Genomic DNA, 56,815 nt, shown 5'->3' with positions numbered 1-56,815 from the left:
CGTCGATGGAGGAGATCACGTCCTCGGCCAGCACGCGGTCGAGCGCGGTGCGAATCGCCAGTTGCTCGGTGCCGCGCACCGGCTCGATCACCTGGCCGATGATCGCGTTGGCCTGGGCCACGGGCAGGGCGGTCGGGTCGTAGTCAGAAAGGCAGGAGATGACGGATTGCAGGGATGGCATGAGCAGTCTGCGGCGAAAAGAAGCGAAAACAGCGAAAAATGGCGGAAAACGCGGGTGAAAACGCGGTTAAGGGCGGATGCCCGAGTCTAACCCGTGCGATGCGCTCAGCGGGCCTCGTGTGTGCGTAGTTCGTCCAGCGTATTGATGTTGGCGAACGCGTCGGCGTCGGCGAACGGCACCTCCGCGAGCCGGTGGCTGGCCGCCCAGGTTTCGATCTTGCGCCCGCCGCCATTGATGTAGGCGATCAGGCTATCGAGCGCAGTGACCGGCATCAGGCAGAACACCGGCTGGGTTTGCCGGTGCCCGTCGGCATCCACCGTGACCGGAATCGCCATCTCGGCACCTTCGGCCTCGATCGCCTGCGCCAGCCGCTCGACGAGGTCGGTGGGCAGGAACGGCGTATCGCACGGCGCCGTGACGAGCCAGCCGGTGCTGCACTGCTCGAGCCCGGCCATCATGCCGGCCAGCGGGCCCGCGAAATCGGGCACGGAGTCGGTGACCACGGGCACCCCGAACGACTCGTAGGCGGCGAGGTTGCGATTGGCGTTGATCAGCATCGCGCCGGTCTGCGGTGTCAGGCGCATCAGCGTGTGCATCGCCATCGGCACGCCGCGCAGCGGTTGCAGGCCTTTGTCGGTGCCACCCATGCGGCTACCCCGGCCGCCGGCCAGGATCAGGCCCGTGATGTCTTCGCGTGCGATCATGACTTTCGGAAAGTTGTGAGGCGGCGCCGGGGGCCGGGATGGCCCGGGTCAGCCGCCAATGTAGGACATCTCGATCTTGCGTTCGGCGCGCGCCAGGCGCACGGCCGGATCGCCCCGCTGCTCGGAATAGTTGTCGGTGCGGCCTTGCCAGACCTGGGCGATGGCATTGGCGATTTCCAGGTCGCTATGGCCGCCGCGCAGCAGCGCGCGCAGGTCGTAGCCCTCGGTGGCGAACAGGCACAGGTACAGGCGGCCCTCGGTGGACAGCCGGATGCGGCTGCAATCGCCACAGAACGCGTGCGTCACGCTAGAGATCACGCCGATTTCGCCCGCGCCATCGCGATAGCGCCAGCGCTCGGCCGTCTCGCCCGAGTAGTTGGCGGGAATCACCTCGAGCGGAAATACTTCGTCAATCCGCCGCACCACGTCGGCGGAGGGTAATACTTCGTCCATTTGCCAGTGGTTGCTGGCGCCAACGTCCATGAATTCGATGTAGCGGACGATGATGCCGCTGCCACGGAAATGGCGGGCCATCGGCACGATTTCGGCGTCGTTGGTGCCGCGCTTGACCACCATGTTGACCTTTATCGGCGCCAGGCCGACGGCTTGGGCGGTCTCGATGCCGTCCAGAACGTCGCGCACCGCGAAGTCAACGTCGTTCATCTTGCGGAACGTGGCGTCGTCGATGGCGTCCAGGCTCACGCTCACGCGCGACAGGCCGGCATCGCGCAACGACTGCGCCTTGCGCCCCAGCAGCGACGCATTGGTGGTCAGCGTCAGGTCCAGCGGCTTGCCCGAGACGGTCTCGATGCGCGCCAGCATTTCCACGAGTTTTTCGATGTTCTTGCGCAGCAGCGGCTCGCCGCCGGTCAGCCGGATCTTTTCCACGCCCTGCGACACGAACAGGCGCGCGGTGCGTTCGATCTCCTCGAAACTCAGCAACTCGGAATGCGGCAGGAAGGTGTAGTCCTTGTCGAACACCTCCTTGGGCATGCAATACACGCAGCGGAAGTTGCAGCGGTCCGTCACCGAGATACGCAGATCGTGCAGCGGCCGGCCGCGGGTGTCCGCCACGAGGCCCGAGGGTGTGTCGAGGCGGGACGGAATGCTTGGCACCATCGAGCGATAGCGATGGTCGCGCAGGTCGAGGATGGGAATGACGGTGTCGGTCATGGCCTGGGGGTGGCGACGCCGCTCTCCGGCGCGATGTGTGCATCCGGGGCGGTTCTGTCTGCCATTCTAGCCGAGGTGGCTGACGCGCCGGCGGCGACCGTGCACTTCGCAGGGGCACAGTGGGGCGGTGGCGGCGCCAGTACAGCGGTGTGATGCCCGCATCATATGTGGCGCCCCATGAAAAAAGGGACGGCTTCGGCCGTCCCTTTTCCCTTTTGGGCTGCCAGCTTGCGCTGGCCGACCTTACTGCTGTTGCTGCTGCTGGTCGCGCTGAGCGTCAGTTTCGACCATGACCATCGGACCTTCCGGCAGCGGGGGCAGCGGCTTGCGCTCGCGTTGCACACGCGGGGCCGGTGCTACGTTGGCGGCGGCGGCCTGGGCGGATTGCAGCTTGGCGGTGTCCGTGTGCACCCACTGGAGGCCGGCCGAAGCCAGCATCGGCTCGAGGGCATCGGCACGCAGCGGGGCGGCGGCCGGTGCTGCCACCGGGGTCGGCGCGACGGCAGGCGTCGCGATGACCGGCTCGGCAACCGGGGCGGCCACGATCGGGGCTGCCACGACCGGCGCAGCTTCGACCGGCGCCGGTGCCGGGGCTTCCACCGCCGGGGCGGTGTAGACCGGTGCGGGCGTCACGACCGGCGCGGCTTCGGGGGCGCTGACCGGTGCGAACACCGGTTCGGCCACCGGGGCCGGGCTCACGGGCTGGGCCGGTTGGCTCGGTTGGGCGTAGGCGGCCGGTTCCACACGGGCCACGGTTTCCACCGTCTCACGCGTTTCCACGGCTTCGGTGACTTCGGCGACTTCCGCCACGTGGGCCACGCGGGGGACTTCAGCCACTTGGGCCACGGCAACCGGTTCCGGCTGGGCCACGACTTGCGGTGCAGCCTGGGCGGCCACCGGGGCGAATTCCGTCTCGGTCACGCCTGCGGCCACTTCGGCCAGGTTGGACGTGTCGTTGGCGTCGCCATTCTCGCCGTTTTCGCCATCGGCGCCTTGCACACCATCTTCGCGCTCGCGGCGATAGCGGTTACGGCCACGACGGTTACGGCGGCGGCGTTCTTCGCCCTCAGCACCTTCCGTCGCCACGGCTTCCACGCCTTCCGGCAGTTCCGTCGCGGCGGCGGCTGCCACCACGGCCACGGCCGGAGCGGCTTGCGCCGCTTCGAATGCGGTCTGCGGCGCGCCTTCGGCGTTCAGGGCTTCCTCGGTCTCGCGGGTATCGCCACGCTCACGTTGACGTTCGCGTTGACGCTCGCGGCGTTCCTGGTTGCGCTCGCGGCGGTTGCCTTCCTGGCGGGCTTCGCCACCTTCGGGCTGACGGGCGATGGCCGGCGTGGCCTGCTGGCCGTCGCGCGGGGCGCGTGCCGGACGCTCACCACGTTCGGTGCGCTCGGTGCGCTCGGTGCGTTCACCACGCTCAGTCCGCTCGCCACGTTCTGCACGATCCCCGCGTTCCGCGCGCTCACCACGCTCGGCGCCACGTTGTTCACCGCGCTCGCCACGTTCACCGCGTTGGCCACGGCCCTGGCGTTCACCACGCTCGCCGCGTTCACCACGTTGTTCGCGATCACCGCGTTCGCCTCGTTCACCGCGTTCGCCACGACCTTGGCCACGGCCTTCGCCGCGACCTTCGCCACGCTGGCCGCGTTCGCGACGACCGTCGCCGCGTGCCTGGGCGTCAGCGGCCGGCTTGGCCGGCTCGGCCACCGGGGCGGCGGCCGGACGTGCGCCGAACAGACCCTTCAGCCAGGCGATGAAACCGCCGGCTGCCACGGGCTGCGTGGCCGGTACCGGCCTTGCCGCAGCGGCTTCCGGGCGCGGAGCGCGCTCGGGGCGGGGCACCGACACCGGGGCCGGCGCGTCGGGCGTAATGCCCTTGACTGCGGCTTCCTGGCGCGGACGCGCATCTTCCTTCTTGCGGCTGCTGTAGCTCGTGTCCGCCTCGAGTTCCTTGGCGGCGGCCTCGGCCATGCGATAGCTGGCCGTGGATTCCTCCAGGCGCGGATCGTCGTGGCGCAGGCGCTCCAGCTTGTAGTGCGGCGTCTCCAGGTGCTTGTTCGGGATCAACAGCACGTTCACCTTGAAGCGCAGCTCGATCAGGTTGATTTCCTGACGCTTTTCGTTCAACAGGAAAGCGGCCACTTCCACCGGCACCTGGCAGTGGATGGCGGCCGTGTTTTCCTTCATCGCCTCTTCCTGGATGATGCGCAGCACCTGCAGGGCGGACGATTCGGTATCGCGGATGTGACCTGTTCCATTGCAACGCGGGCAGGTGATGTGCGAGCCTTCCGACAGCGAAGGACGCAGGCGCTGGCGCGACAGTTCCATCAGGCCGAAGCGGCTGATCTTGCCCATCTGCACGCGGGCGCGGTCGTGGCGCAGGGCGTCCTTCAGGCGCGTTTCCACGTCCTTCTGGGCCTTGCTGGACTCCATGTCGATGAAGTCGATCACGATCAGGCCGCCCAGGTCGCGCAGGCGCAGCTGGCGGGCGATCTCGTCGGCCGCTTCCACGTTCGTGCGCAGCGCCGTTTCCTCGATGTCCGCGCCCTTGGTGGCGCGGGCCGAGTTCACGTCAACGGAAACCAGGGCTTCGGTATGGTCGATCACGATGGCGCCGCCGGACGGCAGCATCACCATGCGGGAATAGGCAGACTCGATCTGGTGTTCGATCTGGAACCGCGAGAACAGGGGCACGTCGTCCCGGTACTTCTTCACGCGGTTCATGTTGTCAGGCATGACCACGCTCATGAAAGCGCGTGCCTGTTCATAGATCTCGTCGGTATCGATCAGGATCTCGCCGATATCGGGCTGGAAATAGTCGCGAATGGCGCGGATGACCAGGCTCGATTCCAGATAGATCAGCAGCGGGGCCTTGTTGTCGCCGGCGGCGCCGTCGATGGCCTTCCACAGCTGCAGCAGGTAGTTCAGGTCCCACTGCAGTTCCTCGGCCGCGCGGCCGATGCCGGCGGTGCGGGCGATGATGCTCATGCCGTCCGGTACGGTCAGCTGGCCCATCGTCTCGCGCAGTTCCTGGCGGTCCTCGCCCTCGATGCGGCGCGATACGCCACCGCCACGCGGGTTGTTCGGCATCAGCACCAGGTAGCGGCCGGCCAGCGAGATAAAGGTGGTCAGGGCGGCGCCCTTGTTGCCGCGCTCTTCCTTCTCGACCTGGACGATCAGTTCCTGGCCTTCGTGCAGGGCGTCCTGGATGCGCGCGTTGCGCACGTCCACGCCGTCCTTGAAGAACGCGCGGGCCACTTCCTTGAACGGCAGGAAGCCGTGGCGCTCTTCGCCGTAGTTGACGAAGCAGGCTTCCAGCGAGGGCTCGATGCGGGTGATGACGCCCTTGTAGATGTTGCCCTTGCGCTGCTCGCGCCCGGCGGTTTCGATGTCGATATCGATCAGTTTCTGACCATCGACGATCGCGACGCGCAATTCTTCCTGTTGCGTCGCGTTGAACAGCATGCGTTTCATCGCAATACCTCATTCCAGTGTCGCGGAAGTCACACGAAAGGTGTCCGCGACGATCCATGGAGCACGCGAGGAAATAGAGCGGGGGCGGGAGAATTGCCGGAGTCGCCGGCGCGCAATACAACGCGGCCGGGCGGGGCGCGGGTGAAAGAGAGAGGCTGTCGACGTCTAGGCAGGCGTCCGCTGGGTCGGGGAGAGCGCCATGGCACTGCTCCTGATACAGCGACTTGCGGCGGATGCCCGGAATGGCCGGGGGCGATGCGGCAACGCACAATGCAAACGGCACTGGCTTCGCGGCATCGCGGCCGGCCGGGAATGGCCAAGACGCGTCAAAGAGCAAGTTTTCCGGACGCGGCAAGCGGGGCCGAATGTCAACCTGACCTGTCTCCTGGCGGGCGCGCCGCTGCTTCTTGGAGTTCTGCGACCGGGCGCCGGTAATACGACTAGCCGATATTGCAGGTCGGTTGGCAGGCTCGCCTGCCGGCCGGCACCGAGTTCCCGGTGCGGGCGGTCTTCTCTCACCGATGTGGATGCCTGTCGGGCATCCACATTGAATTCTGTTCTACCTGGATCACTCTGTTTCCACGTGCCCGCCGTTTCTCGCCGAAGCTGCCTCTGGGCAACTTCCTGCGCGCCGGCGCGGCGCGTGCGTGCTGCTGATTTCCACCATTTGCCCATCTGGCGCCTGCGGGGTACGCAAAATGCGGGAGACGGGCCGGGTTGATGGCAACCCGAAGTGTAAAATGCGTGATCCTGCGCGGATATTGGTGGCAATCCCCATCGGTCTCGCCACCCGCCAGCCCAACGTGGGCCCGCGCCTATATTGCTCACAGAATCGCTTACACAGGTCGTGCGCTGCCGGTCTTTGGCCGGAACAGCCGGGAAATTATATTGAAAATGAATGAGTTACGCCATCAAATTGAAAAGGAGCCGCGCGTCGCGCCCGGCGCGCTCCAGGTGGTGTACGTCACGGTGGACGAAAGTGCCGAGGGCCAGCGCATCGACAACTTCCTGCTGAAGGTCTCCAAGGGTGTGCCCAAGAGCCATATCTACCGGGTATTGCGCTCGGGCGAGGTACGCGTGAACAAGGGCCGGATCGACGCCACTTACCGGCTGAAGCTGGGTGATGTGATCCGGATCCCGCCCATGCGGGTGGCGGAAAAGGCACAGGATGCCGATGCTTTCGTGCCGTCCTCGGAATTCCCGATCCTGTTCGAGGACGCCTGGCTGCTGATTATCGACAAGCCGGCCGGCGTGGCCGTCCATGGCGGCTCGGGCGTGGCGTTCGGGGTGATCGAGCAGTTGCGCCGCGCGCGGCCCGAGGCGAAGTTCCTGGAACTGGTGCACCGGCTGGACCGCGAGACGTCCGGCATCCTGATCCTGGCCAAGAAGCGTTCGGCGCTGGTGCACCTGCACGAGCAGATGCGCGGCACGGGCATGGACAAGCGCTACTTCGCGTGCGTGGCCGGCGAATTCCAGAACACGCGGCAGCACGTCAAGCTCTCGCTATATAAATACAGCACGCCCGACGGCGAGCGGCGCGTGCGCGTGCAGGCCGATGGGCTGACCGCGCACACCATCTTCAACAAGGTGGAGGCCTTCCCGGGCTACACCCTGCTCGAGGCCGAACTGAAGACCGGCCGCACGCACCAGATCCGCGTGCACTTGCAGGCGTCCGGCTTCCCGATCGTCGGCGATGAGAAGTACGGTGATTTTGCGCTCAACAAGGCACTTTCACGCAGCAATGCCAAGCCCGGCATCAAGCGGATGTTCCTGCACGCGCACCGGATGACGCTGGCGCACCCGTCCACGGGCGAGCCGCTGACCGTTTCGGCGCCATTACCCGCCGAGTGTGTTGATTTTCTGCAACAATTGCGTCAACACCGCGCTGCGGACTGACGCGTCGCATCGCCGCCTCTGCAGCCGCCACACCACTTTCCGCATCGACCAAGGACCTCAATGGCCAGGCAGCGCTTCGACCTGATCGTCTTCGACTGGGATGGAACCCTCATGGATTCCACCCCGACCATCGCCAAATGCATCCAGTTGGCCAGCCGCGACCTGGGCCTGCCCGTGCCGGATGACAGCGCTGCGAGCCACGTGATCGGGCTTGGGCTGAAGGACGCGCTGTCCTATGCCGTGCCCACGCTCGACCCGGCCGACTATCCGCGCCTGGCCGAGCGCTACCGCTACCACTTCCTCACGCGCGATGCGGACCTCGTGCTGTTCGATGGCGTGCGCGAGATGCTCGAGGCCCTGCATGGCGAGCACTACTTCCTCGGCGTGGCCACGGGCAAGACGCGCGTGGGCCTGGAGCGGGCGCTGGCGGCCACCGGCCTCGGCAAGCTGTTCGATGGCACGCGTTGCGCCGACGAGACGTTCTCCAAGCCGCACCCGGCCATGCTGCAGGAACTGACGCGAGAGCTGGGCCAGGACGTGGCGCGCACGGTCATGGTGGGCGATACCACCCATGACCTGCAGATGGCGGTCAACGCCGGCGCGCACGGGCTGGGCGTCTGCTACGGCGCGCATCCGGCCGATTCGCTGCGCGCGATGGCGCCGGTGCACTGCGCCACGTCGATCGCCGATCTCCAGGAATGGCTGCTCACGCATGCCTGAGGCCAGCCTGCCGCCGCACCGCCTGTGCGCCAGCGACGAACTCGTCGATGGCGGCGCCGGCGTGCGGTTCTCGGTGCGCGTGGAAGCGCGCGAGATCGGCGCGTTCGTGGTCCGTTTCGACGGCGTTGCGCATGCCTACCTAAACCAGTGCGCGCACGTGCCGATGGAACTGGACTGGCAGGAGGGGCAGTTTTTCGATAGCGCGGGCCTATACTTGATGTGCGCGACACATGGCGCGGTTTATGCGCCAGACACCGGCCTTTGCGTGGGCGGCCCTTGCCGGGGCGCCGCGCTGGCCAAGCTCCGGACCGAGGAACGTGAGGGTGCTGTCTACTGGCTCCCCGAACCGCCTTTTTACCCGCCCGACGCCACCTGAATGATCCGCCGGGCCGCCGTCTGACTTTATCGAGTCCATCGCATGACAGAACAGCAAAAACCGCCGGTCGAACCGGGTCAAACGCAAGACGAACACGAACAACAGGCCGACGATAGCCAGCGCCTGGAAACGGCCCGGCAGGCCGATTTTCCACTCGAGCACGAGCTGCGCGCCGGGGACGACGCGGCGCGGCGCGAGGCCGACGAGCGCCGCGCGCGGCTGAGCGGGCAGGGCACTGCCGCCCCGGTGGGCGCTGGCAGCGCCACCGGCGGCTGGGAGCGCGACGTGCTGGAGAAGGTGCTGATGGCCACGCTGCGCGAGCAGCGCGCGGCGCGGCGCTGGAAGATCTTCTTCCGGCTGGTCGGGCTGGGCATCCTGGCGCTGATCCTGTATGCGGTGATCGACTTCAAGGGCGATGGTATCGCCAGCACCACGGGGCGCCATACCGCGATGGTGTCGCTGGAAGGCGAGATCGCGGCGGGCACGCCGGCCGGCGCGGAATCGATCAATGCCTCGCTGCAGGCCGCCTTCGCCGATACGAATGCGGCCGGCGTGATCCTCAAGATCAACTCGCCGGGCGGCTCGCCGGTGCAGGCGGGCATCATCAACGACGAGATCAAGCGCCTGCGCACCGTGTATCCGGGCAAGCCGTTCTACGTGGTGGTGGAGGAAATCTGCGCCTCGGGCGGTTACTACGTGGCGGCGGCGGCTGACAAGATCTATGTCGACAAGGCCAGCATCGTCGGCTCGATTGGCGTGCTGATGGATGGCTTCGGCTTCACCGGCCTGATGGAGAAGCTCGGCGTGGAGCGCCGGCTGTACACCGCGGGCGCCAACAAGGGCATGCTCGACCCCTTCTCGCCGCAGGTGCCGCGCCAGAAGGTCTATGCCGAGACCATGCTCAAGGAGATCCACCAGCAGTTCATCGACGTGGTGAAGGAAGGCCGCGGCGACCGGCTGAAGGACGATCCGGACCTGTTCTCGGGCCTGTTCTGGTCCGGCGAGCGCGCCGTGGCGCTGGGTCTGGCCGATGGCGTGGGCAGCACCGACTACGTGGCGCGTGACCTGTTCAAGGCCGAGGATATCGTCGACTACACGGTCAAGGAAAACATCGCCGAGCGCGTGGCCAAGCGGTTCGGCGCGGCCATGGGCAGCGCGGCGATGAAGACCATGATGATGTCGACCGGCGCGCAGTCGCTCCGGTAAGCACGACTAGGCGGCCAGCAGCGAGAAGATCGCCGGCCGCTTTTGCAGGGCAACCCGCTCCGGCCGCCAGGCCGACAGCGGCAGCGTGACGATGGTTTCGGTGGGCAGCGTCAGATCGACGGCCACCGATACCATCGTGGTGCCGGCGCAATGCTGGCGCAGCGCTTCCAGCAACGCGGCGTTGCGGTACGGGGTCTCGATAAAGACCTGCGTCTGGCGCGCCTTGCGCGAATGCGCTTCCAGTTCCCGCAGCTTGCGCGCGCGCTCGTCGGCGTCCACGGGCAGGTAGCCGTTGAACGCGAAGCTCTGGCCGTTCAGCCCGGAGCCCATCACCGCCAGCAGGATCGAACTCGGCCCCACCAGCGGCCGCACCGTCACGCCGCGCGCGTGGGCCAGCCGGACGAGGTCCGCGCCGGGGTCGGCCACGGCCGGCACGCCGGCTTCGGAGAGCAGGCCGCCATCGCGGCCCCCGACGATCGGGTCCAGCAGTGCGGCCAGCGCCTCGGCGCGCGTATTCACGTTCAGTTCGCGGATCTCGATCTGTTGGATCGGGTGCGCCAGCGGGCTGGTTTCGCCCAGCTTCTTCAGAAAGGCGCGCGCCGTCTTGGCGTTCTCGGCCACCAGGTAGTCGAGCCGCGCGGCGATCTGCTGCACGCCGGCGGGGATGACATCGGGCAGCGGATCGAATTCGTCGCGCTTGCCGAGCGTGTTGGGGATCAGGAACAGGGTACCGGCCATCGTTCAGGCTCCGAAGAACGGGTAGCCGGCGGCGCGCAGCATGCCGGTCAGCGCGATCAGCGGCAGGCCGATCAGCGCGGTGGGGTCGTCCGATTCCACGCGGGCGAGCAAGGCGATGCCCAGCCCCTCGGCCTTGGCGCTGCCGGCGCAGTCGTAGGGGGTCTCCAGGCGCAGGTAGGCGTCGAGTTCGGCATCGGGCAGGTCGCGGAAGGTCGCCCGGGTCTGCACATCGGCCAGTTGGGCTTCGCCGGTGCGGCTGTCGAGCAGGCATAGCGCCGAATGAAATGTGACGGTTCGTCCACGCATCTGCTGCAGCTGGGCCAGTGCCTTCTCGTGGCTGCCGGGTTTGCCGATCTGGGCGCCGTCGAGTGTGCAGACCTGGTCCGAGCCGATAACCAGCGCGCCGGGGTGGCGCGCGGCGATCGCCTCGGCCTTGCGGCGCGAGAGGCGCAGGGCCGTGGCTTCAGGCGCCTCGCCGGCCAGCGGGGTTTCGTCGATGTCCGGCACGGCCACGTCGAACGGAATGCGCAGCCGCGCGAGCAGTTCGCGCCGGTATGGAGAACTCGACCCGAGGATCAGGGGCGGGTGGATAGCGGAGGACGACATATATATAGAGGTAGCGTCGGAAGGAGAGGGGAATGGTCGGTTGTATACTTTGACCGGCTCCCGTTTTTCAGCTTATAATCGCGCGTTTAGCCACACAGGCACATTCGTGCCCGGCCGTGATCGGAAGCCATCGCGGCAGGCGTATCCGCCCTCGATGGCGTGGATCGTCCCAGGTGTGGCAAACAAGGCATTTTTCCAGCGATTCAGCGTACATGAGTCAGCCGACCCAGCCAGCGGCGTCCGCCGCGGCATTCGATCTGCGCGAAACCGATCTGTTCGCCTTCTGCCGCAAGGGTGGCAGCGTGGCGGGCGACGTGGCGACGCGCGATTTGCCGCGCATCTTAGCCGAGACGGCCGCGGATGCGCCAGCATCGGCACCGGACGAGACGTTTCACTACACGCTCACCGGCTTCATGCGCGAGGAAGCTGTGGAAGTTGGCGCAGCGGTGTCGCAGCGGCTGTTCGTCGACGTGACCGTGCAAGGCCGGGTCTGGCTCGATTGCCAGCGCTGCCTGCAGGTCTACCCGGAGCCGATCGACACGTCGATGCGCTTCGAGGTCATGGCCAGCGAAGAAGCGGCGGATTCGGCACCCATGGATGACGACGACGTCGACGTGATCGTCGGGTCGAAGAAGTTTTCGCCGCTGGAACTGATGGAAGACGAGGTGCTGCTGGCGTTGCCGTCGGCACCCAAGCATATGGTCTGTCCGGCCGTGCACGAGTCGCTCGTGACCGGCGCGGACGGTGAGGTGGAGCCTGAGGCTCCGCCCGAAGAGGAAAAGCGGCCATCGCCCTTTGCGGCGCTGGCCGGCCTGAAGACGAAGCACTGACGCCGCAACAGAGCGGCCGGCGCACCCGTCCTCGGGTAGCAGGTCAAGCATCCGGCCGGGCCCCGGCTACGCCTCGCGCAGGATGCGTGTGTTAATATCGGAAAATTCTCGAAGGAGTCATCATGGCAGTTCAACAGAACAAGAAGTCGCCGTCCAAGCGCGGCATGCATCGTTCGCACGACCATCTGTCGGTCGCACCCCTGGCCGTTGAGCCGACCACGGGCGAGACCCACCTGCGTCACCACGTGAGCCCGAACGGCTACTACCGTGGCCGCAAGGTCATCAAGACCAAGAACGACTGACCAGGTCGTCTGGCGTGACCCTGTGTCTCGCTCGCGCACGTTGTCAGGTGTAAAACAGGAAAGCGGCAAGCTCGTTGCCGCTTTTTTGTTGGGCGCTCGGCGCCCACCCGGCAACGTATCCGCGCGTCCGGCTGGTTGCGTCCCCGCAAACCGAGGCGGCGGATGCCGGTGCGCATTCCGTATCTGGAAACAATGACGATCAAGCTCGCTATCGACTGCATGGGCGGCGATCACGGAGTGTCCGTGACCGTGCCGGCGGCGATCAGTTTTCTTTCCCGTCACGATGACGCCGAGATGATCCTCGTCGGCTTGCCCGACGCCATCGGCGCGCAGCTCAAGAAGCTGCATGCCACCGATCATCCGCGCGTCACCGTGGTGGCGGCAACCGAGGTCATCACGATGGATGACCCGGTGGAAGTGGCGCTGCGCAAGAAGAAGGACTCTTCGATGCGCGTGGCGGCCACGCAGGTCAAGGAAGGCCGCGCCGACGCGCTCATCTCCGCCGGCAACACCGGCGCGCTGATGGCCGTGTCGCGCTATGTGCTGAAGACGCTCGAGGGCATCGAGCGGCCAGCCATCGCTACGACCATTCCCAATGAGCAGGGCTGGGGCACCACGGTGCTCGACCTGGGCGCCAACGCCGACTGCGAGCCGGGGCACCTGCTCCAGTTCGCCCGCATGGCGGAGGCCATGGTGTCCGTGGTGGATCACAAGGATCACCCCACGGTGGGCCTGCTCAATATCGGCGAGGAAGTGATCAAGGGCAACGAGGTGGTCAAGGCCGCCGGCGAGTTGCTGCGCGCTTCCGAGCTGAATTTCTACGGCAACGTGGAAGGCAACGACATCTTCAAGGGCACGACGGACATCGTGGTCTGCGACGGCTTCGTCGGCAATGTGGCGCTCAAGAGCACCGAGGGCCTGGCCAAGATGATCGGCGGCATGATCAAGGAAGAGTTCACGCGCTCCTGGTTCACCAAGCTGCTGGCCGCCGTGGCCATGCCCGTGCTGTCGCGCCTGGCGCGCCGGCTGGACCCTGCGCGCTACAACGGCGCCTCGCTGCTGGGCCTGCGCGGGCTGGTGATCAAGAGTCACGGTTCCGCCGACGCCCACTCTTTTGAATGGGCGATCAAACGCGGGTATGATGCGGCCAGAAACGGCGTAATCGAACGTATAGCAAGGGTCTTCGCCAACAAGTCCGGCGCCGCGGCGCCCGCGACCGGCGGCCCGGAGACCGACGCACCGGACCCACATCCCGATACCCATGCCGCCTGAAGCTTCGTGCCCCCTGAGTGGCGGGGGCCGTGGCGGCTGTCCAAGGGCGGCCCGGGTGAGCATCACGATCCGACAGACATGACCAAGTTCGCAAAAATCATCGGTACCGGGAGCTACCTGCCCCCGCGGCGTGTCACCAATCAAGAGCTGGCAGCACAGCTGGCCGAGCGTGGCATCGAAACCAGCGACGAGTGGATCGTCTCGCGCAGCGGCATTTCGGCGCGGCACTGGGCCGAGCCGGACGTCACGGCCAGCGACCTGGCCGTGCAGGCGGCCGAGCAGGCGATCAAGGCGGCCGGCATCGAGCGCCAGGACATCGACCTGATCATCGTGGCCACCTCCACGCCCGACTTCGTGTTCCCGAGCACCGCCTGCCTGGTGCAGCAGAAGCTCGGCATTACGAACCATTGTGCGGCCTTCGACATGCAGGCCGTGTGCTCGGGCTTCGTCTACGCGCTCTCCACGGCGGACAAGTTCATCCGCAGCGGCTCCCACAAGAACGTGCTGGTGATCGGCACCGAAGTGTTCTCCCGCATCCTCGATTTCAACGACCGCACGACCTGCGTGCTGTTCGGCGACGGCGCCGGCGCCGTGGTGCTGACCGCCTCGGACGAGCCGGGCATCCTGTCGTCGGCCATGCATGCCGATGGCAGTCACGTGGACATCCTCTGTGTGCCGGGCAATGTCTCGGGCGGCGCCATCACCGGCAATGCCTTCCTGCACATGGACGGCCAGGCGGTGTTCAAGCTGGCCGTGAACGTGCTGGACAAAGTGGCGCGCGAGGCCATGGCTGCGGCCGAGATCCAGTCGGATGAAATCGACTGGCTGGTGCCGCACCAGGCCAATATCCGCATCATGCAGGGCACGGCGCGCAAGCTGGGCCTGCCGGCCGAGCGGATGATCGCCACGGTGCACGAGCATGGCAATACGTCGGCGGCGTCGATCCCGCTGGCACTCGATGTGGCCGTACGCGACGGCCGCATCCGCCCGGGCCAGACCGTGATGCTGGAAGGCGTTGGCGGCGGCTTCACCTGGGGCGCGGTGCTGCTGCGCATGTAAGATGCGGTCCGGCGCGGCGTGCCTGAGAGGGCGCGTGCGCCCCGACACGCTCGTCTGAATCGTTAAGACTGGATTCCCGATGAAATTCGCATTCGTTTTCCCTGGCCAGGGCTCGCAATCGGTCGGCATGCTCAACGCGTTCGCCGACAACCCGGTGGTCCGCGCCACGCTGGAGGAAGCCTCCACGGCGCTGGGCCAGGACATCGGCCGCCTGATCGCGGAAGGTCCGGCGGAAGAACTGAACCTGACGACCAACACCCAGCCGGTGATGCTGACCGCCGCCGTGGCCGTGTACCGCGCCTGGCTGGACGGCGGCGGCCCGGCCCCGGCCCTGGTGGCTGGCCACAGCCTGGGCGAGTACTCAGCGCTGGTGGCTGCAGGCGTGATCCCGTTCGCCGATGCGGTGCCGCTGGTGCGCTTCCGCGCACAGGCGATGCAGGAAGCCGTGCCGGTGGGCCAGGGCGGCATGGCCGCCATTCTCGGCCTGTCCGATGACGACGTGCGTGCGGCTTGTGCCGAGGCGTCCGTCGCCGGCGTGGTCGAGGCCGTCAACTTCAACGCCCCTTCGCAGGTGGTGATCGCCGGCCACAAGGCCGCCGTGGAAAAGGCCTGCGAGATTGCCAAGGCCAAGGGCGCCAAGCGCGCGCTGCCGCTGCCAGTGTCGGCGCCGTTCCATTCGTCGCTGCTGAAGCCCGCCTCGGACCGCCTCAAGGAGCGCATGGCAGGGCTGGCGTTCTCGGCGCCGTCGATCCCGGTCATCAATAACGTGGACGTGGCCATCGCCAACGACCCGGCCCAGATCAAGGACGCCCTGGTGCGCCAGGCCGCCGCCCCGGTACGCTGGGTAGAGTGCGTGCAGAAGATGGCCGCCGAAGGCGTGACCCATGTGATCGAATGCGGCCCCGGCAAGGTGCTGGCCGGCATGACCAAGCGCATCGACGGCAACCTCGTCGGCGGCGCGATCTTCGACCCCGCATCGCTGCAAGACACGCTGGCGCTGCTGAAGTAAGCCAAGGAACATCGCAACATGAGCAAGACTCTGGAAAATCAGGTCGCCCTGGTGACGGGTGCGTCGCGCGGCATTGGCCGGGCCATCGCCCTGGAACTGGCGCGTCAGGGCGCCACCGTGATCGGCACCGCCACGAGCGAGTCCGGCGCGGCCGCCATCGGCGAATACCTGACGGCCGAGGGCCTGCAGGGCCGTGGCGTGGTGCTGAATGTGAACGACGCCGCACGCTGCGAAGCCGTGATCGAAGAGATCGTGAAGGCCCACGGCGGCCTGGCCGTGCTGGTGAACAACGCCGGCATTACCCAGGACCAGCTGGCGATGCGCATGAAGGACGATGACTGGACGAGCGTCATCGACACGAATCTGACGGCGGTGTTCCGCCTGTCGCGCGCCGTGCTGCGCCCGATGATGAAGGCCCGTACCGGCCGCATCATCAACATCACCTCGGTGGTGGGCTCCACGGGCAACCCGGGCCAGATGAACTACGCGGCGGCCAAGGCCGGCGTGGAGGGTATGGCCCGCGCGCTGGCGCGCGAGATCGGCAGCCGCAACGTCACCGTGAACTGCGTGGCGCCGGGCTTCATCGACACCGACATGACCAAGGTCCTGTCGGACGAGCAGCATACGGCGCTCAAGACCCAGATCCCGCTGGGACGACTCGGCCAGCCGGAAGACATCGCGCATGCGGTGGCGTTCCTGGCCGGTCCGCAGGCCGCCTACATCACGGGCACCACGCTGCACGTGAACGGCGGCATGTACATGAATTGATTGCATTGCCCGACGTACATTTCGGCGAAGAAGCCGAAAGATGGCGGGCGAAGCAGTTGTTTTTCAAACCGAACGGGCGCGATTCTTGCAATAGATGGCAGGCGGATTTTTTGTGGTCCAAACCTGCTAAAATGCGCCCACTTTTTGTCGAACTTCCCTGGAGGGTTACATGGACAATATCGAACAACGCGTCAAGAAAATCGTGGCTGAACAGCTTGGCGTGGCCGAGGCAGACATCAAGAACGAATCGTCGTTCGTGAACGATCTCGGCGCGGACTCGCTGGACACGGTTGAACTCGTGATGGCGTTGGAAGATGAATTCGGCATGGAAATTCCTGATGAGGAAGCCGAAAAGATCACGACCGTGCAACAGGCCATCGACTACGCCACGGCGCACGTCAAGGCCTAAGCCGTCGTCTTCGTATTCCGAGCCACAGAAGGCACAAGGGTGGGGCCGTCACGGTCCTGTCCGGTTGTTTTCTGTGGCTTTCGTCTGTTCGAAGAAGCAGAATCGGAATGATCTCAAACCGTATTGCGCGCCGCATGCAATGACTAACGGCCCGATCGGCGAGATCCTGAATCAATCCAATTCCGCTTCACGCACTCGTAGGAAATCATAGTGAGCCGTCGTCGCGTCGTCGTCACTGGGCTTGGCCTTGTGTCTCCGGTCGGAAACACGGTTGCCGAAGGCTGGGCCAACCTGGTTGCCGGCAAGTCCGGCATCGCCACCATTACCAAATTCGATCACTCCGCGCTCGCCGTGCATTTTGCTGGCGAAGTGAAGGGTTTCAACGTCGAGGAATATGTTCCGGCGAAGGAAGCCCCCCGTATGGATACGTTTATCCATTTCGGTATCGCGGCGGGTACCCAGGCGCTGAAGGATAGCGGCCTGGAAGTGACCGAGGAAAACGCCGAGCGCATCGGCGTGCTGGTTGGCTCCGGCATCGGCGGACTGCCGATGATCGAAGATACGCAGATGGAGCTGGCCAATCGCGGCCCGCGCCGGATTTCGCCGTTCTTCGTTCCGGGCTCGATCATCAACATGATCTCGGGCCATTTGTCGATCTACCACGGCCTGAAGGGCCCGAACCTCGCGGCCGTGACGGCCTGCACGACCGGCCTGCACAGCATCGGCCTGGCCGCCCGCCTGATCCAGGCTGGCGACGCCGACGCGATGCTGGCCGGCGGTGCGGAGTCGACGGTTTCGCCGCTGGGCATTGGCGGCTTTGCCGCGGCCCGCGCGCTGTCCACCCGCAACGACGACCCGGCTACGGCCTCGCGTCCGTGGGACAAGGACCGCGACGGTTTCGTGCTGGGCGAGGGTGCCGGCGTGATGATGCTCGAGGAGTACGAGTCGGCCAAGGCACGTGGCGCCAGAATCTATGCGGAGCTGATCGGCTTCGGCATGAGCGGCGACGCGTTCCACATGACCGCCCCGAACACCGACGGCCCGCGCCGTTGCATGGTGGCCGCGCTGAAGAACGCCGGCGTCAATGCCGACGAAGTGCAGTATCTGAACGCGCACGGCACGTCCACGCCGCTGGGCGACAAGAACGAGTCCGACGCCGTGAAGCTGGCCTTCGGCGAACACGCCTACAAGATGGTGGTCAATTCGACGAAGTCGATGACCGGTCACCTTTTGGGCGGTGCCGGTGGCCTCGAGTCGGTCTTCACCGTGCTGGCGATCCACAACCAGCTTTCGCCGCCGACGATCAACATCTTCAATCAGGATCCGGAATGCGATCTTGACTACGTGGCGAATACGGCACGTGAGATGAAGATCGACGTGGCCGTGAAGAACAACTTCGGTTTTGGCGGCACCAACGGTACGCTTGTTTTCCGCCGCGTCTGACCGCGACGGGTATCACGGGGCTCGCCACGGCGAGCCCCGCTTCATTTCGGCATGCGGAACCAAACATGCGGACGGGCGGTCACAGAATGCGCTTCGCGACACCCGGTGGGTCCCGATTCGTAGGTAAAATACAACGTTTGTCGTGACGACAAAACCAAGAGATACACTGCAGGTGAACCATTCGTGAGCGAACGCGAAGCCGATCAGCTTCTAGTTGAACGCGTCCAGCAGGGCGACAAACGAGCCTTTGAGTTGCTGGTGGCCAAATACCACCGCAAGATCATCCGGCTCATTTCGCGCCTTGTCCGCGATCCCGCTGAAGTGGAGGATGTGGCGCAGGATGCCTTTATCAAGGCATACCGCGCGCTTCCCCAGTTCCGGGGCGAATCCGCCTTCTACACGTGGCTGTACCGCATCGCCGTCAACACCGCCAAGAACTACCTGGCCACGCAGGGCCGCCGCCCGGAGGCGTCCAGCGATATTGACGCCGAAGAGGCTGAAACTTTTGCAGACGGCGAGCAACTAAGGGATATCAATACGCCGGAGTCCATGCTCCACACGCGTCAGGTGGCCGAGACGGTCAACCGCGCGATGGAGGCGCTGCCGGAGGAATTGCGTACCGCCATCACCCTGCGCGAAATCGAGGGCCTCAGCTATGAGGAAATCGCCGAAGCCATGGGTTGCCCGATCGGCACCGTGCGGTCACGGATCTTCCGCGCCCGCGAGGCGATTGCCGACAAGTTGCGCCCCCTGCTGGGAACAGCCGAGGGCAAGCGGTGGTAGAGGTAGCAAGTTGAAGAATGTCGTGCAGCCAGCGTTGCAGCCAATTCCTGCATCGATAAACGACAAGCAGCAGTACGGGATTTATCGGTGTTCAATGGAATTTCTTGGGGTGGGAAATGGGTCAGGCTCATAAGCAGTCGGTTCATGTAGTGGAAGCATCGGAGCAAATCTCCGTTTTGATGGATGGCGAGCTGGCGCCGAACGAAGTGGACGCCGTGCTGGGTCTCGCGAAGAGCGACACCGGCATGACGGACTGGACCGTCTACCAGCTGATCGGTGACACGCTGCGTTCGGAAGAGCTGACGCACGCTGGATCGACCGATGCGTTTCTTTCCCGATTCTCCGCACGCCTGGAAGCCGAGCCCCATGTGCTCGTGCCCGCCGTGGCTGCCGCTGGCCGTCAACGCCTGCTGGTGCGCCCGTCGTGGGTGCGCCGCGTGATGCCGGGCACGGCCATCGCCGCCGCTGTGGCGGCCGTGAGCTGGGTTGTGGTGCCGCAGATGCGTGGTCCGGGTGATATCGGTACGCCCGATGCCGTCGTGGCCCGCGTCGAGCAATCCGCCACGCCGGCCAAGGCCGGTTCGATCGTGACCGTGGCTGCTGACAGCGCCCAGATGATTCGCGATCCGCGCCTTGACGAATACCTGCGTGCCCATCGCACGTCGGTCGCGACCGAAGCCTTTGTGCCGACCATGCGCACAGTGGCGAATGGCGCAAACTTCTCACAGGAAAATTCGCAGGAATAATGCCGGACATGCATAAAGGAATGTCGCTCGCCGACGTAGCGGGCGTACACAGAAGGAAGGGCCTGCGCAGGTCCTTTTTTCTGGCCTTGTGTCTGACCGCTGCCGCCGCAACGGCGCAGCCGTCTGACAATACGCTGAACCGACGCGACGCCACGGCGTGGCTCAACAAGATCCACCGTGCCGCCCAGCGCGAGAATTATGTCGGCACGCTGATCTATCAGCGGGGCAGCGTCATGCATGCGTCGCGAATCCAGCATTACAGCGATCTCGTCCACAACGAGTACGAACGCCTGGAAACGCTCGACGGCAAACCGCGCGAGGTGCTGCGCCAGAACGACGTCGTGCACAGCCTGATTCCGGAAGCCAAGCTCGTGGTCGTGGAGAAACAGGAGGCGAAGGACCGCTTCCCGGCGCTGCTCGCCACCAACAAGAGCGATGTGCTCGAGCTGTACGACATGCGCAAGCTGCCCGGCGAGCGCGTGGCGGGCGTCGAGTGCGAGGTGTTCTCGCTCGAACCGCACGACGCCGCGCGCTACGCGGTGCGCCTGTGGGCCGACAAGGGCTCGGGTCTGCTGATGCGCGCCCAGACCATCGGCGAGGGCGGCAAGGTGCTCGAGCAGGTGGCGTTCTCGCAGGTCGATATCGGCGTGCCGTCGGACAAGCAACGCATCCTGTCCGCCATCAAGAGTTCGCAGTCGTGGAACCGCTACGAAGTCACCTACCAGCCGGCCAATGTGGCCGACGAGGGGTGGATCATCGGTTCGCCGCTCAAGGGTTTCCAGAAGATCCGCGAAGTGCGCCGCCCGCTGGGCGATTTGCGCCCGCCCGCCCAGGGCAGCAAGCCGGGGCAGGTCTTCGAGGTGCTTCAGATCGTCTACAGCGACGGTCTGACCGGGTTGTCGATCTTTATCGAACCCGTATCGGAACAACGCGCACGCCGAGAAGGCGTGGCTTCGCTCGGCGCCACGCAGGTCGTGGTGCGCCGCGTGGCTGACTACTGGATCACGGTGGTGGGCGAGGTGCCGGCCGCCACGGTCAGGCAGTTCGCCGCCGGCGTGGAGTACCGCCCGCCCAAGACGGTACACTGAGCGCATGAGCGCGCTGGCGCCGGGGCAGCGAACCCCGGGCCGGCCGCTTGGTGCAGGCCAGTAGCGCTTGAAGTTCCGCCTTGCGGGGTCGATCGGCTCCGACGTCCGGCAAGGCATCCGTTTCTCGCTGATCTCCCGGGAGTTGTCGATGATTTCCAAATCCCCAGCCCTGGTGCGAACCATGGTCATGGCTGCCATGCTCGTGCTGGGTCCGGCTGTTGCCCAGGTGGGGCATGCCCAGGCGGCTGCCTCGAATTACAACCTGCCCGATTTCACCGACCTGGTGGAGAAGGCCAGCCCGGCCGTCGTCAACATCCGGACCACCGAGCGCATCCGCTCGCGTGGTGGCAATTCGCCCGAAGACGACGAGATGGCCGAGTTCTTCCGTCGCTTCTTCGGCGTGCCGATGCCGGGCGCACCGGGTGGGCCGACCCCGCCGCGCCGTGGCCAGCCGCCGCAGGGCGAGGAACAGAGCCGTGGCGTAGGGTCCGGCTTCATCATCAGCCAGGATGGCTACGTGATGACCAACGCCCACGTGGTGGCGGACGCCGAGACCATCTATGTGACGCTCCCCGACAAGCGCGAATTCAAGGCCAAGCTGATCGGCTCCGACCGCCGCACCGACGTGGCCCTGATCAAGGTGGAAGCGAACAACCTGCCGCGGCTGCCGCTTGGCGATTCGGACAAGATCCGCCCGGGTGAGTGGGTGCTCGCCATCGGCTCGCCGTTCGGGCTCGACAACAGCGTGACCGCCGGTATCGTTTCGGCCAAGGGCCGCGACACGGGCGACTACCTGCCGTTCATCCAGACCGACGTGGCCGTGAACCCCGGTAATTCGGGCGGGCCGCTGATCAATCTGCGCGGCGAAGTGATCGGCATCAATTCGCAGATCTACAGCCGTAGCGGCGGCTACATGGGCATTTCGTTCGCGATTCCGATCGACGAAGCGATGCGCGTGTCAGAGCAGCTTAAGTCGTCCGGCAAGGTGACCCGTGGCCGGATCGCCGTGGCCATCGGCGATGTGACCAAGGAAGTGGCGGACTCGCTGGGCCTGGGCCGTGCGCGTGGCGCACTGGTCGGCAGCGTGGAGCCGGGCGGACCGGCCGAGAAGGCTGGCATTGAGGCGGGCGACATCATCCTGAAGTTCAACGGCCGCGACATCGAAAAGGCGTCGGACCTGCCGCGCATGGTCGGCGACACCAAGCCGGGCACCCGTGTGCCGCTGCAGGTGTGGCGCAAGGGGCAGACGCGTGACGTTTCCGTGACGGTGACCGAACTCGAGCCGGACAATGCCCGTGCCGTGGCGCGCCGGGGCGACAAGCGGGGCGGTAGCGCGGACGAAGCCGCGCCGGCCGCCAAGCCGAACGCGCTGGGGATGATCGTCACCGACATAGCCGAGACCAAGCTCAAGGAGCTGAAGATCAAGTCCGGCGTGGAAGTGGAGGCGGCAGACGGCCCGGCGGCACGTGCCGGCATCCGTCCGGGCGATATCATCCTGCGCCTGGGCGACGCCGACGTGACCAACGCGCGCCAGTTCAACGACATGGTGAAGGCGCTGGACAAGAACAAGATGGCGGCCGTGTTCGTGCGCCGTGGCGACGCTACCCAGGTGCTGACGCTGCGCCCGAGTCAGGCGCGGTAAGACGGTCCGGGGGAGTCCCCGGGCCAGAACCACCCATCGCGCCGGACTCGATGTCCGGCGCGATGTGTTTTCAGGTGCGCGATACGCCATTTTCGGGCGCCTGCACGGAAAGTGCCGATCACGGTTCCGACACCATTTACCGCGCCGGAAGTCCTTGAAAATCCGGTAAAATCGCGGATTGGCGCACGCATTGCGCCCCACCTTATTTATGCTCCCGCGCCCCCGTCCCACCTGGCGCGCCGGCGCTCCCCAGAACGCTAGATGGACCACATTCGTAATTTCTCGATCATTGCCCACATCGACCATGGGAAATCGACCCTGGCCGACCGGGTCATTCAACGGTGTGGCGGGCTGTCCGATCGCGAGATGGAAGCGCAGGTGCTCGACTCGATGGACATCGAGAAGGAGCGCGGCATCACCATCAAGGCCCAGACCGCGGCGCTTAGCTACAAGGCGCGCGATGGCCAGGTCTACAACCTCAACCTGATCGACACCCCGGGGCACGTGGACTTCAGCTACGAAGTCAGCCGCTCGCTGTCCGCCTGCGAAGGCGCGCTGCTGGTGGTGGATGCTTCGCAGGGCGTGGAAGCCCAGACCGTGGCCAACTGCTACACGGCCATCGAACTGGGCGTGGAAGTGGTGCCCGTGCTCAACAAGATCGACCTGCCGCAGGCGGACCCCGCCAATGCGATCCAGGAAATCGAGGACGTGATCGGCATTGACGCCCACGACGCCACGCCGTGCTCGGCCAAGACCGGCCAGGGCGTGGAAGACGTGATCGAGGCGATGATTGCCAAGGTGCCGCCGCCCAAGGGCGACCCCGCGGCCCCGCTGCAGGCGCTGATCATCGACTCCTGGTTCGATAATTACGTCGGCGTGGTCATGCTGGTGCGCGTGGTCAATGGGACGCTGCGCCCGAAGGACAAGGTCCTGCTGATGGCCACGGGCGCGCAGCATCTGGTGGAGCAGGTGGGCGTGTTCTCGCCGAAGTCGATGCCGCGCGAGTCGCTCTCTGCGGGGCAGGTGGGCTTCGTGATCGCGGGCATCAAGGAACTGAAGGCGGCCAAGGTGGGCGATACCATTACCACCATGGCGCGCAAGGCGACCGAGCCGCTGCCGGGCTTCAAGGAAGTCAAGCCACAGGTGTTCGCCGGCCTGTATCCGGTGGAATCGAACCAGTACGAGGCGTTGCGCGAATCGCTCGAGAAGCTGCGCCTGAACGACGCCTCGCTGCAATACGAGCCGGAAGTGTCCCAGGCGCTGGGCTTCGGCTTCCGCTGCGGCTTCCTGGGCCTGCTGCACATGGAAATCGTGCAGGAACGCCTCGAGCGCGAGTTCGACATGGACCTGATCACCACCGCGCCGACGGTGGTCTACCAGGTGCAGATGCGCGACGGCACGGTGCTGACCGTGGAAAATCCGGCCAAGATGCCCGATCCGAGTCGGATCGAGGCGATCCTGGAACCGATCGTCACGGTCAACCTGTACATGCCGCAGGACTACGTTGGCTCCGTGATCACGCTCTGCACGCAGAAGCGCGGCTCGCAGATCAACATGAGCTACCACGGCAAGCAGGTGCAGCTGACCTACGAGATCCCGATGGCCGAGATCGTGATGGACTTCTTCGATCGGCTGAAGTCGGTGTCGCGCGGCTATGCGTCGATGGATTACGAGTTCAAGGAATATCGCCCATCGGACGTGGTGAAGGTGGACATCCTGATCAACAGCGACAAGGTCGACGCGCTGTCCGTGATCGTGCACCGCTCGAACTCGCAATATCGCGGGCGCGAGGTGGCTGCCAAGATGCGCGAAATCATCCCGCGCCAGATGTACGACGTGGCTATCCAGGCGGCGATCGGGGCGAACATCATCGCCCGCGAGAACGTGAAGGCGCTGCGCAAGAACGTGCTGGCCAAGTGCTACGGCGGCGACATCTCGCGGAAGAAGAAGCTGCTGGAGAAGCAGAAGGCGGGCAAGAAGCGCATGAAGCAGGTGGGCACCGTGGAGATCCCGCAGGAGGCTTTCCTGGCGATCCTGCAGGTGGATGACAAGTAAGCCGCAGGCCAGCGCCAAGTCCGCTGGCTGGGTGACAAGACGATCTTCTAAAAAATCAACGCCAAGCCGTCATGAATTTTGCACTGATCCTTTTTGTGCTGGTGGTCATTACAGGCATTGCCTGGGTTGCCGACAAGCTGGTCTTCGAGCGCCAGCGCCGTAGCGTGGCGCATCTGGCCCTGGCCGAGTTCGACGCGCGCCGCGGCGACATGCAGGCGGTGCACGGTAGCACCGAGCTGGACGCCTCGCGCGCCCGGCTGGCCGAGGAAAAGCTGCGCCAGCCGTGGTGGCTCGAGTACTCGGCGAGCTTCTTCCCGGTCATCCTCGCGGTGTTCGTGCTTCGCTCCTTCGTGGTGGAGCCCTTCAAGATCCCGTCCGGCTCGATGATCCCGACGCTGCTGATCGGCGACTTCATCCTCGTCAACAAGTACGACTACGGCATCCGCCTGCCGGTGGTGAACAAGAAGGTCCTCGACGTTGGCACGCCGCAGCGCGGTGACGTGATGGTGTTCCGCTACCCGAAGGACGAGTCGCTCGACTACATCAAGCGCGTGGTAGGGGTGCCCGGCGACATGGTGCGCTACGAGAACAAGAAGCTGACCGTGAACGGCAAGCCGGCCGAGTACAGCGCCTTGCCCGACTACCTCGACGAGGAGCGGCTGTCCTATTCGAAGCATTTCACCGAGACGCTGCCGGGCGGCGTGGCGCATGGCATCCTGAACGATGCCGACCGTCCGGCGTTCGTGGCGGGCGCGGATCCCGATTTCCCGTTCCGCGAGAACTGCACTTACAATCAGCAGGGGCTGACGTGTAAAGTGCCGGAAGGGCACTATTTCGTCATGGGCGACAACCGTGACAACAGCCTGGATTCACGTTACTGGGGCTTCGTCCCGGACAAGAACGTCGTAGGCAAGGCGTTCGTGATCTGGATGAACCTCGGCAATTTTGGGCGCGTGGGGTCGTTCAAGTAACGGTCGGACGCCTCGCGCAGCGCAAATACACTCAAAAAACGAGGGAAGCGCAAAATGGGTCAGAAGTTGGGTTTTTCGGGGAAGAGGGGAAATATCCGCGTGGGTGTGCTTGAAAGATCACGTGGATTTTCGTTGGGGTCGTTGCTGATCGTCATCATTATCGTGATTGCGGTGGTGCTGCCGGCGGTAAAGGCGATTCCCAGCATGCTCGAATACTTCTCGGTCAAGCGGGCAGTGAATTACGCGAAGGATCGGTCGGTCAACCGCAAGGATGTGGCGGCCAACTTCGACAAGCAGGCCCAGATCGATCGCATCGAGGCGCTCAAGGGCGACGATCTCGACGTGATCGAGGACGAAGCCGGCAGGATACGCAGCATTGGTTTTTCGTACCGGACCGAGATTCCCGTCTATGGTCCGATGAGTCTATTGATTACCTATTCGGGAACGCAGTAACGACATGATCCTCGACGCCTTGCAGCAACGTCTCGGCTACCGATTCAGCAAGCCCGAATTGCTGCAGCAGGCGCTCACCCATCGCAGTCATAGCGCCCATCACAACGAGCGCCTGGAATTTCTGGGCGACTCGGTGCTGAACTGCGCCGTGGCCGACATGCTCTACGGCATGTTCGGCAAGCTCGATGAGGGCGATCTTTCCCGCGTGCGCGCCAACCTGGTCAAGCAGCAGGCGCTGTACGAGATCGCCCAGATGCTCCAGCTCTCCGACGCCCTGCGCCTGGGCGAGGGCGAGTTGAAGAGCGGCGGCTTCCGCCGTCCATCGATTCTGGCGGATGCGCTGGAGGCCATTGTCGGCGCAGTGTTCCTCGATGCCGGCTTTGACGCCGCGCGGGCGCTGATCCGCAAGCTGTATATCCCCATTCTGGAGCAGGTGGACCCCCGTACGCTGGGGAAGGACGCCAAGACCCTGCTCCAGGAGTATCTGCAGGGCCACAAGATCGCCCTGCCGCAGTACAACGTCATCGCCACACACGGTGCCGCACACAGCCAGCAGTTTGAAGTCGAATGCACCGTGCCTAAACTGGAGGTGCGCGTGTTCGGCACCGGCGCCTCGCGCCGTGCGGCCGAGCAGGCGGCGGCCAAGCTCGCGCTGGATGAGGTGCAGAAGCTCGTGCCCCAGCTGCTCAAGCGCAGCCGGGCCGAGCGCACGGGCAAGACCCGCAAGCAGCCGGTGCCACCGGATCCCCAGTTGTCTCTCAGGTTGAAGGAATGACCGAATCTACCCCTCCGCAGCAGGACGCCCAGGCACCCTCGGATGCCAAGGCGTTCCGCTGCGGCACGGTGGCCATTGTTGGCCGCCCCAACGTGGGCAAGTCCACGTTGATGAATGCACTTGTCGGCCAGAAGGTCAGCATCACGTCCCGCAAGGCGCAAACCACGCGCCATCGCATCGTCGGTATCCAGACCACCGATGACGCGCAGTTCGTTTTCGTCGATACGCCAGGCTTCCAGACCCGCCACGCCAGCGCGCTGAACCGCTCGCTGAACCGCGCAGTCACGTCCACGCTGTCTACGGTGGATCTGGTGCTGTTCGTCGTGGAAGCCGGCTATTTCAGCGCCGATGACGAGAAGGTGCTGTCGTTGCTGCCGAAGAACGTGCCGGTGCTGCTGGTCACCAACAAGCTCGATCGCCTGGGCGAGAACCGCGCCGAGGTGATGATGCCGTTCCTGGAAAAGATGGGACAGCTGTTCCCGTTCCGGGAAGTGGTGCCGATGTCGGCGAAGACGCACGATCACATCACGCGGCTGCTGGCCATCATCCGTCCGTACCTGCTCGAAGGCGAGCCGATGTACGACGCCGATGCGATGACCGACCGCAGCGAGCGCTTCCTGGCCTCGGAAATCATCCGCGAGAAGGTCTTCCGCTGGACTGGCGATGAGCTGCCGTACACGAGCACCGTGATCATCGACAAGTTCGAGACCGAAGGTCGGCTGCGCCGCGTGTTTGCGACGATCCTGGTCGAGCGCGACGCGCACAAGGCCATGATCATCGGCAACAAGGGTGCCAAGCTCAAGCAGATCTCCACCGAGGCGCGCCTCGACATGGAGAAGCTGTTCGACGGCAAGGTCTACCTGGAGATGTGGATCAAGGTCAAGAGCGGCTGGGCCGACAACGAAGCCGGACTGCGGGCCTACGGCTACGAGTGAGCAAGATACCTGACGCGCCCCGAGCCGCGCCCAGGCGCGCGCGGAGCGCCGATCCCATCGCCGAGGAGGCCGCCGAACTGCTGGAAGTGCAGGGCGGTACCGGGCTGTCCCCGGCCGTGGCCGCCGGCCGCGAGATGATGGACCGGGCCATGCGGATCGTGCCCGCACGCACCGAGCTGCGCGTGACCAACGAGTCCGGCTTCGTGCTCCACGCCTATCCCTATCGTGAGACCAGTCTCATTCTGGACGTCTTCACGCGCGACCACGGCCGCATGGCCATGGTGGCGAAGGGCGCCAAGCGGCCGCATTCGGCGCTGCGCTCGGTGCTTCAGCACTTCCATCCGATTTCGCTCTCCTGGACCGGCCGCGGCGAGGTCAAGACGCTGACTAAGGCCGAATACATGGGCGGCATGCTGCCGCTGGCCGGCGATGCGCTGCTATCGGGCTTCTATCTCAACGAATTGCTATTGCGCTTCTGCCCGCGCGAGGATGCACATCCGGCGCTGTTCAAGCACTACATGATCACGCTGACGCGGCTCGCGCATGGTGAGCCGGCCAGTCTGGTGCTACGCAGCTTCGAGCGCGTGTTGCTGCAGGAGACCGGGTTCGCGGTGGCGTTCGACCAGTGCGTGAGCACCGGGGAGTCGGTGCAACCGGGCCTCGACTACGTGTATCACCCCGAACGCGGCGTGCGCCGCGCGCAGCCGAGCGATCCGTCGAGTTGGCCCGTGGTGTCCGGCCAGACCTTGCTGGACATGGGGCGGGACGACTACGGCCGCGCCCAGACCGCCACACAAAGCCGCGCCCTGATGCGTTTCCTGCTGCATTATTATCTGCAGGGTGCGCCGCTGAAAACGCGGCAAATCCTTATCGACCTGCAATTTCTGTAAAGCCATGATTTTTCACGCGAATCCCGGCGTCATCGACCTTGGCGTCAACATCGACCACGTGGCCACGCTGCGGAATGCGCGCGGCACCGCCTACCCTGACCCGATCGAGGCCGCCCTCCAGGCGGAAATCGCCGGCGCAGACGTGATTACGCTGCACCTGCGCGAGGATCGCCGCCATATCCGCGACGCGGACGTGCGCGCACTGCGCCCGAAGCTCGCCACCCGGATGAATCTGGAATGCGCAATCACACGCGAAATGCTCGATATCGCCTGCGAAATCCGTCCGCAGGACGTCTGCCTCGTACCTGAGAAGCGCGAGGAAGTGACTACCGAAGGCGGTCTCGACGTCGCCGGCCATTTCGAGCAGGTCAGCGCTGCCTGCCGGCAACTGGCGGATGCGGGCATCCGCGTCTCGCTGTTTATCGATCCTGATCCGGACCAGATCGCGGCCGCGGCCGCGTGCAAGGCGCCGGTCATCGAGATCCACACCGGCCGCTACGCCGACGCCCATACGCCCGAGGAGCAGGCGGCGGAATTTCGTCGTGTGTCCGAAGGCGTGGACGCAGGCATCCGCCAGGGCCTCGTCGTCAATGCCGGCCACGGCCTGCACTACACCAATGTGCAACAGATCGCGGCACTGCCCGGCATCAAGGAGCTGAACATCGGCCATGCGATCGTTGCGCATGCGGTGTTCGTCGGTTGGCAGAACGCGGTGCGCGAGATGAAGGCCATCATGGTGGCCGCGCGCCTGGGCACCCGTTATCCCGTGCCGGGACAGGCGGCGTGATCTACGGCATCGGCACCGACATCATCCAGATCGATCGCGTGCAGGGCGTGATGGAGCGCACGCGCGGCCGTTTCGCGGAGAAGGTGCTCGGCCCGCGTGAGCTGAAGGTCTATCACGCGCGCAAGGCGCGCTCGGAGAAGCGCGGGCTGGCCTTCCTGGCCACGCGCTTCGCGGCCAAGGAGGCGTTCTCGAAGGCCATCGGCCTGGGGATGCGCTGGCCGATGACGTGGCGCGCCATGGAACTGCTGAACCTGCCGTCGGGCGAGCCCACGCCGCAATGCACCGGTGAGCTGGCCGACTGGGTGCAGGAACGCGGGCTGACCATCCGGGTCAGTGTCAGTGACGAACACGAGTACGCGGTGGCGTTCGCCATCGCGGAGCGGGGCGGCCAGCCGGCCGACACCGCATCCTGAACCTACGCAGCCTGAATTCAAGATATTCCTATGATCAAGAAAGTTTCCGGCAAGCATCCGGGCCCGGTGGTGCTCGACGTGGTTGGCAAGCAGCTCGACGCCGAGGACATGCGTCGCATCGCCCATCCGCTGACGGGCGGCGTGATCCTGTTCGCACGGAATTTCGAGTCGCGCGCCCAGTTGACCGCGTTGACGCGGGCGATTCGCGCGGTGCGCGAGGACGTGCTGATCTGCATCGATCATGAAGGCGGCCGCGTGCAGCGCGCCAAGACCGATGGCTTCACGCACCTGCCGGCGATGGCAAAACTCGGCGAATTGTGGGATCGCGATGTGATGACGGCCACCAAGGTCGCCATCGCGTGCGGCTACGTGCTGGCCGCCGAACTGCGCGCGTGCGACATCGACCTGAGCTTCACGCCGGTGCTCGATCTCGACCATGGCCGCAGCGCCGTGATCGGCGACCGCGCGTTCCACGCCGATCCACGCGTGGTGACGATGCTGGCCAACCATCTCACGCACGGCCTGCTGCTGGCTGGCATGAGCAACTGCGGCAAGCATTTCCCGGGTCATGGCTTCGTCGAGGCTGATTCGCACGTGGCCGTGCCGGTCGACGAGCGTGACGTCGAAGAGATTCTGGCCCTCGACGCGCGTCCGTATGACTGGATGGGCAATGCGCTGGCGTCCGTGATGCCCGCGCACGTGATCTATCCGAAGGTCGACCCGAACCCGGCCGGCTTCTCGCCGTTCTGGCTTCAGGATGTACTGCGTACGCGACTCGGCTTCGAGGGCGTGATCTTCAGCGACGACCTGAGCATGGAAGGCGCCAGCGTGGCCGGCACGGTGACCCAGGGCGCGCGAGCCGCGCTCGATGCGGGGTGCGACATGGTGCTGATCTGCAACCATCCGGAGCGCGCCGACCAGTTGCTGAAGGAACTGGACGATCTGAAGGGCGACAAGGTGTCGCAACGCCGCATCCGCAAGCTGTTCGGTCGCAAGCGTCCGCTGGACTGGAACAAACTGCAACAGGATGCCGACTATCGTGCCGCACTGCGCCTGCTGCGCGAGCATGACCTGATCGCCTGACACGTCGACGTCGGCGGGCAAAAACAAAAAGGGCAGCCGAAGCTGCCCTTTTTGCTGTCTCGCGGCGACGCCTTAGTTGGCGCGGCTGCGGTATTCGCCGGTACGCGTGTCGATTTCGATCTTGTCACCGATGTTGCAGAACAGCGGCACTTGCAGCTCGAACCCGGTGTTGATCTTGGCGCCCTTGAGCACCTTGCCCGACGACGTGTCGCCCTTGACGGCCGGTTCCGTGTAGATGATCTCGCGGACCAGCGTGGTCGGCATGTCCACCGAGATGGCCTTCTCGTTGTAGAACACCACTTCCACGTTCATGCCGTCTTCGAGGTAGTTCAGCGCGTCGCCCATGCTGTCCTGCTCGACTTCGAACTGGTTGTAGTCCGTGTCCATGAACACGTACATCGGGTCGGCGAAGTACGAGTAGGTGCATTCGCGGCGATCCAGCATCACCACTTCGAACTTGTCGTCAGCCTTGAACACCGACTCGCCCGGGGCGTCCGTCAGCAGGTTCTTGTACTTCATCTTGACGACGGCGGCGTTACGGCCCGACTTGTTGTACTCGGCCTTCTGCACGACCATCGGGTCGGAACCGATCATGAACACGTTGCCGACGCGGAGTTCTTGTGCGATCTTCATCTGAACTATCTTCCTGAAAAAAGTAATCCGGGGCGCTCATGACCCCGATTCGCGATATGCGGTATGGCGAAGGCGCGCGGCCGGCAGTTGCTCTTTTTGGCTCGCCATCATCAAAATCAACCCGTTATTTTACCCGATTTTCGCAAAAGACCACCAGATTTGCCGCGAGGTCGCCCAAGTGCTGCAATTGCCGCTGCCAGCGGTCCATGGCCGTAGCGAGAGCAGGCAATTGTGCGTGGAACTGCGCCCAGTCGGGCGCGTGCGGGGTGGCGCCATGGCCGTTCCAGGCATGGCAAAAGGCGGTCATGGCCTGGGCAGCCTCCGGCGAAACGCCGCACCGGCTGAATCGCTCGAGCCACGCATCGAGCTTCACATGGTGCGCCACGTCGTCCTGCGGGTAGATGTGCCAGACCATGGGCCGCGCGGCCCAGTGCGCGCGCACGCAGGAATCCTCGCCACGCACGAAGTTCACGTCGCAGGCCCAGAGCAGTTCGTCGTAGTTTTCCTGCCTCACGAACGGAATCACCTGGAGGGTCAGGTTGCCTTGCGTCAGCGAGGTGCCGGGGGCCACCTGCTCCGCCGGGGCGCCGAACCACGCGGCCGCCTGCTGCGCTGCCGGGCCTTGCGGCACCAGGCACTGCACGGGCGTGGCGCCGTCGCGCCATTGGGCCAGCAAGGCGGGTAGGGCGGGATTCGTATAGGCGAACAGGCTTACGCGCAACGCATCTGGCAGGGGTTGCGTGCCGAGCCGGTACCAGAGTGTCGATTGCGCGGCGCGGCTGGATAGGAAGGCATCGCGCTGCGCGCCCAGCATTGACTCCCGCAGCAGCCCGCCCGTGCCGTGCGCAAAGCCGGGGAAGAAGAAGTACTTCACGAGCGGCAGCTTCGGATGGGGCGAGGACAGCGCATGGTGCTCGCTGACCCATGCCTCGGCGCTCAGGTATTCCAGGTTGATCCATACCGGCGGGCGCGGCGCGGCGGCCATCGCGGCCAGGAAGGGCTCGGGCAGGTGGCAGGCGAACGCCTCGATGACGAGGTCGTGCGGCGGCAGCGGCTCGAACGGGGCACCGGGAGAGGCATCCCAGCGACGCACCTCCACGCCGCCCAGGTGCTGGCAGGCGCGTGCCGGGTCGATCTCCGGCGCCAGCCGCGCGAAGCTGCCCAGGTCATCCACCCAGAGTCGCACCGCGTGGCCGTGCTCCTGTGAGAGTTGGCGCGCCAGGCGCCAGCAAACGCCGATATCGCCGAAGTTATCGACGACCGTGCAGAAGATGTCGCAGGATTGAATGGGCATGGCGGCGTCCCGTTCCGCGAGGGCACGCGGAAGATTTGCTCTAAACTTGCGATTCTAGAGCGAGGCCAGCCCCTGCGCGCCTTGCCGCCCAAACTTTCTTGTCCCCCGATGCCCGAGCAGGAACCGGTTTCCCCGAACGACGCTTCGAACGATGCACCCGCCGAGGTCCGCGTGGATCTCCCGGCCGAGGCCCCCGCCGACATCCCGGCATTCGACCCCCGGCGGATCCTGGCGCGGCTGCCCGGCCTGCCGGGCGTGTACCGCTATTTCGACGCCGACGGCAACGTGCTCTACGTGGGTAAGGCGCGCGACCTGAAAAAGCGTGTCTCGAGCTACTTCAACAAGACCCAGCTGTCGCCGCGCATCGCGATGATGGTGGGGAAGATCGCTCGCATCGATACCACGGTGGTCCGGACCGAGGCCGAGGCGCTGCTGCTTGAGAACAATCTCATCAAGGCACTCGCCCCGCGCTACAACATCCTGTTCCGCGACGACAAGTCTTATCCATTCCTCAAGCTGACCGGCCACAAGTTCCCGCGCATGGCCTACTACCGGGGGGCGACGGACCGCAAGCACCAGTACTTCGGCCCGTTCCCGAGTGCCTACGCGGTGCGCGAAAGCATGCAGATCCTGCAGAAGGTGTTCCAGCTGCGCACCTGCGAGGACACGGTGTTCAACAACCGCACCCGGCCTTGCCTGCTGCATCAGATTCATCGCTGCACGGCGCCGTGCGTGAAGGCGATCAGCGAAGAAGATTACGCGCGCGACGTGCATAACGCCGCGCGCTTCCTCCAGGGCCGCGAGACCGAGGTGCTCGACGGCCTCCAGGTCAAGATGGAAGAGCACGCGGTGCAATTGCGCTTCGAGCAGGCCGCCGCTGTGCGCGACCAGATCGCCGCGCTCTCCACGGTGCTCAAGCGGCAGGCTGTGGAGGAGGTGGGGCAGGCGCGCGACATCGACATTCTGTCCGTGGCCGTGCAGGGTGGGCGTGCGTGCGTGAATCTGGCGATGGTGCGCGGGGGCCGCCATCTTGGCGACAAAGCCTATTTCCCCGCGCATGCCGACGAAGCGGCGATGATCGTCGAAGATAGCGACGATGCCGGGGAGGGCGAAGGCGAGCAGGTGGTGCCGGAAGCCGGGCCGCTGTCCGTGGACCGCATCGCGGCCCGCGTGCTGTCGGCCTTCATGGTCCAGCACTATCTCGATCAGGCGCCGCCGCCGATCATCGTGGTGAGCCATCTGCCAGCCGATGCCGCGCTGGTGGAGGCCCTGTCGATGCAGGCAGGCCGCAAGATCGCGCTGGTGCGGCAGCCGCAGGGCCAGCGCAAGATCTGGCTCGAGATGGCGACGCAAGGCGCGGCGCTGGCGTTGGCGCGCCGGCTGGCGGAGCAGGGCAGCCAGGAGGCGCGCACGCGTGCGCTTGCCGAGACCATCGCCCTGGATATGGAAGACCTGACGATGCTCCGCATTGAGTGCTTCGACATCAGCCACACGGCGGGTGAGGCCACCCAGGCATCCTGCGTGGTGTTCCACCACCATGAGATGCAGAACAGCGAATATCGGCGCTACAACATCCAGGACATCACGCCCGGCGACGACTATGCGGCCATGCGTCAGGTGCTCACGCGCCGGTACCAGAAGCTGGTGGAGCAGATCCAGGAAGATGGCGGCGAGTTGGGCGGAGAAGGCGCCCCGGACGGCGTGCCGCGCATGCCGCGCGTAGTGCTGATCGACGGCGGCAAGGGGCAGGTCGAGGTGGCGCGCCAGGTGTTCGAGGAGCTTGGGCTCGACATCGGCCTGCTGGTCGGCGTGGCGAAGGGCGAAGGCCGCAAGGTGGGGCTGGAGACACTGGTCTTCGCCGATGGCCGCCCGTCGCTGGAACTGGGGCAGGGCAGCGCAGCGCTGATGCTCGTCGCCCAGATCCGCGACGAGGCCCACCGCTTTGCCATCACCGGCATGCGGGCGCGGCGCGCCAAGGCGCGCAACACGTCGCGGCTGGAGGAAATCGAGGGTGTGGGCGCGCGCCGGCGGCAAAAGCTGCTGACGCGTTTCGGCGGCCTGCGCGGCGTCATGGCTGCCAGCATCGACGAACTTGCCAGCGTGGAAGGCATCTCGCGCACCCTGGCCGAGGAGATCTACCGCCAGTTGCATTGACCGGCCCGCCCGGCCGGTTGCCAGCCATTTCAGCCCGAAACTGGCGGGTTCGGCTGGAAATCGGCGACAATCGCGGCATTCGCCTTCCAGACCATCGCCGGATCGGCCCGTTCCTTTTCCAACGCTCCGCCCATGCCCCTGAATATTCCCATCCTGCTGACCTGGCTTCGCGTGGCCATGATCCCTCTCGTGGTCGGGGTCTATTACCTGCCTGAAACCTGGTTGCCGATGCATACCAAGAACGTGACCGCGGCCGCGTTCTTCGTCATCGCCGCGGCGACGGACTGGCTGGATGGCTTCCTGGCGCGACGCTGGAACCAGACCTCGTCGTTCGGCGCGTTCCTGGACCCGGTGGCCGACAAGCTCATGGTGACCGCGGCGCTGCTGTCCCTGCTGGCGCTGGGCCGCGTGGCGGACCTGATCGCGCTGGTCATCATCGGACGTGAAATCACGATTTCCGCGCTGCGTGAATGGATGGCGCAGATCGGCGCGTCCAAGAGCGTCGCCGTGAATTTCCTCGGCAAGCTGAAGACCACGGTGCAGATGATTGCGATTCCGTTGCTGCTGTTCAACGACTCGCTGTTCGGCATCGATGCCTCGTTGCTCGGCGGCTGGATGATCTATCTGGCGGCGGTGCTCACGCTGTGGTCGATGTTCTATTACATGAAGCTGGCGTGGCCGCAGATCCGCGAGCGCAGCAATGTCACGGGTAGTGCGGGCGCGCAGAAGTAAAAGTGAAGCGTTGCGCGAAAAAGTCCTTGACGCCCCGGCCCCCTCTTTGCAATAATCTCGTTCTCGCTGCTGACGACGAAAGACGAAAGCAGCAAGATAAGCGGTACTTAGCGCGAAATACCAGCACAAAGCTGCGTGTTTAAAAGAAGTTGCGCGATAGTCTGCTTTTCTGTAAGATGCAGGGCCCTGCGGGAGTAGCTCAGTTGGTAGAGCGCAACCTTGCCAAGGTTGAGGTCGCGAGTTCGAGACTCGTCTCCCGCTCCAGGTTTAGTAAAGTTCGACAGCGTTATCGTCGGGCTGGTAGTGAAGTAGTAGAAAGTTTGTACGCGGGAGTAGCTCAGTTGGTAGAGCGCAACCTTGCCAAGGTTGAGGTCGCGAGTTCGAGACTCGTCTCCCGCTCCAATCCCAAAGGGAAGCGTGGCTTCCCTTTTTGTTTGACAGGATTGTCGTACAATCCTGCATCGTCACCTGGCGGGGTGGCAGAGTGGTTATGCAGCGGCCTGCAAAGCCGTGTACGCCGGTTCGATTCCGACCTCCGCCTCCAAGTTTTACCGACGTTTCAAGCCTACGGCGCCCATTGTGGCGCCGTTTTGCGTTCTAGCCGTTCAGTTGTTCTAACGCCGGTATCGCAGCTCAGGCACACAGCACGGGTGCCGCGCCGCGCAGGTATTCGGTAAAGGCGAGCAGCCCCTGAGTCGGGAATTTGTCCTGATGCACGACCAGTTGCAGCGGCCGGATCACGCGCGGCAGGCCGGCGCGCAGCGGTACTAACTCACCGCGCGCGATTTCATCGCCGACGACATGCAGTGACAGGCAACTGACGCCAAATCCGCTCATGACGGCGCGCTTGATGGCTTCGGTGTTGCCTAGCTCCAGCGCAAAGCGCAGCGCGCCCAGGGCGGGCACGAGGCGCGATTCGATGATCTCGCGCGTGCCGGAGCCCGGCTCGCGCACGATCCAGTCGGCCTCGCGCAGCATGTCGTGCAGCAACTCGGGCTGCTCGGCCACCATCGCCAGCGGATGCGCCGGCCCCACGATCACCACCATCTCGTCATCGCACCAGTGCATGCTGCGTAAGTCCCGCTCATGGCTGGTCCCTTCGATCAGGCCGATATCGGCCTCGAACTTGAGGAGGGCGTGCAGCACGTCCTGCGTATTGCCGATGCGCATGTCCAGTTCGCACGGCCCGGTCTGCGCATTGCGGAACCCCGCCAGCAGGGCAGGGAGGATGTAGCTGCCGATGGTGTTACTGGCCGCGATGCGCAGCTGCACGCCGCCTTCCGAGGCAAATCGCTCGAGTTCGTGCGCCTGGTCGAGCAGGGACAGCGCGCGCGGAAAGAATTGGCGCCCGGTTTCGTTGATGCTCAGGCGGCGCGCTACGCGGTCGAACAAGGGGCCGTTCAGCGCACGTTCCAGTTCGGCCAGCGACGCGCTGACGGCCGATTGGGACATCGCGAGCGACTCGGCCGCGGCCGTGGTGCTGCCGTGCTGGGCCACGGCCACGAAGACCTGCAACTGGCGCAAGGTAAGGCGAAGCGGGCGTTGCTCCATGGCTTTATCGATAATAACGGTAAGTCATAACGATATTACCCGTTTTACTGGTCAAGGCGGCATGCGTACCCTTCAGGTAATCCCTAGAAGAACTGCTATGTCCACGACCCCTGCCACCCCGCTCACGCTCGCCCCCACCGGTTTCAACCTGTGGCGTATCCGTCTCGTCACTTTGCTGCCGCTGGGTGCCATTGCGGGCTTGGCGCTGGTGCTGGCCGATCATCCCGCCGTGTCCCAATACGGGCTGTCCGCGTTGACGCTGGCGATGTGCGCCGGCATGGTCGCGGCCAATACGATGCCGAAGCACTGGCTGACGCCCCTGGCACCGGGGATGCAGTTCGCGCGCCATCATCTGCTGCGGCTTGGCGTGGCGCTGTATGGCCTGCGCCTCACGTTCGGGGCGATCGCGGCATTGGGCCTGGGCGGCGTCGTGGTGCCGCTCGTGATGCTGGTGGCCACGCTGCTCTTCGGTACGTGGGTGGGATCGGCGTTTTTCGGCCTGAGCCGGCGCGAGGCCATCCTGGTGAGCGCGGGCAGCGCGGTATGCGGCGCGGCGGCGGCCATCGCGGTCTCGTCCGTGGTGCGTACCGATGACAAGCAGACGGCGGTGGCCGTGGCCACCGTGGTGCTGTTCGGCACGGTCGGCATGCTGCTCTATCCGTGGCTCTACGAGCTGGCGACGCAACACTGGCATCTCCCCGTGACGGAACGCGCGTTTGGCATTTTTACGGGTGCCACGCTGCATGAGGTGGCGCAGGTGATCGCCTCCGGCAAGATGGTGAGCGATGCTACCGCTGACGCCGCCGTGGTGGCCAAGATGGTCCGCGTGCTGGCGCTGGGTCCGTTGCTGTTGATCATGGCGCTGTGGCCGCGTGCAAGCGGTGGCGACGCGGGCGGCAACGGCCGTCGCAACTGGCGCGCGCTGCTGAAGTCCGTGCCGTGGTTCGCGCTCGGTTTCGTCGCGGTGATGGCGGTGAACTCTGCCGGCATGGTGCCGGGCGAGTGGAAGCCTGGCCTGGTCGCCCTGGACAACTGGCTGCTGGCCTGCGCGATGCTGGCCATCGGACTCCATACCCGAATCGGTGATCTGCTACGTGCAGGACGCAAGCCGCTGGCGCTCGCCGCGGTGCTGTTTGTCTTCCTGATGGTGGTCGGCGCGCTGCTGTGCGCGTGGCTCGTCTGAGCGCTGCGCTGCGCGGTGTAGCGCGATGGGTAGCGATATGGAGCGCGCTGGTGCGGCCGACGGGACTCGAACCCGTAAGCCCGTAAGAGCGGCAGATTTTAAGTCTGCTGAGTCTACCAATTTCTCCACGGCCGCACGGCAAGCCCGGTATTGTGGTGGCTTCGTCCGCAGGACGCAAGCCAACACGCGCCACTTCGCCATGTGACGTTGCTGTTACCGCCGGTAACAATGTAGAACCCGCCGTTTCACCTCGAAAATCGCGAACCCCTACAATACGAGTTATCAGCTTGACCTAACTCAAAGAGGCACGATCATGAAACGTTGGTTGTTCGCAGCATTCGGTGTAGCCGCCGCGCTGGCGTCTGGCGCTGCAATGGCACGCGTGAACGTGGACGTGGCAATTGGCGTTCCGGGTGTGGTGGTGGGTGGTCCCGCCTACTATGCGCCGCCGCCGCCGGTGTACTACGCGCCGCCGGCTCCGGTTTATTATGGCCCGCCGCCTGTCGTGGTGCGTCCGGCGCCGGTCTACTACGGTCCCCGCTATTACCCGGGTCCGCGCTACTACTACGGCCCGCCGGGATATCGCGGCGACCATTACCATGGTCACGGCCACGGTCGGGGCCATGGCCGCTGGCGCGACTAAGACGCGAATCTCGTCCGGACGCAGTGGTGTAATCGTTCAGTAAGGTCGTTGAAAGGCCATCGTCGGAAAAAGCCCCTTCGTGGGGCTTTTTCTATTTCTGCGTGACGCTCTCTTGGCGGCTCGCCGGCGTTTTCTGACAATCGATGGTGGAAGATTGCGCCTGGGAGTTCCCGACGATTTTTATTGCTCAAAGAATTTGATGCGTCCGCTCAATGCGGCTGGACTTCGGCCTCAGGGTTTCCCCCTAAACTCCTTGGGTGACGCCGCTCCCACAAGCATCCGCCTGATGGCGCGACGCCCGCGACTAACATCAATAAGGGGATTCTCATGAAGATCAAGCAACGCATCGCTGCCGTCGCCGCCCTCGGCGCGCTTTCCGTGCTGTCGGTATCGGCCTTTGCCGCACCGGCCAAGTTCGACGTCTACAGCGGTGGCCAGCGCGTGACCGATCAACGCGATGCCTACACCGATGGTGCCCGCGCCAACGACAAGCGCGATGTCTACACCGACGGCGCACGCGTGACCGATCCCCGTAGTTCCTTCAGCGACGGCGCCTGACCGGCTCGTCTCAACCGGATCCAGAAAAGCCCGCCGCCTGCGGGCTTTATCTTTTGGCGGCCGCTCGACAAGGGCTGCGGGATAACCGTCAAGTCAAAAGTCCTTGTACCGGTCATGTCACCATTGTTGCCCCGGACGGCGCGATATACTGCGGCCTCACACTGATGAACAGACTGGAGAGAGGTATGCAGCAAAAAACCGTACTGACGGCCGATGACGTGAAGAAGTTGCTGGCGGCTGCCGAGGTCGAAGCCAAGGCCAACAACTGGGCTGTCACGATTGTGGTCGTCGACGACGGTGGCCACCCGCTCGGCTCGCTGCGCCTGGACGGCGTGGCCCCGATCTCGGCCTACATCGCCACGGAAAAGGCCCGCACGGCTGCGATGGGCCGTCGTGAGTCGAAGATCTACGAAGACATGATCAACAACGGCCGCTACTCGTTCATGACCGCTCCGCACCTGCAGGGCATGCTCGAAGGTGGCGTGCCCATCGTCGTGAACAGCCAGGTCGTGGGCGCCGTAGGCGTGTCCGGCGTGAAGTCTACCGAAGACGCGCAGATCGCACGCGCTGGTATCGCTGCGCTCGGCGTCTGATTGCACGGCGGGATCGCATTGCGAGCCCGCCAATGCAAAAGCCCCGCAGGCGCAACGCCTGCGGGGCGGTATAAAAAGGCGGCATGGCTGGCATCGGCCTGACAGGCAAGGGGTTTGGAAATCTTCCCTGTCAGCGTGTTCCGATCGTCTGGCTACTGCCCAACACCCCGCGAAGGGGTGGTCCCCACAAAAGACTGTCGATTATTTGGTCAGGATCAGCTTGCCGTAGCGCGTCACGCGCAGCGTGTACACGTCGCCGTTATGCAGGATCGGCAGCGTCGTGGCGCCGCGCATGATGGCGTCCAGCGGCACGGCTTGCGCGGTGTTGCCTTCGGCCGGTGCATCGGCGCGCATCAGCGCTTCCAGGCGGGCGGGCAGGCCGGCTACCGCCGACTTCACGGTCTCGATAGCCGACGATGCCGTCGACGGTTCGCGGCGCGCCTGCGAGGCAACCTCGACGCGGCGCAGGGACAGGCGGCGGCGCGTGACTTCACGCGGTTGCGACATCGGCAGGCTGATTGTGCTCATGGTCTTCTCCGTGGAAGCGCTTCACGTAGGGGAAGCGATGCGTGTTGGTTGCGATGAAGAAGATCATAAATGAGAATTGTTATCATTACAAGTGATCTTCACTAACCGTTACACCTGTGCCAAGGCCGTCACGGATCGACAGGAAATCGCAACCTGGCTCGCTGCCGGGCGCCAACAAAAAGGGCACCCGGTGAGGGGTGCCCTTCATGTTCGAGGCGGGGGAGATCAGTGCTTCGGTTCCGTGATGAAGCCGATCTTGCCGAGCCCGCCGTGCTGCGCGGCGGCCATGACTTCAGCCACGCGCTCGTAGCGGACCTCGCGGTCCGCGCGCAGGTGCAACTCGGGTTGCGGCTCCTGTTGCGCGGCTTCCGCGATGCGTTGTTCCAGCGCAGCCTCGTCAACTTCCTGCTGGTTCCAGAACACCTTGCCCTGCGCGTCGACCGAGACGTTGATGTTCTGCGGCTTGGTGTCGTTCGGTTGGTTCGTCGCGCGCGGCAGATCAATCTTCACCGCGTGGTTGATGACGGGAATCGTGATGATGAAGATGATCAGCAGCACCAGCATGACGTCGACCAGCGGCGTCATGTTGATCTCGCTCATCACCTCGTCATCGTCACCGTCGAGCGTGCCGAATGCCATGATGCGTTCCTTCTGGCGCGAGTGTCGCGCTTAGTTCTTGACAGCCAGCCGCACCGAGCCGTCGTCGGCCGTGCGGGCGGAGGAGCCCGGGCGCACGCGGGCGCCGGTCACGAAGTAGGCGTGCAGGTCGTGCGCAAAGCGGTTCAGCTTGTTGATGACGCCCTTGTTGCCACGGCTCAGTGCGTTGTAGCCGAGCACCGCCGGGATCGCCACGGCCAGGCCGAAGGCGGTCATGATCAGGGCTTCGCCCACGGGGCCGGCCACCTTGTCGATGGTCGGCACGCCCGAGGCGCCAATGCCGATCAGCGCGTGGTAGATGCCCCACACCGTGCCGAACAGGCCGACGAACGGCGCGGTGGAGCCCACCGAGGCCAGCACCGCCAGGCCCGACTGCATGCGCGACACCGCCTCGTCGATCGAGCTCTTCAGCGAGCGGGTCAGCCAGTCGGAGATGTCGAGCTGGTCGTGCAGTTGCGGCTGGCTGGCGCGGTGGTGCTGCGCCGCTTCCTTGCCGGTCATGGCCAGCGTGCGGAACGGATTGGCATCGCTCGCGCCGAGTGTTTCCAGCGCGTGGTCGAAGTCATCCGAGTGCCAGAAGCGCTTTTCCGCGCCATTTGCCATCTTCTTGAGGCGAACCAGATCCCACGCCTTGGTGAGAATCACGATCCACGACAACAGCGACATGATGAGCAGAATGATGGCGGTCGCTCGCATGACGAAGTCGCCTTGCGACCAGAGGTGGGAGAGTCCGAGGTCCTGCATGGTGGTTCCTGGTGTCAGTGTTTGGGAAAGATCGGAAAATTCCGGGAAATCAGTTCAGCTCGAAGTTGATCGGCTGCTGGGCGGTCACGGCCACGGCGCGGCCATTGTCCAAATAGGGCTTGCAACGCATGCGCTGCACGGCATCCACTGCAGCCTGGTCCAGTCGGCTCGAGCCGCTCGACGTGACCACCGCGGTCTTGACCACGCGGCCAGACTCATCGGTCGTCAGACGAACAACAGCCTTGCCGGTTTCACCCATTCGGCGCGATTGCGACGGATAGGCCACTTGCGGCGGCGAACAGGCGATCTCGCCGATGCCGACAGCGCGCGGCGCGGCATTGGCCGATACGGGCGGCGAAGGCGGTTCGGCAGGCGCCGGCGGGGCAGGGGGGGCCGGCGGGGCTTCGATGGCCGTCGGCGAGGGCGGCAGCGAGGCCACGGGTTCCGGGGTCGGCTGCGGCTTCGGCGGGGTCGGGCGCGGTGTTACCACCTTCACCTGCTTCGGGGGCGTCTGCGGTTGCGGCTTGGGCGGCTCCGGCGCCGGAGGCTGCTTGGGCGGCTCCATCGGGATGATACGGGCGATGATCTCGGGCGCGATGACCGCTTCGGTCAGTTTGCGCGCCAGGCCGCTCTGGATCAGGTAAAGCAGCCCGACGTGGAACAACAGGACAGCAACAGTGATCTTGAGGAAACGTTGATCGAACATGAGAGATACGACAGGTATTCGAAATGGGCAGGCGGCGCGCGTCTGTACTCGCTCACTTGCGATAGAACAGGATCAGCGAGATGCCACATCCGACCAGCAGGCTCAATAGCAATTCCATGATAACGCTCCTGATGTACAGCCACGTGAACCGGAGAAAACCGTGAAACGGGGTTGCTGGGGAGCGCCACTCTTGGGCAGCGTAGCGGCACAGTATAAACGATAATGATTCTTATTTGTTGCGCATTGTGCAATGCAATCGTCGAATTACGATATCCGATTGCGTGAGGTGGGTGCGTGGGCGCCCGCGCGTCGGTGGGTGTCTGCAATGCCCCATCGGCGGCAAACCGCGCTAGGATGGAAGAAAGCAGCGTGATAACAGCGTGACAAACATCGGCAGCCTGGTACTGGTGGCGCCCCCGCGGTCCGGACGCCCGCCAGCCCAAGCGAAGGGAATGGCCATGGACTTCACCCGTTTTGCTGAAGACGACCGCTCGACGCTCCTGCGTGCCGCGCCCGGCGTGGCGGGGACCTCGGCCCTTGACTGGATGTGCGCCCAGTTCGCGCTGCGCGTGGTCTGCGCGCTGGGGCCGCGCTTCAATCTGCGCAGCAATATCAACGACGTGCTGACGGTCAGCGCCCAGGAAATGGTCTGGCCCTATGGCGTGGTGCTGCGCGTCCAGCGCTTCCTGTCCGCGCGCTGCGCGGACATGCCCGCGTGGAAGGGCGCCTCGCGGCTGACCCCAGAAGAGTTCCTCGAGCGGCATGGCCAATGGAATAGCGCCTTCGACGAAAGTGCGCTGTTTTACTATCTCGATGAGTACGTGAAGCACCATGCCAAGGACATGTTCGCCGTGTTCGATGCGTCGGCTGCCGCGATTGCCTCGCGCCTCCACGGCGAGCGGGTGCTGCTGGTGCGCAACATCGACATGCTCAGCCATGTGCTGAACCTGCCCGAGCATGAACGCAAGCTGCTGCTGTATGCCGCGCTGGCCAAGTACAAGCGCGATCTGCGCGCGGTGATGGTCGATTGCAAGGTCGCGCACAGTCAGGAGGCGTTCCAGATCCTGGCCGGCCTGACCGGCGCCAGCCCCGCCGATATCGCTGTTTCACTACGTCCCGGCTCGCGGCTCGAGACGCTGAACCTGATCGAGCAGCCGCTGCCCGAGAACAGCGTCACGGACCTCGGCGACCTGATGCGCCTGTCCGATCGTCTGCTGCACGTGCTGCTCGGCAACTACGCCAGCGACGCGGAGATGATGGCCGTGTTCACGCGGCCCGCTGCGCCGCCGACGCTGGGCACGAGCGACTATCCGCATGTGGAGACCGACGCGCGCTACCTGTCCGCGCTGCTGGGCAACGCCACGCGCCAGAACGCCGCAGGGGTGAACGTGCTGATCTACGGCCCGCCGGGCACCGGCAAGACCGAGTTCGCGCGGCTGCTGGCGCGCGAGGCGGACTGCGAACTCTACGAGGTGGATTGCTTCGACCGCGACGGCAACTCGCTCTCCGGCAAGGACCGCTATCGCTCCCTGCAGGTGTCGCAGGCCTTCCTGCGCGGCCGGCCGCGTACGGCCTTGTTGTTCGATGAGGTGGAAGACGTATTCCCAGGCAGTGCGCGCGAGCTGATGAGCCTGTTCGGGCAGGAAGACACGCGTGGCTCGGTCAACGGCAAGGCGTGGGTCAACCAGACGCTCGAACAGAATCCCGTGCCGGTGATCTGGATCTCGAATTCGATCCGCCAGATCGATCCCGCGTACCTGCGGCGCTTCCAATTCCATCTGGAATTAAAGATTCCGCCACCTCTGGTGCGCGAGAACATCATCCGCAAGCATCTGGGCGGACTCGATGTCAGCGACGCGTTCATCGCCACGCTGGCCGCGCGCAAGACGCTGACGCCGGCGCAGGTGCAATCGGCGGCGCGGTTCGTGGAACTGGCGCGCAGCGACGTCGATGAACCCGTGGAGGCGCTGATCCTGCGCCAGCTCGAACACGCCGACCGCGCGATGGGGCTGCGCCCCGAGGCCGAGGCGCGGCCCGTGGTGACGCGCTACCGGCTCGACAACCTCAATATCGAATCGCGCTACGCGGTGGAAAAGATCGTCCAGGCGCTCGGCGCGCGCCAGCGCGGCACGCTGTGTTTCTATGGGCCGCCGGGCACTGGCAAGACGGCGCTGGCCGAGCACATCGCGGCGGAACTGGACCTGCCGCTGATGATCCGCCGCGCTTCTGACCTGATGAGCAAGTACGTCGGTGAGACGGAGCAGCAGATCGCGGCGATGTTCGCGCGTGCAGAAGAGGACGGTGCGGTGCTGTTGCTCGACGAGGCCGACAGTTTCATGCAGAGCCGGCAGCAGGCGGTGCGCAACTACGAGGTGTCGGAAGTCAACGAAATGCTCCAGGGCATGGAGCGCTTCAATGGCATCTTCCTCTGTACGACCAATCTGTTCGACCGGATTGACGAAGCGGCGCTGCGGCGGTTCTCGTTCAAGATCCGCTTCCTGTCGCTCAAGCCGCAGCAACGCGTGACGATGTTCGTGGATGAGGCGCTCGAAGGCGATCCCGCGCGCATGACCGAGACGATCCAGCGCGAACTCGATTCGATGGATTGCCTGACGCCGGGCGACTTCGCCACGGTCAAGCGGCAGTCGGTGGTGCTCGGCGAAGCGCTGACCCCGGACGAGTTTCTGGCGCAATTACGACAGGAACACGCGATCAAGCCCGAGGTGCGGCATCACAAGCCGCTGGGGTTCATCCAATAGCCGGCAAGGCGTCGCCGGGATCAGAGCGGCGGCGCTGGCTCGATGACTACGGTTTCTGCGAGGGTATCCACGTTCAGCAGCGTCGCCGCCATCGCACGCAGGTGCGCGGCGTCGCGTGTGGACGCATAGCGGTCTTGCGGCACCGCATCGGGTGCGGCGGCGAGGTCGTGTTCAACGAGCTTGCGCGCAAGTTGCCGGGCGATGGCACTGCCGGTGTCCACTAGGGCGAGACGATTGCCGACCATCGCGCGGATGGTGTCGGAGAGAAACGGATAGTGGGTGCAGCCGAGTACGAGCGTGTCGGCGCCGGCGTCCAGCATCGGGGTCAGCAGGCCTTCGAGCCGCGTGCGCACCGCAGGGCCAGAGACATCGCCCTGTTCGATACGGGCGACGAGGTCGAGACCGGCCGCGCACAGATAACGGCTTTCGCCTTCCAGCGACGTCAGCAATCGATTGAACTTGGCGCTGCGCAGCGTGTTGGCCGTGGCGAGCACGCCCACCACCTTGCTGCGGCTGGCCGCCGCGGCCGGCTTCAGGCCGGGTTCGACGCCGATGATCGGCAGCGGCAATGTCTCGCGCAGGGTTTGAACGGCATGCATCGTGGCCGTATTGCAGGCAATGACGAGCGCCTTGCAGCCCTGTGCCACCAGCCATTCGCAGACTTGCAGCGTGCGCGCCTCGACGAAGCGTTCGGGTTTTTCGCCATACGGCGCGTAGCGCGAGTCGGCCACGTAGAGCAGGGACTCATGCGGCAGCAGCGCGCGGATTTCGCGCAGCACCGAGAGGCCGCCGAGGCCGGAATCGAAAACGCCGATGGGAGAGGGATTCACGGAAGGGAGGAGAGTGGCGTTCCCCTTCCATATCTATATATGGAAGGGGAACGCCGGCAGGGCCGCAGGGCCCTGGCCGGTTATGCCGCAGCGACCGGAATCTTGCCGATCTTGGCTTGCCACTCGGCGGGGCCGGTCTTGTGCACCGACGTACCCGAGCTGTCCACGGCCACCGTCACGGGCATGTCCTTGACGTCGAACTCGTAGATGGCTTCCATGCCGAGATCTTCGAAGGCCAGCACCTTGGCGCCGCGAATCGCCTTCGACACCAGGTAGGCCGCGCCACCCACGGCCATCAGGTAGGCCGACTTGTGCTTCTGGATCGATTCGATCGCCACCGGGCCGCGCTCGGCCTTGCCGATCATCGCGATCAGGCCGGTCTGGGCCAGCATGGTCTCGGTGAACTTGTCCATGCGGGTCGCCGTGGTGGGGCCGGCCGGGCCGACCACCTCGTCACGCACCGGATCGACCGGGCCGACGTAGTAGATCACGCGGTTGGTGAAGTCGATCGGCAGCGATTCGCCCTTGGCCAGCATGTCGGCGATGCGCTTGTGCGCGGCGTCGCGGCCGGTCAGCATCTTGCCGTTCAGCAGTAGCGTCTGGCCGGGCTTCCACGAAGCGACTTCCTCGGGCGTCAGCGTGTTCAGGTCCACACTCTTCGACGTCTCGGTGTTCGGCGCCCATTCCACCTGCGGCCAGGCCGACAGGTCCGGGGCTTCCAGCTTGGCCGGGCCGCTGCCGTCCAGCGTGAAGTGCACGTGGCGCGTGGCCGCGCAGTTCGGGATCATCGCCACGGGCTTGGAAGCCGCGTGGGTCGGGGTAGCCATGATCTTGACGTCGAGCACGGTGGCCAGGCCGCCCAGGCCCTGCGCGCCAATGCCGAGCGCGTTGACCTTTTCGTACAGTTCCACGCGCATTTCCTCGACCCAGTCCTGCGGGCCGCGGGCGATGATGTCCTGGATATCGATGGACTCCATCAGCGATTCCTTGGCCATCAGCATGGCCTTCTCGGCCGTGCCGCCGATGCCGATGCCCAGCATGCCGGGCGGGCACCAGCCGGCGCCCATGGTCGGCACGGTCTTCAGGACCCAGTCGACGATGGAATCGGACGGGTTCAGCATCACGAACTTCGACTTGTTCTCGGAGCCGCCGCCCTTGGCCGCGACCTGGATGTCCACGGTGTTGCCCGGCACCACCTCGTAGTGGATCACGGCCGGCGTGTTGTCCTTGGTGTTCTTGCGGGCGCCTTCGGGCGGGCTCACGATCGACGCGCGCAGCACGTTGTCCGGGTGCGTGTAACCGCGACGCACGCCTTCGTTGATCATGTCCGACAGGCCCATCGTGGCGCCATCCCAGCGCACGTCCATCCCCACCTTGACGAAGATCGTGACGATGCCGGTGTCCTGGCACAGCGGACGCTTGCCTTCGGCGCACATGCGGCTGTTGGTCAGGATCTGCGCAATCGCGTCCTTGGCGGCCGGACTCTGCTCCAACTCATAGGCACGGCCCAGGCTGGTGATGTAGTCCATCGGGTGGTAATAGCTGATGTACTGCAGCGAGTCGGCGACGCTCTGGATGAGGTCTTCTTGCTTGATGACGGTCATTTTTGTGGGGGAGGGCAGCGGTGAAACACAGCCCGGGATGATACACCGTGGCGGCGCCGGCTGCGGGAATGCATACAGCCGTCGACACCCGGAAAGCGGCACCGAAAGTGGCGAATACGCCATCTGGTGCGAGGGGGAGCGTTAGTGCGCCTGCTGCGGCACGTGCGGTTGGGACACCATGCGGTCCACCCATGCCATGGCCAGTGCCGAAGCCAGGAAGGCCACGTGGATGATCACCTGCCACATGATGGTGTGGTGAGAGCGTTGTTCGGCGTCGATGAAGGTCTTCAGCAGGTGGATCGACGAAATGCCGATCAGCGCCATCGACAGCTTCACCTTCAGCACGCCGGCATTGACGTGGTCAAGCCACTCGGGCTCGTCGGGGTGATTGTCGATGCCCAGGCGCGAGACAAAGGTCTCGTAGCCGCCCACGATCACCATGATCAGCAGGTTGGAAATCATCACCACGTCGATCAGGCCGAGTACCACCAGCATGATCTTGGTCTCGTCGAACGTGGTGACATGGGACAGCAGGTGCCAGACTTCGACCAGGAAGTGATAGACGTAGACGCCCTGCGCGACGATCAAGCCGAGGTAGAGCGGCAGCTGGAGCCAGCGGGAGGCGAAGATGATACGGGGGATGGGGCGGAGCGGGGTGTATGACATGGGGTGCGCAAACGTGAAGTAAATGTCATCAGACAATCAAAGGCGGGTCTGATTGTACCTTGTGCGTCCCATCGTCCAGATGACAGGTTTGCGCTGCGGCACGTGCCGGTGCTAGCCTAGTAGAGCCGGCTGCACTTGTGGCCAGGTTGCGCCCCCGCCTCCCTCCGATCTGATTTGCTGCATCGCAGCACTGCATGCGCCGTCGCGCATGGCGACTCCGTCAGGTTTAAGTAAGCCGCCGGGCGTACCTTCCAGCCAAAAGCAAGCAGTCCTAAGCCAAACAGGAGACAAGCCATGTCGGCCATCGAATCGGTGATGCAGGAGCATCGCGTTTTCCCACCCCCTGAGTCGTTCGCCAAGACGGCGGCTATTCCCAGCATGGCGGCCTATCAGGCCCTGTGCGACGAAGCCGAGCGCGACTACGAGGGGTTCTGGGCGCGCCACGCCCGCGAGCTGCTGCACTGGGACAAGCCGTTCACCAAGGTGCTCGACGAAAGCAACGCGCCGTTCTACAAGTGGTTCGAGGACGGCCAGCTCAATGCCTCGTACAACTGCCTGGAACGCAATATCGAGCAGGGACTTGGCGAGAAAATCGCCATCGTCTTCGAGGCGGATGACGGCACCGTGAGCCGCGTCAGCTACAAGGAACTGCTGGCCAAGGTCAGCCGTTTTGCGAATGGTCTCAAGGCGCTCGGCGTCAAGAAGGGCGACCGCGTGGTCATCTACATGCCGATGTCCGTGGAAGGCGTGGTCGCCATGCAGGCCTGCGCCCGCATCGGCGCCACCCATTCGGTGGTGTTCGGCGGATTTTCGGCCAAATCGCTGCAGGAGCGGCTGGTTGATGTGGGCGCCGTGGCGCTGATCACCGCCGACGAACAGATGCGCGGCGGCAAGGCGCTGCCGCTCAAGGCCATCGCCGACGAAGCCCTGGCGCTGGGCGGCTGCGAGGCCGTCAAGCACGTAGTGGTCTATCGCCGCACCGGCGGCAAGGTGGCCTGGACCGAAGGCCGCGACCGCTGGATGGAAGACGTCTCCGCCGGCCAGCCCGACGCCTGCGCCGCCGAGCCGGTGGATGCCGAGCATCCGTTGTTCGTGCTCTACACCTCCGGATCGACGGGCAAGCCGAAGGGCGTGCAGCACAGCACGGGCGGCTACCTGCTCTGGTCGCTGATGACGATGCGCTGGACCTTCGACATCAAGCCGGACGACCTGTTCTGGTGTACCGCCGACATCGGCTGGGTCACTGGCCACACCTATATTGCCTACGGCCCGCTGGCGGCCGGCGCCACGCAGGTGGTGTTCGAGGGCGTGCCCACGTTCCCGAACGCCGGCCGCTTCTGGGACATGATCCAGCGCCACAAGGTCAGCATCTTCTACACCGCGCCGACGGCCATCCGTTCGCTGATCAAGGCCGCCGAGGCCGACGAGAAGATCCATCCGAAGCAGTACGATCTCTCCAGCCTGCGCCTGCTGGGCACGGTGGGCGAGCCGATCAACCCGGAAGCGTGGATGTGGTACTACAAGAACATCGGCGGCGAGCGTTGCCCGGTGGTCGACACCTTCTGGCAGACCGAGACCGGCGGCCACATGATCACGCCGCTGCCGGGCGCCACGCCGCTGGTGCCGGGCTCGTGCACGCTGCCGCTGCCGGGCATCATGGCGGCCATCGTCGATGAAACCGGGCAGGACGTGCCGAATGGCAGTGGCGGCATCCTGGTCGTCAAGCGTCCGTGGCCGTCGATGATCCGCACGATCTGGGGCGACCCGGAGCGCTTCAAGAAGAGCTATTTCCCCGAGGAACTGGGCGGCACGCTGTATCTGGCTGGCGATGGCTCCATCCGCGACAAGGAAACTGGCTACTTCACGATCATGGGCCGGATCGACGACGTGCTGAACGTGTCGGGCCACCGCATGGGCACGATGGAGATCGAATCGGCGCTGGTGTCGAACCCGCTGGTGGCCGAGGCCGCCGTGGTCGGTCGCCCGGATGACATGACCGGCGAGGCGATCTGCGCCTTCGTCGTGCTCAAGCGCACGCGCCCGACCGGCGACGAGGCGGTGAAGATCGCCACGGAGCTGCGCAACTGGGTCGGCAAGGAAATTGGACCGATTGCGAAGCCGAAGGACATCCGCTTTGGCGATAACCTGCCGAAGACCCGTTCGGGCAAGATCATGCGCCGGCTGTTGCGCTCGCTGGCCAAGAACGAGGAAATCACGCAGGATACGTCCACGCTCGAGAATCCGGCCATCCTCGATCAACTGAAGCAAGCGCAATAAGCGCCCCCGCCCGTGCGGGTTTCCTCCCATCCGATGCCGGCCGCGTGCCGGCATTTTCTTGAGTTCGCCCATGGCTGATGCCCAGTCGCGCTTCCGGCGCCGGCTGTTGCTCTACTACGGTCTGTTCACGCTCGGGCTGTTCGGCTTCATCGGCATGATGGGGCTGCTCGAGCATTCCAACGCCGACGCGCTGTGGCTCGGCTATGTCTTCCTGTTCGTCACAATTGCGATCTACGCCTGCATCGGCCTGATCTGCCGCACCTCGGACCTCAACGAGTATTACGTGGCGGGGCGACGGGTGCCGGCGCTGTTCAACGGCATGGCCATCGCCGCGGACTGGATGAGCGCGGCGTCGTTCATCGGCCTGGCCGGCATCCTGTTCGCCTCCGGCTACGAGGGGCTGGCCTACGTGATGGGCTGGACCGGCGGCTACTGCCTGGTGGCGTTCCTGTTGGCGCCGTATCTGCGCAAATATGGCGGCTATACGATCCCGGACTTCCTCGCGGCGCGCTACGGCAACGGCAAGCCCGGCGGCAACCTGCCGGTGCGGGCGATTGCGGTGCTGGCGGCCTCGCTGTGCTCCTTCGTCTATCTGGTGGCGCAGATCCAGGGCGTGGGGCTGATCGTCACGCGCTTTATCGGCGTGGAGTTCGCCGTGGGGGTGTTCTTCGGGCTTGCCGGCATCCTGGTCTGCTCGTTCCTGGGCGGCATGCGGGCGGTCACGTGGACCCAGGTGGCGCAGTACATCATGCTGATTGTGGCGTTTTTGCTAACCGTGTCGATGATTGCGTGGAAGCATCATCGCGAGGCGCTGCCGCAGGTCAGCTATGGCTCGCTGCTGGGCCAGATCGAACAGGCCGAGAAGCGGCTTGAGCACGATCCCGCGGAGCGGCAGGTGCGGGAGTTGTTTCGCCAGCAGGCGGTGATGCTGCAGGAGCGCATCGCGCGGCTGCCGCAGTCATTCGACGAAGAACGGCGCGTGCTGGACGATCGGCTCCAGGAACTGCGCACGCGCAACGCGCCGCTGCGCGAGATCAAGAGCGTGGAGCGCGAGCGGCTGGCGTTTCCCGTGGATATCGCCGACGCCCAGCAGCAGTGGAGCCAGATGCGGGAGGAGGCGCTGGCGCGCAGCCATGCCGCCACGCCATCGACCGAGCCTTACCCGGCGGCGTCCGAGGCGGAGCGGAAGACCAAGCGGCTCAACTTCGTCCTGCTGGTGTTCTGCCTGATGCTCGGCACGGCCAGCCTGCCGCACATCCTGACGCGGCTGTACACCACGCCGTCGGTCCGGGAAACGCGCAATTCGGTGGCCTGGGCCGTGTTTTTCATCGCGCTGCTCTATGTGTCGGCACCCACGCTGGCGGCGCTGGTCAAGGCCGAGTTCTTCCAGCATCTGGTCGGCACGCCGTTCGCGGAGCTGCCGCAGTGGGTGGTGCAATGGCGCAAGGTCGACCCGCCCGTGTTCGGCATCCGCGATGTGAATGGCGACGGCATCGTCCAGTGGGCGGAAATCCTGATCCAGCCGGACATGATTGTGCTGGCGGCGCCCGAGATCGCCGGGCTGCCGTACGTGATCTCGGGGCTGGTGGCGGCCGGCGCGCTGGCGGCGGCGCTGTCCACGGCGGACGGGTTGTTACTGACGATTGCCAACGCGCTGTCGCACGACGTCTACTACCACATGATCGACCGCCAGGCGAGCCACCAGCGCCGCGTGACGACCGCCAAGATCGTGCTGCTGGCGGTGGCGCTGTTCGCCTCCTACGTGACCTCGCTGCGGCCTGGCAACATCCTGTTCCTGGTGGGGGCGGCCTTCTCGCTGGCGGCGTCGAGCTTCTTCCCGGTGCTGGTCCTGGCCATCTTCTGGCGCCGAACCACGGCGGCCGGGGCGGTGGCGGGCATGGCCACCGGGCTGGGCGTGGCGATGTACTACATCTTCGTCAACTACCCGTTCTTCACGAAGATGACCGGAATCTTCGGCAACCGCTGGTTCGGCGTGGACCCGATCGCCTCCGGCGCCTTCGGCGTGCCGGCCGGGTTTGCCGTGGCCATCCTCGTGAGCCTGGTCACGCCAAGGAACGCACCGGTCATCGACCGGCTCGTCAATTACCTGCGAAAAGGGTAGGGCAGGTCACAACCACATCCCCGAGGGGGCTGGACAGCCCGAACGGCTCTGCTATAATCGCCGACTTCCCGGAGAGATGGATGAGTGGTTTAAGTCGCACGCCTGGAAAGCGTGTATAGGTTAATAGCCTATCCGGGGTTCGAATCCCCGTCTCTCCGCCAGTTTTTCTTGTCACTTCAGGGCTTGTGGCCGATTTTCCCGGCCATCGCCCTCGGCAATAGCCTTCCCCCAGTTAGAATCGAGAGCCAGAGACCCGGTAGGTCTCCGCCAACGTTCATTCGCCTCGCTTCGGCCTGCACATGGCCGGCGCATTATTTCCCGGACATTCCTAGCACGACGCTTTGCGTCTTCTGTAGCGTCGCTGCCATCGTCGGCTCAGGGGTAGCTTCCATGAAGCGCTCCACGCGTTCTTCAATGACAACGTCCGGCTTTTCCTGCAAGACCATACGCACGAACAGTTCGTCGGTCGGCGTACCCCAGATGGAAACTACCCGGCCGAACGTCGCACTGAAGTAGGGGCTGATGGCCGATCCGAACGAATCGTGGAAAATCAGCAATGTCTTCGTGCGTGATGGGCAATCATTGCCGGCGAACTGCAGGATTCGGCTGACGTCGACGCCGGCCGGAGGCTGGACCTCCACGGCGTGACCGCAGCGTTGGAGCGTGGCCGCTATCTTTTCGGTTTCCTTTTTCGGACTGCGGCTCATGACGGCCAGGTCGCGCGGAAGCGGCAATTTGTCGTCAGCGAATTCCGTATCGGCGATTTGGAGCGTTGCGGGACGATACGCGTCGCCGAGCGAACGCATAATGGTGCGATATCCGATGTAGGCGCCGTATCCTGTCCAGTGCGTGTCTGTCTCGAAATAGAGACGATCGGCACCGGCCTTTTTCTCTTTTGCCAGGTCGGGAAGCAGATCCACTAGCGGCACGGAAGCTGAGACGTGCTGCTTGATCCGAGCAAAGCGGGAATCGCCGTCCCATTGGAAACGGCTGGGCAGCTTCTCCGGGAAAACGCTGTGCTTATCAGGCGCCGTGACAAACCGGTAGGTGATGCCTTGATGGTCCAGCCATGCAGCGCGGTCCGCCAGCGATTTTCTCCAGTTTTCCAGGCTCGCCTGCGTCGGGCTGCTCACCCGCTGCATATCGGCGAGCGAGTTATCGCCCGTGTAGAACAGCCAGCCGCCAGACCCCAGGATGACCCGTGTCGATCCCGACGTGCCAAAGACGTTTCGGCTGATATCGGCATGCAATGTCAGGAAACGGTCCCGTAAGCCAAAGTTGTCATTGACGAACGCTTCCATCTTGGGCGGATAAGCGACCACCTCCTTGAATGACGCAGGCAGCGACGGCATTGCCGTGAGCGTGCGCTTTTCCGCACTACTGTCATGGCTGCGCCAGAGGCCCACAAATGGAACGGCGACGGTCGCCGCGAAGAACGTGGTCAGCACCGCGTTAATGATGTTTCTCGAGTCGATCGATTGCATCATCAGAACCTGAAATAGATGAAGGGGTTATACGTGCTGAGCGCAAGCTGGGAGATGCTGATAATCAGAATCAGCGATGCGATGGTGCCGCGTGCGGTCAGCATTGGCAGCGACTTCGCGTCCGTGGGTTGAATCCGGATGCACCAGTCGGGCAGGGGTTCATTCGCGTGGGAAGGGAACCGGCGTGAGCGCCAATCCCGCGCGAAGAAGGTGAACATCGGCGTGGCGAGCACAATCCCAGCTACGAGTGTCGTCATGGCAACCGGGTCCATGGCGGCAACCAATTGCGGCGGCAAGCCTTGACCGTGGCCCTGGAAGAACATGGCCTTGAGGTAGGCGGTGGCACCGGCAAGCGTTTCGGCTCGGAAGAAGACCCATCCCACCATGACCACCAGAATCGTATAGGCACTCGACACCGATCGTGGTGCGGCATCGATCCAACGGCCCAGTCTGCCGCGCTCCAGTACGAGCATCACCCCATGGAATATGCCCCAAATGGCGAAGTTCCAGCTCGCGCCATGCCAGAGGCCGCAGAGGAAGAACACAGCAAACAGGTTCATGCGTACCCGGAAGCCCGATCCCCGATTACCACCGAGAGGAATGTAGAGGTAGTCGCGGAACCACGTCGACAGCGACAGGTGCCAGCGGCGCCAGAACTCGCGGATGGATCGCGCGATATACGGATAGTTGAAATTCTCGGTCAGTTCGAATCCGAACATACGGGCCAGACCGATGGCCATGTCGGAGTATCCAGAGAAATCAAAATAAATCTGGAGGGTATAGCAGGCAATGCCTAGCCATGCCGCGCTGGTGGAAAGTGTCCCGGGTGGGGTGCTGAATGCCTGATCTGCGATTTGCCCGAGGGTGTTGGCAATCAGGACCTTCTTCCCCAAGCCGAAAGCGAACCGTTCGACACCCGAAGCAAACCGCTCCACCGTGTTGCCACGACGGAGAATCTGGTCAGCAACATCGTAATAACGAATAATTGGCCCCGCCACGAGTTGGGGGAACATCGAAATATAGAGCCCCATGTCGAGTGGGCTTTTCAACGCTTCCGCTTCGCGGCGATAGATGTCCACCAGATAGGAAATAGCGTGGAACGTGAAGAATGAGATGCCTACAGGCAGCGGCAAGGCTTTTGTCTCGAAGGTCCGATGAAGCAGGGGCCCGAGCAATTCATTGACGATGGAAACCAGAAAGCTGGTGTACTTGTAATGCGCCAGCACCATCAAATTGATCGCTACCGCAAGCGAGAGGATGCCAAATTCTATCCGCCGCGACCGCGCGGATGACATGGCCAGGCCCACGCCCCAATTAAAAAGTATGGAAATAAGCATTAACCCGATATAGACGGGTTCGCCCCAGGCATAGAACAGCAGGCTGGCAGCCAGGAGCAACAGATTCCGATACATCGGCGCCAGCAAATAGTAAAGCGCTAGCGTGACGGGAAGGAAAAGGAACAGGAAGGCAGTCGAGCTGAAAACCACGAAATTGTCTCTTCTATTTTTCCTGGTGGTTTAAAGGCCACATGGATGTTCTTTGGATTTCGGATTTTAGCCGAGTCCGGTGAGAGTGGCGAAAATGGATGTCGATCGCCCCCCCGCACGGGTGCAACGAAATCAGCACTACTGTGCGATCAGACAGACAAGAAAAATGCGGAACCCGCTTGAAATTTCAGGAACGGCAGACCGGGTGTGCGTCGAGACTTGACGCAGTGCAAGCGCTACAGAGAGCACTTCCCGCTGTATTGCGGATGCGCTGATGACCACAAAACGCAGCTCGTATAGTTGTCGTAGCGGTTCGCAGCGTAGATCGCGCCAACGGTGGCCAACATCAAAAGTGCCAGGGCAACACGGTGAGTCATGCTCATGATCAGCCTCGTGTTTGGATGTTGGAAGAGGTGGCTGAGGCCGGAGGGACATCGTGACCTCCAAAGCAATGTAGTACATGTTCCGGACAATTCCAATGCACGATCTTGCCGCATTTATCCGGGCGGATTCCTGCATAAAGTCAAAGGAACCGCTCATTGGAGGCGCGTTATGCCGACCATCGCCCGTACCATCCTCCCCGCACTGCTCCTCCTCACCCCCTCCGCCCATGCCGACGACCTCCAGAATCGAGGTAACGATCCCTTCTTTCAAATCTCGTCAGCGGTTGCCAACTGCCCCGAGCCGGCCGGGCCGCGCGTGAGCGAGGCCGAGTGGAAGCGCGATGCGCATCATCGGATCGAGCATGGCAACCACTGCTGGCTGGAAGGGCGTTGCCGTCTGCCGAATGCATTTGCCTACGATGCGGAGATTGCCGATAGCG

Annotated in this window: 53 protein-coding genes and 5 tRNA genes (2 of these 58 cut by a window edge); 39 read left to right on the top strand and 19 right to left on the bottom strand. The window is 64.5% G+C overall.

All coding sequences use genetic code 11. The features are described 5' to 3' along the window. The 4 genes from glp to BM115_RS02115 form a co-directional block, all read right to left on the bottom strand. A protein-coding gene (gene glp, locus BM115_RS02130) for a molybdopterin molybdotransferase MoeA (RefSeq protein ID WP_092290067.1) crosses the window boundary here: on the bottom strand, window positions 1–181 show its 5' portion. 1,103 nt of this gene lie to the left of the window's left edge; the window shows 181 of its 1,284 coding nt (coding positions 1–181); it begins with the start codon at window positions 179–181; the stop codon falls past the left edge of the window. A gap of 104 nt (window positions 182–285) precedes the next feature. Further along, complete coding sequence (gene mobA / locus BM115_RS02125) at window positions 286–885, bottom strand: molybdenum cofactor guanylyltransferase MobA (protein ID WP_092290065.1); 600 nt, start codon at window positions 883–885, stop codon at window positions 286–288. A 48-nt stretch (window positions 886–933) separates the two neighbouring features. Further along, complete coding sequence (gene moaA / locus BM115_RS02120; protein WP_092290059.1) at window positions 934–2,058, bottom strand: GTP 3',8-cyclase MoaA; 1,125 nt, start codon at window positions 2,056–2,058, stop codon at window positions 934–936. Window positions 2,059–2,301: 243 nt separating this feature from the next. Beyond that, window positions 2,302–5,532, bottom strand: coding sequence for an Rne/Rng family ribonuclease (locus BM115_RS02115; RefSeq protein ID WP_092290057.1), 3,231 nt, complete (start codon window positions 5,530–5,532; stop codon window positions 2,302–2,304). Between the two features lie 894 nt (window positions 5,533–6,426). On the opposite strand from BM115_RS02115, the gene BM115_RS02110 reads away from it, so the two are divergent. From BM115_RS02110 to BM115_RS02095, 4 genes are read left to right on the top strand one after another with little or no spacing between them, the layout of a single operon-like run. Then, window positions 6,427–7,428, top strand: a complete 1,002-nt coding sequence (locus BM115_RS02110) for an RluA family pseudouridine synthase (RefSeq protein ID WP_092290055.1) — start codon at window positions 6,427–6,429, stop codon at window positions 7,426–7,428. A gap of 60 nt (window positions 7,429–7,488) precedes the next feature. Then, window positions 7,489–8,148: an HAD-IA family hydrolase gene (locus BM115_RS02105; protein WP_092290052.1), complete on the top strand. Its 660-nt coding sequence runs from the start codon at window positions 7,489–7,491 to the stop codon at window positions 8,146–8,148. Beyond that, window positions 8,141–8,524: a Rieske (2Fe-2S) protein gene (locus BM115_RS02100; RefSeq protein ID WP_092290048.1), complete on the top strand. Its 384-nt coding sequence runs from the start codon at window positions 8,141–8,143 to the stop codon at window positions 8,522–8,524. Before BM115_RS02105 ends, BM115_RS02100 begins: the two co-directional genes overlap by 8 nt. 42 nt (window positions 8,525–8,566) lie before the next feature. Next, window positions 8,567–9,730 (top strand): S49 family peptidase, encoded by a 1,164-nt coding sequence (locus BM115_RS02095; protein ID WP_092290046.1) that lies wholly within the window; start codon window positions 8,567–8,569, stop codon window positions 9,728–9,730. A gap of 6 nt (window positions 9,731–9,736) precedes the next feature. On the opposite strand, the gene BM115_RS02090 is transcribed toward BM115_RS02095, so the two are convergent. Together BM115_RS02090 and BM115_RS02085 are read right to left on the bottom strand one after the other, a co-directional pair. Further along, on the bottom strand, window positions 9,737–10,468 hold the full coding sequence (locus tag BM115_RS02090) for an SAM-dependent methyltransferase (protein WP_092290043.1): 732 nt from the start codon (window positions 10,466–10,468) through the stop codon (window positions 9,737–9,739). A 3-nt stretch (window positions 10,469–10,471) separates the two neighbouring features. After that, the gene (locus BM115_RS02085) at window positions 10,472–11,074 is read right to left on the bottom strand and encodes a Maf-like protein (RefSeq protein WP_092290040.1); all 603 of its coding nucleotides are present in this window, start codon (window positions 11,072–11,074) and stop codon (window positions 10,472–10,474) included. A gap of 212 nt (window positions 11,075–11,286) precedes the next feature. Between BM115_RS02085 and BM115_RS02080 the strand changes: the two genes are divergently transcribed. The 21 genes from BM115_RS02080 (at window position 11,287) to nagZ (ending at window position 30,787) form a co-directional block, all read left to right on the top strand. Further along, window positions 11,287–11,904, top strand: a complete 618-nt coding sequence (locus tag BM115_RS02080) for a YceD family protein (RefSeq protein WP_092290038.1) — start codon at window positions 11,287–11,289, stop codon at window positions 11,902–11,904. A gap of 122 nt (window positions 11,905–12,026) precedes the next feature. After that, a complete protein-coding gene (rpmF, locus tag BM115_RS02075; protein WP_008644820.1) occupies window positions 12,027–12,206 on the top strand; it encodes a 50S ribosomal protein L32 in 180 nt (59 codons plus the stop codon). Window positions 12,207–12,398: 192 nt separating this feature from the next. Further along, window positions 12,399–13,478, top strand: a complete 1,080-nt coding sequence (gene plsX, locus BM115_RS02070; RefSeq protein WP_092290037.1) for a phosphate acyltransferase PlsX — start codon at window positions 12,399–12,401, stop codon at window positions 13,476–13,478. Between the two features lie 78 nt (window positions 13,479–13,556). Then, window positions 13,557–14,537 carry a beta-ketoacyl-ACP synthase III gene (locus BM115_RS02065; protein WP_092290036.1) on the top strand — a complete coding sequence of 327 codons (981 nt, stop codon included), beginning with the start codon at window positions 13,557–13,559 and terminating at the stop codon, window positions 14,535–14,537. A gap of 79 nt (window positions 14,538–14,616) precedes the next feature. Beyond that, window positions 14,617–15,546 carry an ACP S-malonyltransferase gene (fabD, locus tag BM115_RS02060; protein WP_092290035.1) on the top strand — a complete coding sequence of 310 codons (930 nt, stop codon included), beginning with the start codon at window positions 14,617–14,619 and terminating at the stop codon, window positions 15,544–15,546. 18 nt (window positions 15,547–15,564) lie between these two features. Then, window positions 15,565–16,314, top strand: a complete 750-nt coding sequence (gene fabG, locus BM115_RS02055) for a 3-oxoacyl-ACP reductase FabG (protein WP_092290034.1) — start codon at window positions 15,565–15,567, stop codon at window positions 16,312–16,314. A gap of 169 nt (window positions 16,315–16,483) precedes the next feature. Beyond that, window positions 16,484–16,723: an acyl carrier protein gene (gene acpP, locus BM115_RS02050; RefSeq protein ID WP_008644813.1), complete on the top strand. Its 240-nt coding sequence runs from the start codon at window positions 16,484–16,486 to the stop codon at window positions 16,721–16,723. Between the two features lie 210 nt (window positions 16,724–16,933). Further along, window positions 16,934–18,166 (top strand): beta-ketoacyl-ACP synthase II, encoded by a 1,233-nt coding sequence (gene fabF, locus BM115_RS02045; RefSeq protein WP_092290029.1) that lies wholly within the window; start codon window positions 16,934–16,936, stop codon window positions 18,164–18,166. Window positions 18,167–18,349: 183 nt separating this feature from the next. Then, on the top strand, window positions 18,350–18,949 hold the full coding sequence (gene rpoE, locus BM115_RS02040) for an RNA polymerase sigma factor RpoE (protein ID WP_092290028.1): 600 nt from the start codon (window positions 18,350–18,352) through the stop codon (window positions 18,947–18,949). 116 nt (window positions 18,950–19,065) lie between these two features. Further along, window positions 19,066–19,695, top strand: a complete 630-nt coding sequence (locus BM115_RS02035; protein ID WP_092290027.1) for a sigma-E factor negative regulatory protein — start codon at window positions 19,066–19,068, stop codon at window positions 19,693–19,695. Window positions 19,696–19,703: 8 nt separating this feature from the next. Beyond that, window positions 19,704–20,783: a MucB/RseB C-terminal domain-containing protein gene (locus BM115_RS02030; RefSeq protein WP_092290849.1), complete on the top strand. Its 1,080-nt coding sequence runs from the start codon at window positions 19,704–19,706 to the stop codon at window positions 20,781–20,783. A gap of 148 nt (window positions 20,784–20,931) precedes the next feature. Then, a complete protein-coding gene (locus tag BM115_RS02025) occupies window positions 20,932–22,425 on the top strand; it encodes a DegQ family serine endoprotease (protein WP_092290847.1) in 1,494 nt (497 codons plus the stop codon). A 261-nt stretch (window positions 22,426–22,686) separates the two neighbouring features. After that, window positions 22,687–24,480: a translation elongation factor 4 gene (gene lepA / locus BM115_RS02020; protein ID WP_092290020.1), complete on the top strand. Its 1,794-nt coding sequence runs from the start codon at window positions 22,687–22,689 to the stop codon at window positions 24,478–24,480. A gap of 71 nt (window positions 24,481–24,551) precedes the next feature. After that, complete coding sequence (gene lepB / locus BM115_RS02015) at window positions 24,552–25,451, top strand: signal peptidase I (RefSeq protein ID WP_092290018.1); 900 nt, start codon at window positions 24,552–24,554, stop codon at window positions 25,449–25,451. 54 nt (window positions 25,452–25,505) lie between these two features. Continuing rightward, window positions 25,506–25,904, top strand: a complete 399-nt coding sequence (locus BM115_RS02010) for a DUF4845 domain-containing protein (RefSeq protein WP_092290015.1) — start codon at window positions 25,506–25,508, stop codon at window positions 25,902–25,904. 4 nt (window positions 25,905–25,908) lie between these two features. Next, complete coding sequence (rnc, locus tag BM115_RS02005) at window positions 25,909–26,679, top strand: ribonuclease III (RefSeq protein WP_092290014.1); 771 nt, start codon at window positions 25,909–25,911, stop codon at window positions 26,677–26,679. After that, window positions 26,676–27,614, top strand: coding sequence for a GTPase Era (gene era, locus BM115_RS02000; RefSeq protein WP_092290013.1), 939 nt, complete (start codon window positions 26,676–26,678; stop codon window positions 27,612–27,614). The genes rnc and era overlap by 4 nt, the downstream gene beginning before the upstream one ends. Further along, window positions 27,611–28,504, top strand: coding sequence for a DNA repair protein RecO (recO, locus tag BM115_RS01995; RefSeq protein ID WP_177219832.1), 894 nt, complete (start codon window positions 27,611–27,613; stop codon window positions 28,502–28,504). Before era ends, recO begins: the two co-directional genes overlap by 4 nt. Before the next feature lie 4 nt (window positions 28,505–28,508). After that, window positions 28,509–29,291, top strand: coding sequence for a pyridoxine 5'-phosphate synthase (gene pdxJ, locus BM115_RS01990; protein ID WP_092290012.1), 783 nt, complete (start codon window positions 28,509–28,511; stop codon window positions 29,289–29,291). Next, window positions 29,288–29,704 (top strand): holo-ACP synthase, encoded by a 417-nt coding sequence (acpS, locus tag BM115_RS01985; protein ID WP_092290011.1) that lies wholly within the window; start codon window positions 29,288–29,290, stop codon window positions 29,702–29,704. The genes pdxJ and acpS overlap by 4 nt, the downstream gene beginning before the upstream one ends. A 30-nt stretch (window positions 29,705–29,734) precedes the next feature. Further along, window positions 29,735–30,787, top strand: coding sequence for a beta-N-acetylhexosaminidase (nagZ, locus tag BM115_RS01980; RefSeq protein WP_092290005.1), 1,053 nt, complete (start codon window positions 29,735–29,737; stop codon window positions 30,785–30,787). A gap of 72 nt (window positions 30,788–30,859) precedes the next feature. On the opposite strand, the gene efp is transcribed toward nagZ, so the two are convergent. Both efp and earP read right to left on the bottom strand, forming a co-directional pair. Continuing rightward, entirely contained in the window at window positions 30,860–31,420 is a 561-nt protein-coding gene (gene efp, locus BM115_RS01975; RefSeq protein ID WP_092290000.1) for an elongation factor P, read from the bottom strand. 124 nt (window positions 31,421–31,544) lie between these two features. Then, window positions 31,545–32,714: an elongation factor P maturation arginine rhamnosyltransferase EarP gene (earP, locus tag BM115_RS01970; protein WP_092289985.1), complete on the bottom strand. Its 1,170-nt coding sequence runs from the start codon at window positions 32,712–32,714 to the stop codon at window positions 31,545–31,547. 108 nt (window positions 32,715–32,822) lie between these two features. Here earP and uvrC point away from each other — a divergent pair, with 108 nt between their 5' ends. The 5 genes from uvrC (at window position 32,823) to BM115_RS01945 (ending at window position 36,144) form a co-directional block, all read left to right on the top strand. Continuing rightward, the gene (gene uvrC, locus BM115_RS01965; RefSeq protein ID WP_092289980.1) at window positions 32,823–34,868 is read left to right on the top strand and encodes an excinuclease ABC subunit UvrC; all 2,046 of its coding nucleotides are present in this window, start codon (window positions 32,823–32,825) and stop codon (window positions 34,866–34,868) included. A gap of 132 nt (window positions 34,869–35,000) precedes the next feature. Next, complete coding sequence (pgsA, locus tag BM115_RS01960) at window positions 35,001–35,600, top strand: CDP-diacylglycerol--glycerol-3-phosphate 3-phosphatidyltransferase (protein WP_092289979.1); 600 nt, start codon at window positions 35,001–35,003, stop codon at window positions 35,598–35,600. Window positions 35,601–35,788: 188 nt separating this feature from the next. Next, window positions 35,789–35,864: transfer RNA gene (locus tag BM115_RS01955), tRNA-Gly, on the top strand. Between the two features lie 62 nt (window positions 35,865–35,926). Next, window positions 35,927–36,002: transfer RNA gene (locus tag BM115_RS01950), tRNA-Gly, on the top strand. A gap of 68 nt (window positions 36,003–36,070) precedes the next feature. Next, window positions 36,071–36,144, top strand: a tRNA-Cys gene (locus BM115_RS01945). A gap of 89 nt (window positions 36,145–36,233) precedes the next feature. On the opposite strand, the gene BM115_RS01940 is transcribed toward BM115_RS01945, so the two are convergent. After that, window positions 36,234–37,151, bottom strand: coding sequence for a LysR family transcriptional regulator (locus BM115_RS01940; protein ID WP_092289977.1), 918 nt, complete (start codon window positions 37,149–37,151; stop codon window positions 36,234–36,236). Window positions 37,152–37,248: 97 nt separating this feature from the next. On the opposite strand from BM115_RS01940, the gene BM115_RS01935 reads away from it, so the two are divergent. Then, window positions 37,249–38,334, top strand: coding sequence for a YeiH family protein (locus BM115_RS01935; protein WP_092289976.1), 1,086 nt, complete (start codon window positions 37,249–37,251; stop codon window positions 38,332–38,334). Between the two features lie 48 nt (window positions 38,335–38,382). Here the strand turns inward: BM115_RS01935 and BM115_RS01930 are convergent. Next, a tRNA-Leu gene (locus BM115_RS01930) sits at window positions 38,383–38,469 on the bottom strand. 178 nt (window positions 38,470–38,647) lie between these two features. Here BM115_RS01930 and BM115_RS01925 point away from each other — a divergent pair. From BM115_RS01925 to BM115_RS01915, 3 genes are all read left to right on the top strand, one after another. After that, window positions 38,648–38,977, top strand: a complete 330-nt coding sequence (locus tag BM115_RS01925; RefSeq protein WP_092289968.1) for a hypothetical protein — start codon at window positions 38,648–38,650, stop codon at window positions 38,975–38,977. Between the two features lie 327 nt (window positions 38,978–39,304). After that, window positions 39,305–39,535: a hypothetical protein gene (locus BM115_RS01920; protein ID WP_092289967.1), complete on the top strand. Its 231-nt coding sequence runs from the start codon at window positions 39,305–39,307 to the stop codon at window positions 39,533–39,535. 185 nt (window positions 39,536–39,720) lie between these two features. Then, window positions 39,721–40,128, top strand: coding sequence for a heme-binding protein (locus BM115_RS01915; protein ID WP_092289966.1), 408 nt, complete (start codon window positions 39,721–39,723; stop codon window positions 40,126–40,128). 201 nt (window positions 40,129–40,329) lie between these two features. On the opposite strand, the gene BM115_RS01910 is transcribed toward BM115_RS01915, so the two are convergent. The 4 genes from BM115_RS01910 to BM115_RS01895 all read right to left on the bottom strand — a co-directional run bounded on the left by BM115_RS01910 (window position 40,330) and on the right by BM115_RS01895 (window position 42,763). Further along, entirely contained in the window at window positions 40,330–40,656 is a 327-nt protein-coding gene (locus tag BM115_RS01910) for a hemin uptake protein HemP (RefSeq protein ID WP_092289965.1), read from the bottom strand. 225 nt (window positions 40,657–40,881) lie between these two features. Beyond that, window positions 40,882–41,295 (bottom strand): ExbD/TolR family protein, encoded by a 414-nt coding sequence (locus BM115_RS01905; RefSeq protein WP_092289964.1) that lies wholly within the window; start codon window positions 41,293–41,295, stop codon window positions 40,882–40,884. A gap of 30 nt (window positions 41,296–41,325) precedes the next feature. Further along, window positions 41,326–42,057 (bottom strand): MotA/TolQ/ExbB proton channel family protein, encoded by a 732-nt coding sequence (locus BM115_RS01900; RefSeq protein ID WP_092289963.1) that lies wholly within the window; start codon window positions 42,055–42,057, stop codon window positions 41,326–41,328. Window positions 42,058–42,106: 49 nt separating this feature from the next. Further along, window positions 42,107–42,763, bottom strand: a complete 657-nt coding sequence (locus BM115_RS01895; RefSeq protein ID WP_092289961.1) for an energy transducer TonB — start codon at window positions 42,761–42,763, stop codon at window positions 42,107–42,109. A 458-nt stretch (window positions 42,764–43,221) separates the two neighbouring features. Here BM115_RS01895 and BM115_RS01890 point away from each other — a divergent pair, with 458 nt between their 5' ends. Beyond that, the gene (locus tag BM115_RS01890; RefSeq protein ID WP_092289959.1) at window positions 43,222–45,522 is read left to right on the top strand and encodes an AAA family ATPase; all 2,301 of its coding nucleotides are present in this window, start codon (window positions 43,222–43,224) and stop codon (window positions 45,520–45,522) included. Window positions 45,523–45,542: 20 nt separating this feature from the next. On the opposite strand, the gene murI is transcribed toward BM115_RS01890, so the two are convergent. The 3 genes from murI to BM115_RS01875 form a co-directional block, all read right to left on the bottom strand. Then, on the bottom strand, window positions 45,543–46,352 hold the full coding sequence (murI, locus tag BM115_RS01885; RefSeq protein WP_092289957.1) for a glutamate racemase: 810 nt from the start codon (window positions 46,350–46,352) through the stop codon (window positions 45,543–45,545). A gap of 80 nt (window positions 46,353–46,432) precedes the next feature. Beyond that, complete coding sequence (locus tag BM115_RS01880) at window positions 46,433–47,956, bottom strand: fumarate hydratase (RefSeq protein ID WP_092289955.1); 1,524 nt, start codon at window positions 47,954–47,956, stop codon at window positions 46,433–46,435. A 141-nt stretch (window positions 47,957–48,097) separates the two neighbouring features. Continuing rightward, on the bottom strand, window positions 48,098–48,622 hold the full coding sequence (locus tag BM115_RS01875; protein WP_092289953.1) for a TIGR00645 family protein: 525 nt from the start codon (window positions 48,620–48,622) through the stop codon (window positions 48,098–48,100). A gap of 294 nt (window positions 48,623–48,916) precedes the next feature. On the opposite strand from BM115_RS01875, the gene acs reads away from it, so the two are divergent. From acs to BM115_RS01860, 3 genes are all read left to right on the top strand, one after another. Continuing rightward, window positions 48,917–50,899 (top strand): acetate--CoA ligase, encoded by a 1,983-nt coding sequence (acs, locus tag BM115_RS01870; protein WP_092289952.1) that lies wholly within the window; start codon window positions 48,917–48,919, stop codon window positions 50,897–50,899. Window positions 50,900–50,969: 70 nt separating this feature from the next. Next, on the top strand, window positions 50,970–53,021 hold the full coding sequence (locus BM115_RS01865) for a VC_2705 family sodium/solute symporter (RefSeq protein WP_092289950.1): 2,052 nt from the start codon (window positions 50,970–50,972) through the stop codon (window positions 53,019–53,021). A 70-nt stretch (window positions 53,022–53,091) separates the two neighbouring features. After that, window positions 53,092–53,182: transfer RNA gene (locus BM115_RS01860), tRNA-Ser, on the top strand. Between the two features lie 150 nt (window positions 53,183–53,332). Here the strand turns inward: BM115_RS01860 and BM115_RS01855 are convergent. Then, window positions 53,333–54,508, bottom strand: a complete 1,176-nt coding sequence (locus BM115_RS01855) for an alginate O-acetyltransferase AlgX-related protein (RefSeq protein WP_092289949.1) — start codon at window positions 54,506–54,508, stop codon at window positions 53,333–53,335. After that, complete coding sequence (locus BM115_RS01850) at window positions 54,508–55,992, bottom strand: MBOAT family O-acyltransferase (RefSeq protein WP_092289947.1); 1,485 nt, start codon at window positions 55,990–55,992, stop codon at window positions 54,508–54,510. The genes BM115_RS01855 and BM115_RS01850 overlap by 1 nt, the downstream gene beginning before the upstream one ends. Window positions 55,993–56,544: 552 nt before the next feature. On the opposite strand from BM115_RS01850, the gene BM115_RS01845 reads away from it, so the two are divergent. Then, window positions 56,545–56,815, top strand: partial view of a hypothetical protein gene (locus tag BM115_RS01845; protein WP_092289945.1) — the start only. It continues 275 nt past the right edge of the window; 271 of the gene's 546 nt are visible here — the first part of the coding sequence; the start codon lies at window positions 56,545–56,547; the stop codon falls past the right edge of the window.

Source organism: Cupriavidus sp. OV096, assembly GCF_900115455.1.
GTDB lineage: Bacteria > Pseudomonadota > Gammaproteobacteria > Burkholderiales > Burkholderiaceae > Cupriavidus.
Note: the sequence above shows the minus strand (reverse complement) of the source record. Positions and strands in the feature narration are given on the sequence as shown.

Bases quoted from the DNA above. Each gene is read 5' to 3' on its own strand.
- BM115_RS02035 (WP_092290027.1), top strand. From the start codon at position 19,066: ATGGGTCAGGCTCATAAGCAGTCGGTTCATGTAGTGGAAGCATCGGAG.
- nagZ (WP_092290005.1), top strand. From the start codon at position 29,735: ATGATCAAGAAAGTTTCCGGCAAGCATCCGGGCCCGGTGGTGCTCGAC.
- lepB (WP_092290018.1), top strand. From the start codon at position 24,552: ATGAATTTTGCACTGATCCTTTTTGTGCTGGTGGTCATTACAGGCATT.
- fabG (WP_092290034.1), top strand. From the start codon at position 15,565: ATGAGCAAGACTCTGGAAAATCAGGTCGCCCTGGTGACGGGTGCGTCG.
- fabD (WP_092290035.1), top strand. From the start codon at position 14,617: ATGAAATTCGCATTCGTTTTCCCTGGCCAGGGCTCGCAATCGGTCGGC.
- BM115_RS01940 (WP_092289977.1), bottom strand. From the start codon at position 37,151: ATGGAGCAACGCCCGCTTCGCCTTACCTTGCGCCAGTTGCAGGTCTTC.
- BM115_RS02115 (WP_092290057.1), bottom strand. From the start codon at position 5,532: ATGAAACGCATGCTGTTCAACGCGACGCAACAGGAAGAATTGCGCGTC.
- BM115_RS02025 (WP_092290847.1), top strand. From the start codon at position 20,932: ATGATTTCCAAATCCCCAGCCCTGGTGCGAACCATGGTCATGGCTGCC.
- rpmF (WP_008644820.1), top strand. From the start codon at position 12,027: ATGGCAGTTCAACAGAACAAGAAGTCGCCGTCCAAGCGCGGCATGCAT.
- pgsA (WP_092289979.1), top strand. From the start codon at position 35,001: ATGCCCCTGAATATTCCCATCCTGCTGACCTGGCTTCGCGTGGCCATG.
- BM115_RS02080 (WP_092290038.1), top strand. From the start codon at position 11,287: ATGAGTCAGCCGACCCAGCCAGCGGCGTCCGCCGCGGCATTCGATCTG.
- rnc (WP_092290014.1), top strand. From the start codon at position 25,909: ATGATCCTCGACGCCTTGCAGCAACGTCTCGGCTACCGATTCAGCAAG.
- efp (WP_092290000.1), bottom strand. From the start codon at position 31,420: ATGAAGATCGCACAAGAACTCCGCGTCGGCAACGTGTTCATGATCGGT.
- BM115_RS01855 (WP_092289949.1), bottom strand. From the start codon at position 54,508: ATGATGCAATCGATCGACTCGAGAAACATCATTAACGCGGTGCTGACC.
- BM115_RS01865 (WP_092289950.1), top strand. From the start codon at position 50,970: ATGGCTGATGCCCAGTCGCGCTTCCGGCGCCGGCTGTTGCTCTACTAC.
- BM115_RS01900 (WP_092289963.1), bottom strand. From the start codon at position 42,057: ATGCAGGACCTCGGACTCTCCCACCTCTGGTCGCAAGGCGACTTCGTC.
- BM115_RS01880 (WP_092289955.1), bottom strand. From the start codon at position 47,956: ATGACCGTCATCAAGCAAGAAGACCTCATCCAGAGCGTCGCCGACTCG.
- BM115_RS02100 (WP_092290048.1), top strand. From the start codon at position 8,141: ATGCCTGAGGCCAGCCTGCCGCCGCACCGCCTGTGCGCCAGCGACGAA.
- BM115_RS02095 (WP_092290046.1), top strand. From the start codon at position 8,567: ATGACAGAACAGCAAAAACCGCCGGTCGAACCGGGTCAAACGCAAGAC.
- acs (WP_092289952.1), top strand. From the start codon at position 48,917: ATGTCGGCCATCGAATCGGTGATGCAGGAGCATCGCGTTTTCCCACCC.
- BM115_RS01915 (WP_092289966.1), top strand. From the start codon at position 39,721: ATGCAGCAAAAAACCGTACTGACGGCCGATGACGTGAAGAAGTTGCTG.
- lepA (WP_092290020.1), top strand. From the start codon at position 22,687: ATGGACCACATTCGTAATTTCTCGATCATTGCCCACATCGACCATGGG.
- BM115_RS01920 (WP_092289967.1), top strand. From the start codon at position 39,305: ATGAAGATCAAGCAACGCATCGCTGCCGTCGCCGCCCTCGGCGCGCTT.
- era (WP_092290013.1), top strand. From the start codon at position 26,676: ATGACCGAATCTACCCCTCCGCAGCAGGACGCCCAGGCACCCTCGGAT.
- BM115_RS01905 (WP_092289964.1), bottom strand. From the start codon at position 41,295: ATGGCATTCGGCACGCTCGACGGTGACGATGACGAGGTGATGAGCGAG.
- BM115_RS02090 (WP_092290043.1), bottom strand. From the start codon at position 10,468: ATGGCCGGTACCCTGTTCCTGATCCCCAACACGCTCGGCAAGCGCGAC.
- earP (WP_092289985.1), bottom strand. From the start codon at position 32,714: ATGCCCATTCAATCCTGCGACATCTTCTGCACGGTCGTCGATAACTTC.
- BM115_RS01875 (WP_092289953.1), bottom strand. From the start codon at position 48,622: ATGTCATACACCCCGCTCCGCCCCATCCCCCGTATCATCTTCGCCTCC.
- BM115_RS01935 (WP_092289976.1), top strand. From the start codon at position 37,249: ATGTCCACGACCCCTGCCACCCCGCTCACGCTCGCCCCCACCGGTTTC.
- BM115_RS01910 (WP_092289965.1), bottom strand. From the start codon at position 40,656: ATGAGCACAATCAGCCTGCCGATGTCGCAACCGCGTGAAGTCACGCGC.
- BM115_RS01925 (WP_092289968.1), top strand. From the start codon at position 38,648: ATGAAACGTTGGTTGTTCGCAGCATTCGGTGTAGCCGCCGCGCTGGCG.
- mobA (WP_092290065.1), bottom strand. From the start codon at position 885: ATGATCGCACGCGAAGACATCACGGGCCTGATCCTGGCCGGCGGCCGG.
- BM115_RS02010 (WP_092290015.1), top strand. From the start codon at position 25,506: ATGGGTCAGAAGTTGGGTTTTTCGGGGAAGAGGGGAAATATCCGCGTG.
- BM115_RS02065 (WP_092290036.1), top strand. From the start codon at position 13,557: ATGACCAAGTTCGCAAAAATCATCGGTACCGGGAGCTACCTGCCCCCG.
- plsX (WP_092290037.1), top strand. From the start codon at position 12,399: ATGACGATCAAGCTCGCTATCGACTGCATGGGCGGCGATCACGGAGTG.
- BM115_RS01890 (WP_092289959.1), top strand. From the start codon at position 43,222: ATGGACTTCACCCGTTTTGCTGAAGACGACCGCTCGACGCTCCTGCGT.
- BM115_RS01895 (WP_092289961.1), bottom strand. From the start codon at position 42,763: ATGTTCGATCAACGTTTCCTCAAGATCACTGTTGCTGTCCTGTTGTTC.
- acpP (WP_008644813.1), top strand. From the start codon at position 16,484: ATGGACAATATCGAACAACGCGTCAAGAAAATCGTGGCTGAACAGCTT.
- BM115_RS02105 (WP_092290052.1), top strand. From the start codon at position 7,489: ATGGCCAGGCAGCGCTTCGACCTGATCGTCTTCGACTGGGATGGAACC.
- pdxJ (WP_092290012.1), top strand. From the start codon at position 28,509: ATGATTTTTCACGCGAATCCCGGCGTCATCGACCTTGGCGTCAACATC.
- uvrC (WP_092289980.1), top strand. From the start codon at position 32,823: ATGCCCGAGCAGGAACCGGTTTCCCCGAACGACGCTTCGAACGATGCA.
- moaA (WP_092290059.1), bottom strand. From the start codon at position 2,058: ATGACCGACACCGTCATTCCCATCCTCGACCTGCGCGACCATCGCTAT.
- BM115_RS02030 (WP_092290849.1), top strand. From the start codon at position 19,704: ATGCATAAAGGAATGTCGCTCGCCGACGTAGCGGGCGTACACAGAAGG.
- BM115_RS02085 (WP_092290040.1), bottom strand. From the start codon at position 11,074: ATGTCGTCCTCCGCTATCCACCCGCCCCTGATCCTCGGGTCGAGTTCT.
- BM115_RS02110 (WP_092290055.1), top strand. From the start codon at position 6,427: ATGAATGAGTTACGCCATCAAATTGAAAAGGAGCCGCGCGTCGCGCCC.